53 protein-coding genes and 1 pseudogene (2 of these 54 running past the window's edge) are annotated in these 56,137 nt (G+C 70.8%); 20 read left to right on the top strand and 34 right to left on the bottom strand.

What is annotated here, in order from left to right; all coding sequences use genetic code 11:
* Positions 1-89: the beginning of a PadR family transcriptional regulator gene (locus EER30_RS15250; protein WP_127501076.1), read on the bottom strand. It extends 460 nt beyond the left edge of the window; only the first 89 of its 549 coding nucleotides appear in the window; it begins with the start codon at positions 87-89; its stop codon lies off the left edge, out of view.
* 99 nt (positions 90-188) lie between these two features.
* On the opposite strand from EER30_RS15250, the gene EER30_RS15245 reads away from it, so the two are divergent.
* Complete coding sequence (locus EER30_RS15245; protein ID WP_127501075.1) at positions 189-557, top strand: CU044_2847 family protein; 369 nt, start codon at positions 189-191, stop codon at positions 555-557.
* Positions 558-563: 6 nt separating this feature from the next.
* Here EER30_RS15245 and EER30_RS15240 read toward each other — a convergent pair whose 3' ends face one another.
* The gene (locus tag EER30_RS15240) at positions 564-1,454 is read right to left on the bottom strand and encodes an AbfB domain-containing protein (protein WP_127501074.1); all 891 of its coding nucleotides are present in this window, start codon (positions 1,452-1,454) and stop codon (positions 564-566) included.
* Positions 1,455-1,665: 211 nt separating this feature from the next.
* On the opposite strand from EER30_RS15240, the gene EER30_RS15235 reads away from it, so the two are divergent.
* Both EER30_RS15235 and EER30_RS15230 read left to right on the top strand, forming a co-directional pair.
* A complete protein-coding gene (locus EER30_RS15235; protein WP_127501073.1) occupies positions 1,666-2,655 on the top strand; it encodes a hypothetical protein in 990 nt (329 codons plus the stop codon).
* Between the two features lie 62 nt (positions 2,656-2,717).
* Positions 2,718-3,728, top strand: a complete 1,011-nt coding sequence (locus EER30_RS15230) for an aldo/keto reductase (RefSeq protein ID WP_127501072.1) — start codon at positions 2,718-2,720, stop codon at positions 3,726-3,728.
* 76 nt (positions 3,729-3,804) lie between these two features.
* Here the strand turns inward: EER30_RS15230 and EER30_RS15225 are convergent, their stop codons facing one another.
* The 4 genes from EER30_RS15225 to EER30_RS15210 all read right to left on the bottom strand — a co-directional run bounded on the left by EER30_RS15225 (position 3,805) and on the right by EER30_RS15210 (position 7,454).
* Positions 3,805-4,944, bottom strand: coding sequence for an alpha/beta fold hydrolase (locus tag EER30_RS15225; RefSeq protein ID WP_240670025.1), 1,140 nt, complete (start codon positions 4,942-4,944; stop codon positions 3,805-3,807).
* Between the two features lie 115 nt (positions 4,945-5,059).
* A complete protein-coding gene (gene menC, locus EER30_RS15220) occupies positions 5,060-6,166 on the bottom strand; it encodes an o-succinylbenzoate synthase (protein ID WP_127501071.1) in 1,107 nt (368 codons plus the stop codon).
* A complete protein-coding gene (locus EER30_RS15215; protein ID WP_127501070.1) occupies positions 6,163-6,792 on the bottom strand; it encodes a MurR/RpiR family transcriptional regulator in 630 nt (209 codons plus the stop codon). The genes menC and EER30_RS15215 overlap by 4 nt, the downstream gene beginning before the upstream one ends.
* On the bottom strand, positions 6,789-7,454 hold the full coding sequence (locus tag EER30_RS15210; protein WP_127501069.1) for a GNAT family N-acetyltransferase: 666 nt from the start codon (positions 7,452-7,454) through the stop codon (positions 6,789-6,791). Before EER30_RS15210 ends, EER30_RS15215 begins: the two co-directional genes overlap by 4 nt.
* A gap of 98 nt (positions 7,455-7,552) precedes the next feature.
* On the opposite strand from EER30_RS15210, the gene EER30_RS15205 reads away from it, so the two are divergent.
* Positions 7,553-8,629 carry a M20/M25/M40 family metallo-hydrolase gene (locus EER30_RS15205; RefSeq protein ID WP_127501068.1) on the top strand — a complete coding sequence of 359 codons (1,077 nt, stop codon included), beginning with the start codon at positions 7,553-7,555 and terminating at the stop codon, positions 8,627-8,629.
* A 39-nt stretch (positions 8,630-8,668) separates the two neighbouring features.
* On the opposite strand, the gene EER30_RS15200 is transcribed toward EER30_RS15205, so the two are convergent.
* The gene (locus tag EER30_RS15200) at positions 8,669-9,070 is read right to left on the bottom strand and encodes a hypothetical protein (RefSeq protein WP_127501067.1); all 402 of its coding nucleotides are present in this window, start codon (positions 9,068-9,070) and stop codon (positions 8,669-8,671) included.
* 513 nt (positions 9,071-9,583) lie between these two features.
* Between EER30_RS15200 and EER30_RS15195 the strand changes: the two genes are divergently transcribed.
* Entirely contained in the window at positions 9,584-10,213 is a 630-nt protein-coding gene (locus tag EER30_RS15195; protein ID WP_127501066.1) for a hypothetical protein, read from the top strand.
* 183 nt (positions 10,214-10,396) lie between these two features.
* Positions 10,397-11,335: a DUF5995 family protein gene (locus EER30_RS15190; RefSeq protein ID WP_205650243.1), complete on the top strand. Its 939-nt coding sequence runs from the start codon at positions 10,397-10,399 to the stop codon at positions 11,333-11,335.
* 7 nt (positions 11,336-11,342) lie between these two features.
* Here the strand turns inward: EER30_RS15190 and EER30_RS15185 are convergent, their stop codons facing one another.
* The 3 genes from EER30_RS15185 to EER30_RS15175 form a co-directional block, all read right to left on the bottom strand.
* On the bottom strand, positions 11,343-11,801 hold the full coding sequence (locus tag EER30_RS15185) for a GvpU-like protein (protein ID WP_127501065.1): 459 nt from the start codon (positions 11,799-11,801) through the stop codon (positions 11,343-11,345).
* 204 nt (positions 11,802-12,005) lie between these two features.
* Complete coding sequence (locus EER30_RS15180) at positions 12,006-13,001, bottom strand: hypothetical protein (RefSeq protein ID WP_127501064.1); 996 nt, start codon at positions 12,999-13,001, stop codon at positions 12,006-12,008.
* A gap of 237 nt (positions 13,002-13,238) precedes the next feature.
* Entirely contained in the window at positions 13,239-13,658 is a 420-nt protein-coding gene (locus EER30_RS15175) for an MmcQ/YjbR family DNA-binding protein (RefSeq protein ID WP_240670024.1), read from the bottom strand.
* Positions 13,659-13,741: 83 nt separating this feature from the next.
* On the opposite strand from EER30_RS15175, the gene EER30_RS15170 reads away from it, so the two are divergent.
* The gene (locus tag EER30_RS15170; RefSeq protein WP_127501063.1) at positions 13,742-14,224 is read left to right on the top strand and encodes a DUF6584 family protein; all 483 of its coding nucleotides are present in this window, start codon (positions 13,742-13,744) and stop codon (positions 14,222-14,224) included.
* On the opposite strand, the gene EER30_RS15165 is transcribed toward EER30_RS15170, so the two are convergent.
* Complete coding sequence (locus EER30_RS15165) at positions 14,221-15,165, bottom strand: DUF2332 domain-containing protein (protein WP_127501062.1); 945 nt, start codon at positions 15,163-15,165, stop codon at positions 14,221-14,223. The genes EER30_RS15170 and EER30_RS15165 overlap by 4 nt on opposite strands.
* A 30-nt stretch (positions 15,166-15,195) precedes the next feature.
* Complete coding sequence (locus tag EER30_RS15160; protein WP_127501061.1) at positions 15,196-16,437, bottom strand: DUF2207 domain-containing protein; 1,242 nt, start codon at positions 16,435-16,437, stop codon at positions 15,196-15,198.
* A gap of 231 nt (positions 16,438-16,668) precedes the next feature.
* Between EER30_RS15160 and EER30_RS15155 the strand changes: the two genes are divergently transcribed.
* Positions 16,669-18,036 (top strand): hypothetical protein, encoded by a 1,368-nt coding sequence (locus EER30_RS15155; protein WP_127501060.1) that lies wholly within the window; start codon positions 16,669-16,671, stop codon positions 18,034-18,036.
* A 5-nt stretch (positions 18,037-18,041) separates the two neighbouring features.
* Here EER30_RS15155 and EER30_RS15150 read toward each other — a convergent pair whose 3' ends face one another.
* Positions 18,042-19,025 carry an iron-containing redox enzyme family protein gene (locus tag EER30_RS15150; RefSeq protein WP_127501059.1) on the bottom strand — a complete coding sequence of 328 codons (984 nt, stop codon included), beginning with the start codon at positions 19,023-19,025 and terminating at the stop codon, positions 18,042-18,044.
* Positions 19,026-19,098: 73 nt separating this feature from the next.
* Here EER30_RS15150 and EER30_RS15145 point away from each other — a divergent pair, with 73 nt between their 5' ends.
* Positions 19,099-19,320, top strand: coding sequence for a CDGSH iron-sulfur domain-containing protein (locus EER30_RS15145; protein WP_127501058.1), 222 nt, complete (start codon positions 19,099-19,101; stop codon positions 19,318-19,320).
* Positions 19,321-19,414: 94 nt separating this feature from the next.
* Here the strand turns inward: EER30_RS15145 and EER30_RS15140 are convergent.
* The 4 genes and pseudogenes from EER30_RS15140 to EER30_RS15125 form a co-directional block, all read right to left on the bottom strand.
* Positions 19,415-19,600 (bottom strand): annotated as a pseudogene (locus EER30_RS15140) (AMP-binding enzyme); the annotation flags it as partial.
* A gap of 41 nt (positions 19,601-19,641) precedes the next feature.
* Positions 19,642-20,853: an acyl-CoA dehydrogenase family protein gene (locus EER30_RS15135; protein ID WP_127501056.1), complete on the bottom strand. Its 1,212-nt coding sequence runs from the start codon at positions 20,851-20,853 to the stop codon at positions 19,642-19,644.
* 35 nt (positions 20,854-20,888) lie between these two features.
* The gene (locus EER30_RS15130; RefSeq protein WP_349290869.1) at positions 20,889-21,788 is read right to left on the bottom strand and encodes a MaoC family dehydratase; all 900 of its coding nucleotides are present in this window, start codon (positions 21,786-21,788) and stop codon (positions 20,889-20,891) included.
* A 55-nt stretch (positions 21,789-21,843) separates the two neighbouring features.
* Complete coding sequence (locus tag EER30_RS15125; RefSeq protein ID WP_127501054.1) at positions 21,844-23,166, bottom strand: 3-oxoacyl-ACP reductase; 1,323 nt, start codon at positions 23,164-23,166, stop codon at positions 21,844-21,846.
* Positions 23,167-23,238: 72 nt separating this feature from the next.
* Between EER30_RS15125 and EER30_RS15120 the strand changes: the two genes are divergently transcribed.
* Positions 23,239-24,519, top strand: coding sequence for an acetyl-CoA C-acetyltransferase (locus EER30_RS15120; protein WP_127501053.1), 1,281 nt, complete (start codon positions 23,239-23,241; stop codon positions 24,517-24,519).
* Here the strand turns inward: EER30_RS15120 and EER30_RS15115 are convergent.
* Entirely contained in the window at positions 24,516-25,055 is a 540-nt protein-coding gene (locus tag EER30_RS15115; protein WP_127501052.1) for a dihydrofolate reductase family protein, read from the bottom strand. The genes EER30_RS15120 and EER30_RS15115 overlap by 4 nt on opposite strands.
* An 11-nt stretch (positions 25,056-25,066) precedes the next feature.
* Positions 25,067-27,325 carry a putative bifunctional diguanylate cyclase/phosphodiesterase gene (locus EER30_RS15110; protein WP_127501051.1) on the bottom strand — a complete coding sequence of 753 codons (2,259 nt, stop codon included), beginning with the start codon at positions 27,323-27,325 and terminating at the stop codon, positions 25,067-25,069.
* A 206-nt stretch (positions 27,326-27,531) separates the two neighbouring features.
* On the opposite strand from EER30_RS15110, the gene EER30_RS15105 reads away from it, so the two are divergent.
* Both EER30_RS15105 and EER30_RS15100 read left to right on the top strand, forming a co-directional pair.
* On the top strand, positions 27,532-29,121 hold the full coding sequence (locus EER30_RS15105) for an MFS transporter (protein WP_127501050.1): 1,590 nt from the start codon (positions 27,532-27,534) through the stop codon (positions 29,119-29,121).
* A gap of 22 nt (positions 29,122-29,143) precedes the next feature.
* On the top strand, positions 29,144-29,755 hold the full coding sequence (locus EER30_RS15100; protein WP_349290868.1) for a TetR/AcrR family transcriptional regulator: 612 nt from the start codon (positions 29,144-29,146) through the stop codon (positions 29,753-29,755).
* A 477-nt stretch (positions 29,756-30,232) separates the two neighbouring features.
* Here the strand turns inward: EER30_RS15100 and EER30_RS15095 are convergent, their stop codons facing one another.
* Entirely contained in the window at positions 30,233-30,526 is a 294-nt protein-coding gene (locus tag EER30_RS15095) for a hypothetical protein (protein WP_127501048.1), read from the bottom strand.
* Positions 30,527-30,713: 187 nt separating this feature from the next.
* Between EER30_RS15095 and EER30_RS15090 the strand changes: the two genes are divergently transcribed.
* Entirely contained in the window at positions 30,714-31,313 is a 600-nt protein-coding gene (locus tag EER30_RS15090; RefSeq protein ID WP_127501047.1) for a hypothetical protein, read from the top strand.
* A gap of 42 nt (positions 31,314-31,355) precedes the next feature.
* Here EER30_RS15090 and EER30_RS15085 read toward each other — a convergent pair whose 3' ends face one another.
* From EER30_RS15085 to EER30_RS49385, 3 genes are read right to left on the bottom strand one after another with little or no spacing between them, the layout of a single operon-like run.
* Complete coding sequence (locus EER30_RS15085; protein WP_240670023.1) at positions 31,356-32,534, bottom strand: ROK family transcriptional regulator; 1,179 nt, start codon at positions 32,532-32,534, stop codon at positions 31,356-31,358.
* 30 nt (positions 32,535-32,564) lie between these two features.
* Positions 32,565-34,970: a glycogen/starch/alpha-glucan phosphorylase gene (locus EER30_RS15080; RefSeq protein ID WP_127501046.1), complete on the bottom strand. Its 2,406-nt coding sequence runs from the start codon at positions 34,968-34,970 to the stop codon at positions 32,565-32,567.
* Positions 34,971-35,015: 45 nt separating this feature from the next.
* Complete coding sequence (locus tag EER30_RS49385) at positions 35,016-36,500, bottom strand: GGDEF domain-containing protein (protein ID WP_127501045.1); 1,485 nt, start codon at positions 36,498-36,500, stop codon at positions 35,016-35,018.
* A 197-nt stretch (positions 36,501-36,697) separates the two neighbouring features.
* Between EER30_RS49385 and EER30_RS15070 the strand changes: the two genes are divergently transcribed.
* From EER30_RS15070 to EER30_RS15045, 6 genes are all read left to right on the top strand, one after another.
* On the top strand, positions 36,698-38,914 hold the full coding sequence (locus EER30_RS15070; protein ID WP_127501044.1) for a glycoside hydrolase family 9 protein: 2,217 nt from the start codon (positions 36,698-36,700) through the stop codon (positions 38,912-38,914).
* 286 nt (positions 38,915-39,200) lie between these two features.
* Positions 39,201-39,773, top strand: coding sequence for a DUF2087 domain-containing protein (locus tag EER30_RS15065; protein ID WP_127501043.1), 573 nt, complete (start codon positions 39,201-39,203; stop codon positions 39,771-39,773).
* A 73-nt stretch (positions 39,774-39,846) separates the two neighbouring features.
* Positions 39,847-40,515: a response regulator transcription factor gene (locus EER30_RS15060; protein ID WP_127501042.1), complete on the top strand. Its 669-nt coding sequence runs from the start codon at positions 39,847-39,849 to the stop codon at positions 40,513-40,515.
* 80 nt (positions 40,516-40,595) lie between these two features.
* Positions 40,596-41,339, top strand: coding sequence for a polysaccharide deacetylase family protein (locus EER30_RS15055; RefSeq protein ID WP_205650242.1), 744 nt, complete (start codon positions 40,596-40,598; stop codon positions 41,337-41,339).
* Positions 41,339-42,454, top strand: a complete 1,116-nt coding sequence (locus EER30_RS15050; protein WP_127501041.1) for a GNAT family N-acetyltransferase — start codon at positions 41,339-41,341, stop codon at positions 42,452-42,454. The genes EER30_RS15055 and EER30_RS15050 overlap by 1 nt, the downstream gene beginning before the upstream one ends.
* The gene (locus EER30_RS15045) at positions 42,448-43,470 is read left to right on the top strand and encodes a GNAT family N-acetyltransferase (protein WP_127501040.1); all 1,023 of its coding nucleotides are present in this window, start codon (positions 42,448-42,450) and stop codon (positions 43,468-43,470) included. The genes EER30_RS15050 and EER30_RS15045 overlap by 7 nt, the downstream gene beginning before the upstream one ends.
* Here EER30_RS15045 and EER30_RS15040 read toward each other — a convergent pair.
* The 6 genes from EER30_RS15040 to EER30_RS15020 are packed head-to-tail and all read right to left on the bottom strand — an operon-like array spanning position 43,424 to position 50,078.
* Positions 43,424-44,773: an oligosaccharide flippase family protein gene (locus EER30_RS15040; protein ID WP_127501039.1), complete on the bottom strand. Its 1,350-nt coding sequence runs from the start codon at positions 44,771-44,773 to the stop codon at positions 43,424-43,426. The genes EER30_RS15045 and EER30_RS15040 overlap by 47 nt on opposite strands.
* Positions 44,770-45,894, bottom strand: coding sequence for a glycosyltransferase (locus tag EER30_RS15035; protein WP_127501038.1), 1,125 nt, complete (start codon positions 45,892-45,894; stop codon positions 44,770-44,772). The genes EER30_RS15040 and EER30_RS15035 overlap by 4 nt, the downstream gene beginning before the upstream one ends.
* Positions 45,891-47,156, bottom strand: coding sequence for a hypothetical protein (locus EER30_RS15030; RefSeq protein WP_127501037.1), 1,266 nt, complete (start codon positions 47,154-47,156; stop codon positions 45,891-45,893). The genes EER30_RS15035 and EER30_RS15030 overlap by 4 nt, the downstream gene beginning before the upstream one ends.
* Entirely contained in the window at positions 47,153-47,290 is a 138-nt protein-coding gene (locus tag EER30_RS47070) for a WecB/TagA/CpsF family glycosyltransferase (RefSeq protein WP_164842337.1), read from the bottom strand. Before EER30_RS47070 ends, EER30_RS15030 begins: the two co-directional genes overlap by 4 nt.
* On the bottom strand, positions 47,290-48,570 hold the full coding sequence (locus tag EER30_RS15025) for a nucleotide sugar dehydrogenase (protein ID WP_255436621.1): 1,281 nt from the start codon (positions 48,568-48,570) through the stop codon (positions 47,290-47,292). The genes EER30_RS47070 and EER30_RS15025 overlap by 1 nt, the downstream gene beginning before the upstream one ends.
* Positions 48,567-50,078 carry a tyrosine-protein kinase domain-containing protein gene (locus tag EER30_RS15020; RefSeq protein WP_164842336.1) on the bottom strand — a complete coding sequence of 504 codons (1,512 nt, stop codon included), beginning with the start codon at positions 50,076-50,078 and terminating at the stop codon, positions 48,567-48,569. Before EER30_RS15020 ends, EER30_RS15025 begins: the two co-directional genes overlap by 4 nt.
* Before the next feature lie 134 nt (positions 50,079-50,212).
* Here EER30_RS15020 and EER30_RS15015 point away from each other — a divergent pair, with 134 nt between their 5' ends.
* Positions 50,213-51,256: a glycosyltransferase family 4 protein gene (locus EER30_RS15015; protein WP_127501035.1), complete on the top strand. Its 1,044-nt coding sequence runs from the start codon at positions 50,213-50,215 to the stop codon at positions 51,254-51,256.
* Positions 51,257-51,342: 86 nt separating this feature from the next.
* Here the strand turns inward: EER30_RS15015 and EER30_RS15010 are convergent, their stop codons facing one another.
* The 5 genes from EER30_RS15010 to EER30_RS47930 form a co-directional block, all read right to left on the bottom strand.
* Positions 51,343-52,182: a polysaccharide lyase family 20 protein gene (locus tag EER30_RS15010; RefSeq protein WP_127501034.1), complete on the bottom strand. Its 840-nt coding sequence runs from the start codon at positions 52,180-52,182 to the stop codon at positions 51,343-51,345.
* Positions 52,179-53,111, bottom strand: a complete 933-nt coding sequence (locus tag EER30_RS15005; protein ID WP_127501033.1) for a hypothetical protein — start codon at positions 53,109-53,111, stop codon at positions 52,179-52,181. Before EER30_RS15005 ends, EER30_RS15010 begins: the two co-directional genes overlap by 4 nt.
* Positions 53,108-53,704 (bottom strand): response regulator transcription factor, encoded by a 597-nt coding sequence (locus EER30_RS15000; RefSeq protein WP_127501032.1) that lies wholly within the window; start codon positions 53,702-53,704, stop codon positions 53,108-53,110. Before EER30_RS15000 ends, EER30_RS15005 begins: the two co-directional genes overlap by 4 nt.
* 34 nt (positions 53,705-53,738) lie before the next feature.
* Entirely contained in the window at positions 53,739-55,250 is a 1,512-nt protein-coding gene (locus EER30_RS14995) for a sugar transferase (protein WP_164842335.1), read from the bottom strand.
* Positions 55,251-56,018: 768 nt separating this feature from the next.
* Positions 56,019-56,137: the final stretch of a GNAT family N-acetyltransferase gene (locus tag EER30_RS47930; RefSeq protein WP_205650241.1), read on the bottom strand. 664 nt of this gene lie beyond the right edge of the window; the window shows 119 of its 783 coding nt (coding positions 665-783); its start codon lies off the right edge, out of view — the gene reads right to left on this strand; it ends in the stop codon at positions 56,019-56,021.

Genomic DNA, 56,137 nt, shown 5'->3' with positions numbered 1-56,137 from the left:
CCGAACCGGCGATCGTAGGACTGCTTGAGGTCGTAGCCGTGGCGGTCGGCCTCTTCGAGAAGGCCGAGCAGGGCGTAGGACACCGTCATGCGAACCGTTATACCCGCCGGGTATACCCGGCGTACATACGGTGGTGTGCCAGGAAATGCCGATAGGGTCTAAGTCCGTCTCCAGAGGAGGGTCTTTCAGTGCCGAACGAGCTCCTGCAGGTTCAGGCCGACGACGGCAGCGTCGTCCTCATCGAGATCGAGGCGCCCGACGCGGGGTCGGGTGAGGTGGCGTTCGACGGCAAGGTGTTCAAGGCGCGCGAGTCGCTCGAGACCGCGCTCGTCGACGTGCGGACGGCCGCGCTCAAGACGCTCGAGACGTTCCGCCAGGCGGCCGACGCACCCGAGACGGTCGAGCTCGAATTCGGCGTCAAGTTCAAGGCCGAGTCCGAGTCGGCGGTCTTCGCTCGGACGGCTTCCGAGGGACACATCGTGGTGCGGCTGAGCTGGTCGGGCCACGGGTCCGCGGTCGGACGGCCGTGGCTCGACGACGACGCCGACGACGAATAGGCCGGCTCAGGCCGGGTTGCTGATCACGAACGCGATCGGGTCGCGGCGTCCGAGGCGGACGCCGCCGTCCCGCGCGGTCAGGAAACGGCCCGGATAATTGACCGATTCCAGAAATACGGCATTGCCGCGGGCCGGGCGGGCGCAGAAAGTGGCGTCGGCGGCGAACAGCGCGGAACGGTCACGCCGGTCGAGGCGCAGCACGAAGTTGCGGTGGCGCAGGAAATGGCCGGGAAAGTTCACCGACTCGAACGAGAAGCAATCCTCGGCGGCCAGTCCGCGCCGGACGGTGAATCGCGAGTCCTGACGATCCACGCTCGTGCTGCCGGCACCGATGGCGTCGAAGCGGGCCACGAAGTCGCGGTGCCGCAGCCGGTATCGGGGATAGGCGGCCGACGCGAGCCCGATGGTCTCGCCGGGCGCGAGCCGGGCCTTCGTCGGTGGCCGGCTGGTCGGGCGCCGGCCAGGGGTCGGCGTGGCCGTGACGCGCCGGTGGGTCGGGCCGACCGACGGGCTGGAACTCCTGCTGCTCGCGGACGGGGAGGGCAGCACCGAGACGGGGTCGGTCGGGACGAGCGGTGGCGGCAGGGCGTTCTGGGCTTTCTGGGCTTTCTGGGCCTGAGGCGCGCCGGGGGGCTCGTCGTCCTGAAAGCCGAGGGCGGTCAGGCCCACGACCGCGATCAGCGCACCGGTCGCCCCGGCGAGAACGAGACGGCGCCCACGATCGGAACGGGCGCCGCCGGACGAGGGCGCCGGCCACATCGAGGCCGGGATCGTGCGGCGGACGATGGCGCCGAGCCGGCCCGGCGGAACGGGGGGACGGAGAGGGCCCCGAGTGTCGCGATAGGGCGGAACCCAGCCGCCGATCCGCAGTGGCTCGGGTCTGTCCTCGTCGGGCATGTGAATCCGATCCGGGGTGTCGGCCAAAGACTTTATTAAGCTGCCGGAAAGGCATTCTTACGGCGAATGCCGCCAGGGGCAAGAGGGCGGGCTTTCTTCAACACCTCGATGTTTCCCGGTGCGGAAATCGAACTGCCGCCCGGCGCGTCCCGTACTCCCCGGTGACGGCGCCCGGGTCCGCGGGTGCCGCGGCCGCCCCGAGGAGCGTGCGATGGACGGCTCCGACCTTCCTCCGCCCAGTGAAGACCAAGAACCGCCCGGCGACTACGACACCCGGACCTACGCGGGCCCCGCCGAACGACCGGTCACCCTTCCCCGGATCTCCGACTACTGGCCCGACGCGACCGAGGCACCGCCCGTCGACCCGCCCCGCCCGAAACGGCTGCGGCGCCTCGTCGCGGTGGCCGGTGCGGTGCTCTTCCTCGGGGTCAGTGCTGTCGTCGTCGCGCGGCTGGCCGGCGGCGACGAGCCCGGGCCCCAGCCGGAACCGACGGCCGAGGCCGGCATCGTCGTGGTGCCGACGACCAACCCGCCCGTCTCGATCGCCCCGGCGAAGCCCTCGCCCCCGCCCTCGACCCGGCCCACCTCCGAGGCGCCCGCCGCCCCACCCGGTCCGGCCTTCGCCGCTGGGACGTTCGTGCTGGCCTCGAACGTGACCGAGCTGAACGTCTCGCTCGGCCGGCCCGCCCGCAACGGCGTCGCCCGCGTCAGCACCCCGAAGGACGGCGGCGTGACCCCCGACGCCGACCTCGACGGCAGCACGCTGAAGCTCACCGCCGAGCCGAACGGCCGCGACGGCGACGCCCAGGTGGACGTCGTGCTCGACGAGCGCATCACCTGGACGGTCAAGATGGAGGGCGGCGTCAGACGCGGCACCTTCGCGATGGCCGGCGGCCGGGTCCGCGACTTCTTCTTCGACGGCGGTGCCGAGCGCCTGGCGCTGACCCTGCCCCGCCAGGAGCGCGAGATCGACATCCGCATGGCCGGCGGCGTGCACCGCTGGCGCATCGAGACCGAGGGCGAGTTCCCCGTGAAGGTCCGCCTGCGTCGCGGCGCGGGCGAGGTCGAACTCAACGGCGACCGCGACCGCGACATCGACCGGGGACGGACGCTGCGCTCCCGCGGAGAGGACGAGGTGTCCGGTGGCCTGGAGATCGAGGCGGTGGCGGGGATCGGCTCGCTGTCGGTGACCCCCATCTAGGCGGGGAGGCGCACGGGAAAATGGGTTGACCCGGGGCGCGGGTGAAGAACTAGCGTCGGGCCATGCAGATGATCGAACTGGGACGGACCGGACAGCAGGTCAGCCGGATGGCGCTCGGGGCCATGCAGATGGGCGGCCGCACCGACGAGCGCGACTCGGTGCACATCCTCGACCGCTACCTGGAGGCCGGAGGCTCCTTCATCGACACCGCCAACTGCTACGAGTGGTGGCGGCGCCCGGGCAGCCTGGGCGGCCAGAGCGAGGAGCTGCTCGGGCGCTGGCTGCGCGACGGCAACCGGCGTGAGCAGGTGTTTCTCGCGACCAAGGGGAGCGCGGTGCCGCGCTTCTCGAACGATCTGTGGACGGCGGACGGCACCGCGAACTGGGAGCTGGCTCGCCGGACCTTCGAGGGGGCCGGCGCCGAGACCCTGCGTGACGCGCTCGACGGCAGTCTGCGGCGGCTCGGCGTCGATCACGTCGACCTGTACTACGTGCACGTGGACGACCGGGCCACGCCGCTGGAGGAGACCCTCGAGGCGCTGGACGGTTTCGTGAAGGCGGGGAAGGTACGGTTCCTCGGCTGGTCGAACGTGCGGACCTGGCGGCTGGAGCGGATCCGGCAGCTCTGCGCGCGCAACGGCTGGACGCTGCCGGTCGCCGTGCAGCAGCAGCACTCCTATCTGCGGCCGGCCGCCTCGTCCGACTCGGTCTCCATCGTCGACGGCGAGCAGCTCGACTATCTGGGCGAGCACGACGATCAGACGCTGGTCGCCTACTCGCCGATCCTCAAGGGGATCTACGACAGCGCCGCCAAGCGCGAGGGGCACGCCATGATGGGCGACTACGCCGGGCCGGACGCCGATGCGCGCCTGGCCGTGCTGGCCGAGGTCGCCGCCGAGTCGGGGGTGACGCCCAATCAGCTCGTGCTGGCGTGGCTGATGCACCAGGGCTCGCCGCGCGTGCTGCCGCTGATCGGCCCGCGCACCCCGGAGCAGTTCGAGGACGCCCTGCCCGCGCTGGACGTGAAGCTGAGCGACGAGCAACTGCGGCGTCTGGACGGGGCGGGAGCCTAGAGAAGTCTAACCCTCAACCTGAACCTCACCCTTGGGTCCAGGTTGAGGGTTAGTCGTGTTCTACCAGGTCAGAGCGTTATTCGAAGCGCTGGGCGATCCAGTTGGCGACGCGGTCGGCCGAGGCGATGACGGAGCTGTCGTGGTCCTCGCCGGGCAGTTCGTCGTAGCGGACGGAGGCGCCGTCGTAGGCCCGCAGGCGCTCGACGAGGGCGTCGGTCAGGGTGGACGGGACGGTCACGTCGTCGGCGCCCTGCACGACGAAGACCGGGGCGGTCGGCCGCTTCAGGCCCGGCTCGACGTATTCGACCAGCTTCTTCACCCAGCGGTCGGGCAGCTCGCCGCCGACCAGCAACTGCTGCGGCGTGAGGGTGGCGTAAGCGCCGAGGATGTCGTAGAGGCAGCCGGACTCGAGCACCCCGAGCTTGCGTTCGGCCGGGGCGGCGAGGACCTCGGCCGGTTTGAACGACGGCTCGACCGCGTTCAGGCCGTACAGCGCCATCACCAGATAGCCCTTGCCCTCGGTCTGCGGGATCAGGGCCGCGAGGGTCTCCACGCCGCTGGTCGGCGCGATGCTGACCGTGCCGCGCAGCCGCAGCTCGCCGTCGTAGGCGCCGGCGAGCTGGTTGGCGAACAGCGCCCCCTGCGCGCCCTGCGAGTGGCCGTCGACCACGTACTGCGGGGACAGGCCGTCGTCGAGGTTGCGGGCGGCCCGGACGCTGTCGATGATCGCCCGGCCCTCGCTGTTGCCGACCAGGTAGGGGTGCGGCTCGGGGGTGCCGATGCCGGCGTAGTCGGTCGCCGCGACCGTCCACCCGCGCCGCAGCAGGGAGGCGACCGCGACCCGGGCCTCGGGCCAGAACACGTCGTGGTTGGTCGAGGGCGCGCACTTGTCGGCCAGGCCGGTGGTGCCGTGCGCCCAGGCGACGGTCTTGTTCTTCCGGCGCTCCTTCGGCGTCAGCACCAGGCCGGTCGCGGTCGTGGACCTTCCGCGTACGTCAGTGGTCACGTACTTGATCCGCTGGGCGTCGGCGAGACTCCGCAGCTCGGGCGGGAGCACGGCCGGTGCCTTGCTGAGCACCGTTCCCGGCGACCCGTGGTCGGTCCACTGGAAGACGTGGCTGGGGACCGGCAGCACGGGGCTGGGCGCGGCCAGGGCGGGAGCGGCCGAGCCGCAGGTCAGCGTGGTGGCGAGGAGGCTCACGATCAGTCTGCGCACGCCAAGCAGTGTCAAACAGGCAAACCAGACTTACCGTACGCCGCCCCGCGCTCGATCGGGTGATCATCGCGCCCGCAGGATGCATTTTCCCGCGGGCGCGCGCCACAATGCCCGGTCAGCGCCGCAGATGACCCGTCGTGTTCGCCACGATGAAGTTCTCGTCCGGCTCGCGGCCCAGCCCCGCCGCCGACGGCACCTCGACCAGGCCGTCGTGGGCGACGAACGGCTCGGTGGTGACGTCACGGGCGTAGTACTTGTCCGAACCCGACACGTCCGACGGCAGCGTGAAGCCAGGCAGGGCGCTCAAAGCCACGTTCGCCGCCCGGCCGATCCCGAACTCGTGCATGCCGCCGCACCACACCGGCACGCCGTGCTCGGCCGCGAGGTCGTGGGCCCGTACGGCCGGGGTCAGACCGCCCATCCGCGACACCTTGATGTTGAGGATGCGGCCGGAGCCGAGCCGCAACGCCGTGATCAGGTCGTCGACCTCCTCGACCGACTCGTCGAGACAGATCGGCGTCTGCAGCCCGGCCTGCAGCTCGGCCAGGTCGACCAGGGCGCGAGGAACGTACGGCTGCTCGATCATCAGCAGCCCCAGCGCGTCGAGCTCCTTGAGAATCGGCAGGTGCGCGGGCGTGTAGGCGCCGTTGGCGTCGACGTGCAGCGGCACCGACGGGAAGGCCGAGCGGACCGCCCGTACGGGCTCGGTGTCCCAGCCCGGGGCGATCTTCAGCTTGACCCGGCGGTAGCCCTCGCCGACCCGCGCCGCCACCTGAGCGAGCAGGTCGTCGATGGTGGGCTCGATGCCGAGAGACACGCCCGCCTCGACCTCGCGGCGGGTGCCCCCGAGCGCCTGCGCCAACGGGGTGCTGCGCGCGGCCGACCACAGCGACCAGGCGGCCATGTCGAAGCCGGCCCGCGCGAACTGGTTGCCGCGCACCTTGGCCATCGCCGTGGCCAGGGCGGCCGGGTGGTCCCACTCTTGGTCGAGCACCAGCGGCGCGAGGTGGTCGCGGGCCACGGCCCAGCAGCTCTCGACCGTCTCGGCCGAGTAGAACGGGCCGCTCGGCGAGGCGATCTCACCCCAGCCGGCCGTGCCGTCGTCGGAGGTGAGGGTGACGAGGATGTGCTCGAGGGACTTCTTGGCGTGCGAGCTCGTCTGGAACTCGTGCACGAGCGGCAGGCGTACGCGGCGCAGTTCGACGGCGCTGATGCGAATCATGTGGGGTCCACGTAGAGGTTGAGGTGGGCGGCCAGGACGTCGCGCTCGTGCAGACGCCGTCCGGCGCCCTTCGAGCTGGCGATGGTGAGCGTGGCGAGCAGGTGCAGCGCCAGCACGACCGAGGTGGGCGAGCTGGCGTACGACGCCGAGTCGGTGCCGATGACCACGCGGGTCGCGGCGAGGGAGGTCAGCGGTGCGTCCTCGGCGTCGGTGATGAGCACGAGTTCCCCGCCCTGAGCCGCGTACGCCTCGGCCACCGCGACGGTCTCGCGGCGGTAGCGGGACATCGAGATCGCCACCATCAGGTCGCCCTGCCGCAGGTCACCGAGCACGTCGAGCGGCCGAACGGTGGCCCCGTCGACCAGATGCACGCCGGAGAGCCCGGCGCTGAGGTCGGCGGCCAGCAGCGCGGCGTAGCTGAGCGACTTGCCGTTGCCGAGCAGGTAGCGCCGCCGGGCCGAGACGATGCGGGCGGCGGCCTGCTCGATCGCGTCGTGTTCGGCCGCCCAGGCGAGGGCCTTGCCGAACTCGTCGCGCTGCTGGTCGAGGACGCGCTGCTTGAGCACCTGGGCCGAGCGGCGCTGGACGTTGCGATCGAACCGTTCGGCGGGGGAGGTGGCGGTCATCGCGCCGCCCGCTCGAAGGTGTAGACGGCCCGGCCGTCGTGGTGCTCGACGCGGATCAGGCGGTCACCGGCGTCGAACCGCTTGATCAGGTCGTCGCGGAGGCGGGCGCGCTCGGCCGGGTCGGGTGCGGCAAATCGTGCGTCAGCCTCTATGTGCACGGCCGCGGTCTCGGAGCTTCGGGCCGGTTGCCCGGTCAGATCCCAGGAGACCAGCACACGGTCGGAATCGCCGTCGTCGTAGTAGTCGGGGAGGAACCTGATGCCGGTGGCCCCGAGAACGGTGAAGTTGAAGTGGGCGTTCCGCAGGGCGTACGGGTCGAAGGTCCACCTCATCGTGCGCGCCCCGGTGGACCGGGCGACGTCGGCCTGGGCCTGCTTGAGCCGGCGCCCGAGGCCCGCGCCCTGCAGGCCGGGGGCGACGACCGCGGCCTGCGAGTAGTGGTAAAGCTCGCCGGCCTCGACAGCACTGAACCCGTAACAGAAACCGACCAGCTCGCCCGACTCGCCGAAGGCGCCCAGCACCGAGCCGGCGTTCTCGCCCAGGGCGGCCAGCAGGCGCGGACTGATGCCGAATTCCGGCTGCTCATAGGCGAAGACGCGACGATAGAGGGCCGACGCCGCCGACCACTCGCCCAACCCCTCCAGGCCTCGCACCACGATCATCCGAACACCCCTGAAGCAAAGATACGAAACGTATAATCGTCATGGTGCACCCGTGTGGGCGTTTTGACAACGCCCGGCCGGAAACTTAGCGTTCGCATATGATCGACGCCCTCCGCACGTACACCCTGCTCGAGTCGCCCACCGGGGACGGGCGCGCGCTCGCCGCCCTGGCCGAGGTGCTCGAGGCCGACGCGACCACGGCGGGGTTCGCGGTCTCGCGCGAAGGCGATCACCTGCTCTGGGACCTGCCCGCCCGTGACGTCACCGGCGGCCCGTTGCTGCTGCTCAGCCACTACGACACGGTGTGGCCGGCCGGGACCCTGGCCGAGATGCCGTTCACCGTCGACGGCGACGTCGTGCGCGGCCCGGGCGTCTACGACACCAAAGCCGGTCTCGTGGCGCTGCTGGCCGCGGTCTCGAGGGTCGTCGCTTCAGGTCGACCCCACCCGGGCGTACGGGTTGTGGTGGTGGCCGACGAGGAGATCGGCTCGCCGACCGCCGGGGACCTGGTGCGCGCCGAGGCCGGACGGGCGTCGGCGGTGCTGGGGCTGGAGCCGCCGCACCCGGGCGGGGACCTGAAGACCGGGCGGCGCGGCAGCACCCGGGCCCGCATCTCGGTGACAGGGATCGAGTCGCACGCCGCCCTCGACCCGGAAGCGGGAGTGAACGCCATCGACGAGCTGGTCGATCAGCTCGTCGCGTTCCGGGCGGTGGTGGCGGGACGTCCGGTGCTGCTCAACACGGGGACGATCGCCGGCGGCGGGCGCACCAATGTGGTCGCCGGGCAGGCGCACGCCGATCTGGGGCTGCGATTCACCGATCTCGAGAACGAAGAAGCGGTTCTTGCGGCGTTGGCGGGGCTCACCCCCGTACGGGACAAGGCCGTGGTGAAAACGCAGCTGCTGGCGCGGCGGCCCACATGGCGGGAGAGCGACGCGACGACCGGGCTGCTCGCGCGGATCGCCGAGGTGGCCGCCGGGATCGGTCAGACCATCGGCGGGTCGCCGGCCGACGGTGCGGCGGACACCAACACGACAGGGGCGATGGGCGTGCCCACGGTGGACGGGCTCGCGCCTCCCGGCGGGGGAGCGCACGCCCGGCACGAATGGGTGTCGGCCTCCGGGCTCTCATCGCGGGCCGACCTGCTGGAAGCCCTGATCAACGGTCTTCGGTGACGACAGCCCGCGCCGGTGCCGACCGTCGGCGTCGGCCGGCTATCCGGTGGGCTCCTCGTGGGCGAGCAATGAGGTCGCTGCCAACCCCGTGATCGCCAGACCGATTAGGCTGATGACGGCGCGAAGCCACAGCGGGATCGCGGGCGTCAGCAAGCCCAGAGCGATCAAGACTCCGCCGAGGGTCACACCGGCGGCGAGCAGCAGGGTCAGGCGGTCACCGCCCCGTGCGGCAGCCCAACTGATCGTCAGCACGACCGCAGCTCCGATGGCGACGGTCACCCCGGCGACGCGTATCAATTGCTCGTTGCGGGTGATCAATCGTCCACCGGTCGCGAGCAGGAACAGTCCGGCCGCGGCCACGATGTTCCCCAGGATGTTGACGATCAGATCGCGGACGAATCCCGCGAAGACGGCGCGCTGGTTCGCAGTCCGTTCGCTCACCGGATCGCGACCGCGTCGCCGCCGACCCGGTCGGCCAAGGAATGTGCCGGTGCGTGACCATGTTTCATCAGCGCCTCTATTTCTCATCGCCGTCGGGACGATGTACGTCGTCGCCGGGTCGCGATATTGCCACGACGCGCGATCGAATAGAAATTGATCACTCTGCCGTGGAATCGGCCTCCGCCGCCGAGCGGATCACTGCGTCGTTTCATGGTGACTGTGCAGGTCCTGCGGCAGGTCGTGGTCGGATGTGGACCCGGTGTGCGGCGCCACCCGCCGGCACGTCTGGATCCGCGCGATCGGTGAATCTGCCGATGACCTCTCAAGACCTGGAAAATCCTGCCCAACCAGTGCTGCCGCCCGCGGAGCCTGACCGCGATCGTCTTCCACCTGGTCGAGAATCCGGCTCGCGGAGGACGGAAAGGCTCATTGATCGATTTCTGTTCGGTTGCCGGCCGTGGGAGCATCGCGGCCCGGCGACGACACGCGTCGTCACCCTGACGCTGGTGAGACGTGGACATGACACCTGAAGGCCCGGCGACCGGGCGGTACAGCACGGATTCCGGCGAGCCCGGGGGCCGCGCTCAACGTCACATGGCTCGATTGATCATCGCGCTGAGTGCCGGCGTGGTCGTTGTCGTTCTGCTGCTCGTATATCTCTTGGTCAATGCCGCCGATCCCGAACCGATTGCCGGCCCGCCCCCGGGCACCGGTGACCAGTCGTCGGGTGCCACGACCGATCCGACGCGGGGCGCCGCTCCGTCCGCACCCCGATCGCAGGCCACTCCCATTGTCATCGACCCGGTCGCCGGGCCACCACTTTGTGCTTCCTTTCGCGGCTCCGGCGATGTGCCTCAAGGCCGGACATTGTGGTTGACCGTGGTGAGCGACGAGCATAGATACTATTTCTTCCCGACGGTGCCGGAGCTACATCGTTGGACGGCGGAGAACGTAACCCTCGGCATCCCCGAGGAGAAGCCCGGTGAGCCCTTCACGGTGCTCGCCGTGCTGGCCGACGCCACCGGGGACAAAAACATCGAGAAATTGGAAGGGAAAGGTGCTCGGAGTCTCCCGGAGGGCGTCGAGGAGAAGCACAAGATATATGTAAGACGCGGTGCCGGCGAACAAGAGTGCCAGGAGTAGCGGACGAGCCGGCCGCGCCCGTAGTGGCAGTCCAGCCTGTCCGACGGTGCCGCGGGCAACCGGCTGGCAGCTACTTCCCGTGCATGGCCGGCCCGGGGCCGACGCGCTCTGTGAGGGAACTCGCGGACGACTTGCCGACAATGTGGTGGCGAGAAGGACGGGTGATCGCGAAGAGTGTGTCGCATGACCACTCCATTCGATCGTGAGCTTGTCCGGGGCAGTGCTGAGGTGTTCCGGGCCAAGCGGCTCGAGCTGTCCACGCTGGAGATCCCGGCCGGGCGCGGGTGGACTCCGCTGCACGAGCGGATCGGTGCGGCCCTCGAGGACCATCCGCAGGGCATCGGTGACGTCATCACCATGCTCGTCACCGTGCAGGCCATCCTCGACGAGCTACCGCCCAGCCCGGCCGCCAACCGTGTCTCGGCGTTCAACGAGCTCTACCTGAAGATCACCCGCCGGGTCGACGGCGCGCTGGTCACCGGGGTCAACCAGCCGGAGTTCCTCGAGCTGCTCGACGTCGAGTTCGCCAAGCGCTACTTCGACGCCCTCAACCTGTGGAACGACGACAACGAGGACACCCCCGACGTCTGGGAGGTGCTCTTCAAACGGGCCGCCGACACGAGGATGAGCCGGCTGGCCGCCGCGATGCTGGGCGTCAACGCGCACATCAACCACGACCTGGCCCTCGCGCTGATCGGCACGTGGAACGAGCTCGGCGCCCCCGAACCCGAGGACGAGGTCATCCACCCCGACTACCTGCTGGTCAACGAGATCTTCTACCAGGAGATCCCGCCGTTGCGCCGCGGCTTCTCGACCGCCTGGCAGCGCGACCTCGACGAGTTCGTCGGGCCGCTCGACGACTGGAGCCAGCGCATGCTGGTTACGGTCACCCGCGCTCGGGCGTGGGACCAGGCGCGTCGCCTGTGGCTGCTGCGCCACGACACCGACGACTTCGAGCAGGCCCGCCGCACGATGGACCGGGCCGCGTCCCTGCTGGCCGAGTGGGCCATCGTCGGCGACCGCCTGGTGTCCGACGCGGGCGGCGGCTGGCGTTTCCTGCGCAAGCTGTTCGGCCGCCGCAGGCCACCGACGCGACCGGTGCGGTCCCTCAGTTCCCGATGAGCTCGGCTCAGCCCGGCGTCCAGCCTGAGATGTCGGCCAGGCGGCCGCGCCACAGCATGCCGCCCTTGCCCTCCAGCCAGCCGGGGCTGTTGATGCTGGCGTTGCGCAGGTGGATGTAGCGGGTCGGCGTCATCAGCGCGGTGTGCTGGCGGTGGGTGACCTCGCCGCCGGTGTCGCGGCTCTTGATGGCGTCGTGCGCGAGGTCGGACTGTTCCTTCACGTGCTCGGCCGTGCCGACGTAGAACGCGTCGGAGTGGTCGTTGAGCTCACTGACCTCGGCGAACCACTGCCACTGGGGAATCAGCTCCCCGGTGACCAGCAGCCCGTGCACGCTGAGACTGAGCGAAACCCCCGGGTCGACCGCCTCACTGAGCCGGTCCATCTGGGCCACGTACGTCCCCAGCACGCTGTCCGGCTCCGACCAGTCGACAACCGAGGCCGGGCCGTTGAGCATCGCATCAAGCATCAGCCGACTCTACGATCGCCGACCCGCCCGCCGAGGCGTATTCCGACGACTCGTCCTGCGTAAGGCCGTCCGAGAGCGGTCCGAGGCTTCGTTCGCGGTATTTGGGATTCTGGTCGTGAACTCTCCCTCCCGCGTTTCGAGCGTCAGCTCTGACTCGTGGCCGATCAGCGCGTCCATCGTGTTCTTGAATTCCAGATTTCGAGGTCACTTCCCTGGCTCGGAATGCCTTCCAGAGGGCACGATTTTGGACCCATCCGGATTGGAAAGCCAAGCATATTTGTAACCGGCATGCCTGGGTGGTATTCCGCCTCTCGTCGGGCCGCTGATCGAGTGTTGGGCGAACGGGGCGAGCGCGGTGAAAGCGAACGGTTTACCGTTGTCTGTCAATACCTCGGTACCACTTTGCAAATCGTCGGATTCGCCGAACTCGTATCCTACGTGCACCTCGAATCCGACCGAGTGTTTCTGGGATTTCATGTTGAGCAGGAAGTTGAGGGTCTCATCTCGTACCAGGGTCGCCGTCCGTCGTTCGACGTACGGGATGTCGGTCACTCTTCCGTCGGTCGAGGTGAAGAGTCCGACTGGCACGTCCTCGTCAAGATTGAATGTCAGTACCTCGAAGTCGCCGACTCCCCCTCTTCCTCCTGGGGGTTCGACGAAAGCGGTAGTGATCGGCGCTCGTTTACTGACAAACTTAATCGCAAAGGATGTCAAGCGAACGGGCTGATAGAGGTTGCCTACAATTCGTAGGTTGATTGAGGTGCTGGTCGTTGCAGGCACGCCGCCCCAAAGGCGAGGTTGCCCCAGGTCCGCCCGACCGTCATTGTAGGCATTCACGAAATTCTCTGCCTGCGACTTGGTGCTGAAAGCGGCGGGCCACGTTGCTCCGAATGACGTGACGATATCGAGCGGCTTTTCGTCTCCGAACATTCTGTCAAGCAGTGGTGCCACGCGCGGTGTTGATCCTAATGGTGTCGTAAAGGCTGTGACGGCCGCACCCAGTGCTGCTGTCAGCACGGCTCCGGTGGCTACTGCCAACATGCGCACCAGTCGTTTTCGCAGCGGATTACGGTCATTCCCGGTCCGATTTTCCGCGTTTCGTGAAAAGCCATTTCGGTCGAGCCGTTGCTTCTTGTTATCACGCCTTTTGCGGTTCTTGGAAACGGGACGTTTCTTTGCTTTCGCGTTGTTCTTGACCACGTACACTCTCCAACGCACCGCCAGGCCCATGATGTAAGCCCAAGAATGATGCCACGCGCTGGGACTTTTCGAAATCCCGAGCGCGACACCGTCAGAGGCTCGGCCCGGCGTGCAGTCGATCCTCGACGGAGGAGCGCTGTCGCTCGTTCGGTTGCGAAGTTCTGTCCTGTGCGGACGCGTCGTCAAAGAGGAGGCCCCTCGCGGAGCGAAGCAGAGCCGTGGACTCAGCCGGGTAACTCAACCCAGGGATCCAGCTCGCCAAGCGGCGGCTTTGCGTTTGGGGGCGCGGGCCAGCCACGCGTCCTGGATGATCTCGCGCAGCTCGCCGTGGCTGAGACGGCCGATGTCGCGGCCCAGCAGAAGCACGGCGTTGTAGCCGTTCCAGTGCGGCGTCGTGAAGAACGGCGTGCTCTCGTCGAGGCAGAGGGCCTGTTTGTCGGCCTCGGACTCGACGTGGAAGGCGATCACGTCCTGATAGCGCTCGCCGGTCTCGGGGTCGACCGCGTCCTTGCGGGGGCCGCGGAAGAACACGAACGTCTTGCCGCCGACCGCGAAGCCGGGGCGTTCGTCGTCGCCGCTCACCACGCAGTCGGGCATCGCCGTCGCCAGCGCGTGTACGTCTTCGACCCGCGCGGGTCGCTCGTCGTCACCGGACACGGTTTCAGGGTAACCGCACGCCCGATCAGAGAAGGCCCGAAAGTTGATGGGTTTCACTGCCCCGATTCGGCACCATGATCGGCATGGGGAAGTCCGAGACCCTGCGCCGGGTCGACGCCGATCTGGCGCGGGGCCACACGCACCTGGCGCAGCAGCGGCTGGCCAGCCTGCTCGCCGTCCATCCGGCCGATCTCGCCCTGCGGGCCCGCCGCGCCGACATCTACCGCCGCGTCGGTGACTGGGCGCAGGCCGGGCGCTGGGGCTTCCTGACTGAGGACGCGTCGCCGGCCGAGGTCGCCGCCTTCGAGCGGGCGTGGCGCTCACCGTCGGCCCGGCTGCGCGCGCTGCGGCTGGCCGTCGACCCCTTCCGCGACCTGGGTCCGCTGGCCCGCGAGCGCTACCTCGACCTGGCCGACGCGGCGAAGGCCGAGAAGCCCGCCTCCCGCGACGACGACGGCGGCACCCTGACCTGCCTTTTCGTGACCGTAGGCCTGCTGCTCCTGCTGGCCGTCCTGGTGGTCGGCATCTGGACGTCCTTCGACTTCCTGCTCGACCTGTTCCGCTAGTCAGCGAACCAGTGCAGGGTGCGGCCGTGGCTCTGGGTCCAGGCCAGCGGCTTTCCGTCGAGGGCCAGGACGTTGTGGTGCAGGCCGTCGGGTGGCGGGGCGGGCACGCCGGGCAGGTCGATCGTGCCGGTGTCCTCGATCGAGATCCAGTGGACGGGTAGCTGCTGGACCAGGGCGACGAACTCGCGGCAGCGGGCCTCGGGGACCTGGTAGAGCACCGACGTGTGGAAGACGACCTTGGTGGCGTCGGCGGGGGCTTCGGCCAGCAGGGCGGGGAGGGCGTCGACGAGGTCGCCTCGTACGAGATGGGGTGGATCGGCCGCGGCTACGGCGAGGGCGGCCTGGAGGCGTACGTGACGGTCGTCGTGCTCGGGCCAGACGAGGGCTTCGAGCCAGGCCCGATCGGTCCCTGAGGTAACGTCGAGCGGGTTGAGGTCGAGGCCGGCCCGCCACACCACGTGAGGCAGGCGAGCCGGCGGGGTCAGGCCGGTCGTGGCGCATTCCAGCAGCGGGCCGCCGTCGCCGAGCGGGGCAGAGCCGTTGTAGGAGTACGAATACCGGTCGGGGTAGAGGTTGAGCCCGGCCGAGGCGCCGACCTCGATCAGCGCGAGGGGCTGGGGGAGCGCGGCCAGCACGGGCAGCAGCAGCGCGCAGCGCCCGGTCTCGTTCGTCTGGGTGGCCCGGGTGCGCAGCTCGGCGGCGACGGCCGTCCACTGTGCGGTCACGAAGGCACGGAACTCACCGGGGTCGGTGACCGGGCCGCCGAGCAGGCGCACGGCGGCGAAGAGCAGGTTCGGCTGGCGTTTCGGGGCGGGCACGCTGTCGAGCAGGGCGAGCAGCCCGGCGTCGCCGGCCACGGCGTGGGCCAGTCGCTCGTAGGTGGGGGAGGCGTCGCGGGCCTGCCGCGCGGCGAAGTCGAGATACCAATCGGCGACGGTCACTGCCGCATGATGACATGGCTCGAGGGCTGATCAGCTGTCACGAACCGACACGGTGGTCACCGTACGCACTCGGCGCGTCCACGGGCGTACGGAAATGGTCACCACGTCGCCGTCGGCGCACGGCTCGGCCGGGGGGAGCGGCAGCCCCCACACCTCGGCCGAGCCGGCGCCCTCGTCGAGCACCAGGTGGTCGAGCCACGGACGGTCGGGCGCGTCGTCGGAGCCCTGGTGCACCTTCCACGACTCGCGCCAGATGACCTCGCCGGTGACCGTGCGGGTCGAGGACACGTCGCCCAGCGCGCGGACCAGGATGTAGGCCCCGGCCGTGGCCAGTGCGACCGCGACGACGGCCGCGGGGAACCACCGGCCGAGGGCGTAATGGACGGCGGCGGCCCCGACCAGGAACCCGCCCGCGCCGGCCAGCAGTTCCGGCGTCGTGCGCCCGTGCCAGAACCGCGTCCGCGGATAGTGCACCCGCACGCGGTGCCACGAACCGCCCGTGGACGACCAGACCAGATTGCGGTCGCCCAGGCCCAGCGAGAACGAGGCGGGCGTACGGCCCAGGGCGATCCCGTACGCGGGTGGGCCGGACCGGACGGCGAGCCAGCGCGCGGCGGCTGCCCGGCCCGCGGGAGTGGCGTGATCGCCCAGGTCGTGCCAGCTGATCACGGCCAGCACGACGAAGACGAATATGCCGACGCCGACGCTGTGGGGTACCGCCCGGGCCGCCGCCAGCCCGGCGGCCGCGGCGAGCAGCGTGCCGACGGTCCGCGCCGTCCGGTTGACGCGCGGCTGAGAAAGGCCGGCTGCCCGCGCCTCGGCGAGCACGGCCGCCGCGAACCGCCGCGAGAAGGCCGACGCGTGGGCCGGGTTGCGGAAGGCGAGCGCGCCCAGCGGCACCTGATCACCGGAGACGTCCCGCACCCGGGCGAGGACGAGCCGCTCGTAGTCGCGCAGGTCGTCGTCGATCCCGTCGATCAGCGACACCGCCCCTGCCGGTGAGAGAACGAGGTGGCCGCGATCGACCAGGTCGTGGAGCACCGCCACGGGCGCGTCGGGCGAACGCTTCCACCGGTTGATCAGCAGGCTGACCACGGCGGGCGACTCGGGTCCGGGGGTTGTGCCGTCGGGCGCGGGGGACGGGAGCCTCGGCGTGGTGTGCCGGCGCCACCCGACGTACGCGGAAAGCCAGACGACGAACGCCGCGCCCACCGCGACCCAACCACCCACGCTGCCCCCGATCATCTCGTCCCGGACCGCCATCTTGATCATCTCCGGGTGGATGTTCGTGCCCGTGGCGACCGATTGACGAACGCGTGAACAGGCACTGACCGACGGTGACCGCGGCCATAACGCGGGCTGTCACGTTCCTGCGAAACTGCAGGCCGCGACGACGCTGTCCAGGACCGTCGGAGAGCTGCGTTGACCCAGCTCACACCGGGGTCGCGTTTGCCGCCAGGGAGGCCGGGTAGCGAGGCCGCAACTCTGGGGGGAGTGATAGCGGTGACGATCTTCGAGACCAGGTCGGAGCCACGGGGCGGGTTGCCGATCGACCGGGTCGTGTGTGCCGAGAGTCTGTGCCGGGTTCTGCTGTCGACCGTGTCGGGGACGGTCGGGGGATGGGCGGCCCGCACCCCGCTGCTGGGGCGGCGCGGGCACCTGCCACCGCAGCAGCGGCAGTTCGAGCTGGCCCGCGACGCGTACGCCGAGGCCGTGCCGCACGAGGCAGCCGGTTCGATCGACGCCGAGGCCATCGCCGAGTGGGTCGTCGGGCACTACCGGGAGGCCGTCTATCCGTCGGTGCTGTTCGGATCGCCGCACGGGTCGGCTGCTCACCTCGCCGTCGCGCTCGGGGCGGCCTGGCTGCCGACCACCGTTCCGCTGACCCTCACCTGGCCGGGCGGCTCGCCGGGAGACTGGCCGGGCGCGCTCGAGTGGGGTGCCGCGCTGGCCGCGAAGATCAACCAGCGGAATCCGGGGATAACCATCCGGCAGGTCCACGACCCGATGCGCGGCGGGCCGTTGTGCGGGGCAACCGTGCGGTTCCACCTGCGCTGGCTGACGCTGCCGGCCGCGTACGAGCGCTTCCTCCGTACCCGGCTCGTGCCCGGCGGCAGCACCCTGCTGCTGCGCGACCTGCGCACCTGGCCCGTGATGGCTGTGACCGACAGGCACGGCTTCCAGGTCGGCAGCCCGGTCGCCGGCGGCCGCCCCGAGGACTATTCGATCGGCAACCCCGAGTTCCGGCTGGCCCTCGAGGGCATGAACGTGACGAACTGGCCCGCCCTCGACCCTGAGATCCCACCCCGGTACGCCGAGAGGTCCGGCGAACCGTCGCTCGGTGTCGATCTGGCCAAGCTCGTGCTGCGGTCGCACCGCCTGCTCTACGCGCGCCCCGAGACGCTCAGCGCCTGCGTGGCCGACCTGATGCGGCAGTGGCGGCACGACGCCGGTGTGCGCTGCGTGATCGAGAGCGGCCGGTTGCTCGATCCGTGGATGGCGCGGGCGTGCGGCATGGTGCCCTACTGGAGCGAGTCGGCCGCGCGCTCGTCGGTCGAGGCGGCCGAGATGTGGCTGGCCGGCAGCGGCCGGTTCGACAGCGTGACCGTGCTGCCCGAGCCGCCTGGGCACGTGGGCGAGCGGGTCGCGACACTGTCGCAGTGGCGGTCGCTGGCCTCCTTCGGCCGCGCGCGGGAGCCGGTCGACCGGTTCGCGGCGAGCCGCTACCCGACGCTGCCGGTCGCCACCGGGCACGCCACCCGCATGCTGGCCGGCGCGACCCTGTGCCCGCTCCCGCCCGCCATGACCATGCCGTACGCCCTGGACCGCCTGCAATTGTCCGGAGCCTCGCTGGGCATGCTGTTCAGCTGACCGTTTCAGGCGGTGATCGGTTCGCACCCCACCGGGCGCAGCGACGAACGGCCCCGCGACCACGCGTCCAGGACCGAGGTCGCCCACTGCGCGTCGACCAGCAGCGCGCAGCGGGCGCCGAACAGCACGTCGCCGGCCAGGGCGGGTTCGGCGGCGGCGAACGAGCCGCACAGGTCGTGCAAGGCGATCTGCTCGTGCACCGCGTCGGCCTCGACATGCTCGTCGTAGAACGCGGTCGCGTCCGCGTCGCCGCCGAGCCGCCGCAGACCGTTGGCGTACGACCGATTGGGCAGCGAGGACGTCATCTCGTACGCGGCCAGGTGTCCCAGCAGCATGCCGCGTTTCGCGCGGTGCAGGCCGAACAGCGACATCAGGTTGTTGACGGCCAGCGTCGGCGCGCCGACCTCGTCGACATGGGCCCCGTACGTCACGTCGAGTCCGAACCACCGCATGGTCCGCTTGAAGAGCTCCTGGTGCATGCGCGATTCGACCCCACCGCCGTACTCGTCGGTCTGGATCTCGATCAGGGCGGCCTTGGCCCGGCCGGCGAGGCGCGGGATGGCCCACGTGTGCGGATCGGCCTCGCGCAGGTGATAGACCGAGCGGTGGGTGACGAACTCGCGGAACTGCTCGTGGGTCGCCCGGCCCCGCAGATATCCGGACAGACCGGGGCCGTCGTCCTCCCTGACGATCTCGGCGAGCTGAGCGGGAATCGAGGCCGGGTCCGTTCCGCCCGGCGGCTTCCCGGGCAGCTCGGCGAAGAAGCGCTTCTCGGCCGCCGCGCGCAGGCGCAGCATGCCCGGGTCCCACTCCCAGCGGTCGTCGACCCCGTCCCACCCGCGATAGGACAGCTCGTAGCAGACGAAAAGGGTCAGGTGCAGGTCCTCGGCACCGCCGAAGCGGGCGAAGGCCGGCAGTTTCGAGGCACGGCCCCGGAGCACGTCGATCAGCGCCGCCGAGACCGGCCCGCGCGCCACAGGAAGTTGCATGGCAGCAAGCTTCCCTCTGTGCCAGGACGTAAACGGATCGTTTCAGCCCCAGCTCAGGGGGCATTGCGCCGCCATGAGTTCAACGATCGTTCCCTACGAGGACGGGCCGCTGATCGTCCGCGGTGACTTCGAGATGCGAACGCCCGACGGGGAACTGATCGACCCGGGGCGCGGCACCATCGCGCTGTGCCGGTGCGGCAAGTCGGCCACCAAGCCGTTCTGCGACGGCACCCACAAGGCGATCCGCTTCCGGGCGCCGGCCGACCGCGAGACTCCTGCGCCACGTGCGGGTTAGGGAGTTTGTCGGCCCGTGAGCGGGGTGGCCCTCGGCGGCCGCGGTCGAACGGCGGGGCGCTGGGGCTACCCGTCAGCTGAGGGCAGTTTGCAGATCATTCCTGCGCTGGGGGCAGCTCGCGTTTCACGACTTTGCCGGTCGCGTTGCGCGGGAGGGCGGGCAGGAACACGACGTCGCGAGGGACGCTGAACCGGGCCAGGTGCGCGCGGACGTGATCGCGAACGGCGTCGGCCGGTAGCTCGGCCCCGTCATGGAGAACGAGGTAGGCGGCGAGCCGCTGGCTGCGCGAGTTGCTCGTTTTCATGAGTGGCGTTGTGTTCATCAGCGGATCTGGCGGCCGGTGATGGCTCGGGATATCACCAGGCGCTGGATCTCGGAGGTGCCTTCGAAGATTGTGTAGATCTTGGCGTCTCGGTACATGCGTTCTACAGGGTGGTCTCGCAGGTAGCCGGCTCCGCCCAGGATCTGGACGGCCTTCTCGGTCACGGCGACCGCTACCTCGCCGGCCTTGAGCTTCGACATCGAGCCCTCGCCGGCGTGGAACGGGCGGTCGTTGCGGCCCATCCAGGCGGCCCGCCATACCAGCAGGCGGGCGGCGTCGATCTCGGTGCGCATGTCTGCCAGTGTGAACGCGATCGCCTGGTTGTCCACAATCGGGCGGCCGAACTGCACGCGGTTCCGCGCGTATTCGAGCGAATACTCGTACGCCGCGCGCGCGATGCCGAGCGCTTGCGCGCCGACGGCCGGGCGGGACAGTTCGAATGTGCGCATCGACGCCTGCTTCGCCGAGCGCTGACCTTCGCGGGCCCGGGCGAGGCGCTCGTCGAGGGCCTCCTTGCCGCCGAGCAGACACGCGCCGGGGACGCGCACGTCGTCGAGGAAGACGTCCGCGGTGTGCGAAGCGCGCAGTCCGAGCTTGCGGAGTTTGTTCGTTGCGGCCAGACCGGGTGTTCCCGGGGGCACGACGAAAGCGGCCTGACCGCGTGCGCCCAGCGACGGGTCCACCGACGCCGTCACCACATGCACGTGAGCGATGCCGCCGTTGGTGGCGTACGCCTTCTGGCCGTTGAGCACCCACTCGTCGCGCGCCTCGTCGTAGACCGCGCGCGTGCGCATCGCGGCCACGTCGGAGCCGGCCTCGGGTTCGGTCGAGCAGAACGCGCCCACCTGCGGATCGGTCTCGTCGCCGAAGCATTGCGGTACCCACTCGACCAGCTGCTCGGGCGTGCCGGAGCCGTAGATCGCCGCGACCGCCAGCGAAGTGCCCGAGAGCGCCATCCCGATACCGCCGTCGCCCCAGAACAGTTCCTCGTTGACCAGCGGCAGCGACAGCCCACTCATGTCCGCCCAGGTGTTGACGAGGAACTCGAAGCCGTACAGCCCGATCTTGGCGGCCTCCTGCAGGACCGGCCAGGGCATCTCCTCGCGCTCGTCCCATTCGGCCGCGGCGGGCCGGATCACGCCCTCGGCGAATCCGTGCACCCACTCCCGCAGCTCGTTCTGCTCCTCGTTGACGTCGAGCCAGAACTCCATGAGACGCCCTCCCGTGCGGGTTATTGGGCGGTACGTTACTCAGGCGTAACTTGCCCCGCAAGATGCGTTTTCTTCCCCAACAAGAGGAATGTTCCGCCGAGAGGTTGCGGCGCGGGGTCGGGGGTTGTCGCGGCGGGGTTCGGCACCGTCGCGCTCTGCCAAGAGAAGCTGACTCGGGCGGGAAGCAAGATCGGCTGCCGGAAGCGGACGTCCACGGTGTAGCGCTCGGGCAGACGGCCCTCCAGCGCGGCCAGGCAGCGCGCCAAGCTCCACATGCCGTGCGCGATCGGGCGCGGGAAGCCGAACAATCGCGCACCGATCCGCGAACTGTGGATCGGGTTGCGGTCGCCGGACACTTGGGCATAGTCGGTCCCGACCCGGGCGGGAACACGCCAGACCGCGGCGGCGGCGGCGGGCGTGGGCGTGTGACCAGAGGCGACGTCAGCCGCGTGACCGGGCGAGTCATCGGGCGGCGAATCAGAGACGCGGTCCGCAGCTGGTGACGCCGTATCGCGGCGGGCGGGCTGCTTCTCTTTCGACAGGTAGGTCGAGACGCTTGTCCACACCTCGTCGCCGTCGCAAGAAGCGGTCGCGACGATGTCGACCTGCCGGCCCCGCTCATGAGCGCGCAAGTTCTCCGCACGAACGCTCAAGTCGTAGGCGGATCCCGCGTCGAGCGGCTCGGAAACCGTGATCCGGTTGGCGATGTGCACGAGCCCGATCGCCGGGAACGGGAAATCGGGCGCCGTGAGCAGTCGCATGGCCAGCGGGAACGCCAGCACGTGCGGATAGGTCGCCGGCAGTTGGTCGTTCAACCGGAAACCGCAGACCCGGTCGTACGCCGCCAGGTGCGAGCGATCCACCTTGACACCCCGCCGCACCAGCGTGACGCCGGTCAAACCCGCACCGCGGCGCCGGGGGATCAGCCCCACCACCGCCCGCAGCGTGCTCGACCCGACCGCGGGCCCGACTTCGACGACGGTCATCGGGTCACGCCCCGAGCAGGCTCTGCCCGCAGACCCGGACGACGTTGCCCGTGATCGTGCCCGACCCCGGCGAGGCGAACCACGCGATCGTCTCGGCCACGTCGACCGGCAGCCCGCCCTGCGACAGGCTGTTCATCCGCCGTCCGGCCTCGCGCAGCGTCACCGGCATCTTCGCCGTCATGGCCGTCTCGATGAACCCCGGCGCCACCGCGTTGATCGTGATGCCGCGTTCGATCAGGCCGGGCGCGCTCGACTCGACCAGCCCGATCACCCCGGCCTTGCTGGTCGCATAGTTGGTCTGCCCCCGGTTGCCCGCGATCCCGGCGATCGACGACACACCCACGATGCGACCGCCCGCGCGCAGCAACCCGTGGGCCAGCAGCGCGTCGTTGATGCGCGACGGCGCCACCAGGTTGACCGCCAGCACCGACGACCACCCGTCCGCGTCCATCTTGGCGATCGTGCGGTCGCGCGTGATGCCCGCGTTATGCACCACGATGTCGAGCGGCCCGCTCAGGTACGACGCCAGTCGCTCGCCGGCTTCCGGCCCCGTCAGGTCGAGCTGCAACGCGCGCCCGCGCACGTCGTTGGCCACGCCTGCCAGCGCGTCTCCCGCGGCCGGCACGTCGAGCGCGATCACTTCGGCCCCGTCGCGGGCCAGCACCCGGGCGATGGCCGCCCCGATCCCGCGCGCCGCCCCCGTGACCAGCGCGGTCTTCCCGGCCAGGGGTCGCTGCCAGTCGGCCGGCGCGGGCGGGTTCCCCGCTCCGATCGTCACCACCTGACCAGAGACGTACGCCGACCGCCCGCTGAGCAGAAAACGCAGGGTCGACTCGAGAGCGCCCTCGCCGCCCGGCTCGACGTAGACGAGCTGGCTGGTGATGCCGCGCCCGAATTCCTTGCCGATGCTGCGCGTCAGCCCTTCGAGCGCGCGCTGCGCCGTGGCCTCGTGCGAGCCCCCGACCGACGACGGCGGCGTGCCCAGCACGATGACCCGCCCCGACCGCAGCAGGGACCGGGCGACCGGATGGAAGAAGTCGTAGAGCTCGCCCAGCCGGGCCGGATCGGTGATGCCGGTCGCGTCGAAGATCACCGCGGCGTGCGGACCGTCCGGTTCGTCGAGGGTGTCGACGGCTGCGCCGGCGAGCACCTTGCGCACCTGGTCGCCGAGCCGCCCGCCCGGGGCCGCGCCGATCAGCACCGGCCCGTCGGTCAGCGGGTCGCCCGGCCGGTAGCGCCGCAGCCGCGGCGGGTCGGGCAGCCCGAGCCGCTTGACCAGGCTGCGCCCGGGACCGGAGTTCGCGAAGCTCGCGTACCTGTCGCCCATGCGCCGCAGCCTACTCGGGCCCGCCGGTTGTAAGCTACTGGACGGTAATCGACGCACCCCCTGGAGGCAGCAGTGCCGACGACCGTACGCCGTGTAGCCGTTATCGGCGGCAACCGGATCCCGTTCGCCCGGTCGAACGGCCGCTACGCCCAGGCGTCGAACCAGGACATGCTGACCGCCGCGCTCGACGGCCTGGTCGCCCGCTACGGCCTGGCCGGTCGGCGGCTCGGCGAGGTCGCCGCGGGCGCTGTCCTCAAGCACTCGCGCGACTTCAACCTCACCCGCGAAACCGTGCTCGGTTCCCGTCTCGACCCGCGCACCCCGGCGTACGACGTTCAGCAGGCCTGCGGCACCGGGCTGGAGACCGCGATCCTGGTCGGCAACAAGATCGCGCTCGGCCAGATCGACGTGGGTGTGGCCGGCGGCGTCGACACCACCTCGGACGCTCCTCTGCAGCTCAACGACGACCTGCGCCGCGGGCTGCTCGCGCTCAACCGGGCCCGCAGCCTGCCCGCGCGGGTGAAGGCGGCCGCGAAGCTCAACCCGCTGCTCGCGTTCCGCCCGGACGTGCCGCGCAACGCCGAGCCGCGTACGGGACTGTCGATGGGGGAGCACGCCGCGATCACCGCCCTGCGCTGGCACATCGCCCGCGACGCGCAGGACGAGCTCGCGCTCGCCTCGCACCAGAAGCTGGCCCGGGCGTACGAGACGGGCTTCTTCGACGACCTGATGACGCCCTATCTCGGGCTGAACCGCGACGCCAACCTGCGCGCCGACACCAGCCTCGAGAAGCTGGCCAGGCTGCGGCCGGTCTTCGGCACGACCGACGCGACCATGACCGCCGGCAACTCCTCGCCGCTGACCGACGGCGCGTCGACCGTCCTGCTCTCTTCCGACGAGTGGGCCGAGGCGCACGGTCTGGCCGTGCAGGCCTATCTGACCGACAGCGAGGTGGCCGCGGTCGATTACGTGCACGGCGACGAGGGTCTGCTGATGGCCCCGGCGTACGCGGTGCCGCGCATGCTGGCTCGCAACGGCCTCACGCTGCAGGACTTCGACTTCTACGAGATCCACGAGGCGTTCGCGTCGCAGGTGCTCTCGACGCTGGCGGCCTGGGAGTCGCCCGAGTTCTGTAAGGAGAAGCTCGGCCTCGACGCGCCGTTGGGCAAGATCGATCGGGCCAGGCTGAACGTCAACGGCTCGTCGCTGGCCGCCGGTCACCCGTTCGCGGCGACCGGCGGCCGCATCGTCGCCACCCTGGCCAAGCTGCTCGCGCAGAAGGGCTCGGGCCGCGGCCTGATCTCGATCTGCGCGGCCGGCGGCCAGGGCGTCGTGGCGATTCTGGAGCGCTAGACAGGCACGTAGCGCTGCACGACTGAGCCGGACGGGAGCTCCTTGCGGCTCACGAGCTTCAGGTCGACGAGCTTCGACAGGCCGGCGAACAGCGTGGGGCCGTACCCGGCGATTCGAGGATGGACGACGAACTCGTACTCGTCGATCAGGCCGAGTTCGGCCAGCGCCAGCGGAAGCCGTACGCCCGAGGTGAAAAGGAAGCCGCCCGGCTGCTCCTTGAGTCGTTCGACTGCCGGGCCGAGGTCGCCGCGGATGAGTTCGGCGTTCCAGTCGACGCTCGGCAGCGTGCTCGACACGACGTACTTCCGGGCCGCGCCGATCGTTCGGGCGAAGGGTTGCATCCACTCAGGTCGTGGCACGTCCGGGCGCCACGCCCCCTGCATCATCTCGTAGATCACCCGGCCGAACAGGAGCGCGTCGGCCCGGGCGAGGTTCTCGGCGTGGTGACGGTGCAGGTCCTCGTTGGCCAGCCCGGCCTCATGATGGACACAGCCGTCCAGGGTGACATTGATGGAGTACAGAAGCGATCTGGTCACGGTCAGTCAGCCTAGGCGACCGCCACCGGCTCGTCAGCCCGCGACGGCAGCAGCACCTTGCCGAAGTCGGCGGCGGGCATCGGCTTGCCGAACAGGTAGCCCTGGCACGATGGGCAGTCCGCCGCGCGCAGCGCCTGCCAGTCGGCCGGGTCCTCGACCCCCTCGGCGACCACGGACATGTTCAGCGAGCTGGCCAGCCACAGCACGGCCTGGATGATCGAGGCCTTCTTCGCGTCGGCGGACAGGCCCGCCACGAACGAGCGGTCGAGTTTGACCACGTCGGCGGGGACCGACTGCAGCCACGTGAGCGAGCTGTAGCCGGTGCCGAAGTCGTCCAGCGCGATCCGTACGCCCAAGCTCTTGATCGTCTCGAGGCGCTCCCGGACGTCGAGCGAGGAGCCCAGCAGGGCGGTCTCGGTGATCTCGAGGACCAGGCGGGCCGGGTCGAGCGTCGGGTGCGACGACAGCAGGCCGGCCAGCATCGGCACGAAGTCGGGCTCGGCGAGCTGACGCGGGCTGACGTTGACCGACACGTAGCCGAGCTGCTCGTCCCACTCGAGCAGATGCTGTACGGCCAGGCGCAGCACGTGCTCGCCGAGCGGGATGATCATCCCGGTCTCCTCGGCGGCCGGGATGAACTGGATCGGGCCGAGCAGCTCGCCCCGCGGCGTACGCATGCGCACGAGTGCCTCGGCGCCGACGATGCGCCCGGTGTCGGTCGCGACGATCGGCTGGTACCAGATCGGCAGGGTCTCGTCGAGGTTGCCGGACAGGGCCTCGCGCAGGCGGGCCTCGGCCGCGATCCGTTCGCGGACCTTGACGCGCATGTCGTCGCTGAAGCTCTGCATGCGGCTGCCGCCCGCGCGCTTGGCCGCGTACATCGCGGTGTCGGCCGACAGGACCGTCTCGTCGGCCTGCTCGGGCGTGACGCCGGCGGCCAGGCCGAGGCTGAGCGAGACCTGCAGGTGCCCGTCGCCGAGCTCGAGCGGCTCGGCGAACGCACCCAGGATGGCGTGGCCGACCCGGGCGCCGGCCTCGGGACCGCCGGCCAGCGCGACCACGAACTCGTCGCCGCCGAGACGGGCGACCAGCGCGTCGGCCGGGACAGTGGCCCGCAGCCGGGTGGCCAGCCCGCGCAGCAGCTCGTCGCCGGCCGCGTGCCCGGCGCCGTCGTTGATCGACTTGAAGCGGTCGACGTCGAGGTAGATGACGTTGACCGGACGGGTGCGCGAGCTCAGCAGCTGGGCGAGGTCGTTCTCGAAGGCCGAGCGCGACAGCAGTCCGGTGAGCGCGTCGTGGCGTACCTGGTTCTGCAGCTCCTCCTGGTGGCGGCGGCTCGCGGTGACGTCGATGCAGTGCACGAAGATCGCGCTCGGCCCGCCGTCGCGGTCACGCAGGGTCGTGCCGTGCACCTCGACCCAGAGCAGCTCGCCGTTGTCCTTGCGGCGGTACTGACGCAGATGGACCGAGGAGCCCTCCTGCCGCACGAGGGTGTCGAAGACCGCGGAGCCCGGTTCGGCCGGCTCGATCGGCAGCTCGGTGACCAGGAACCCGGCCCGCAGCGGCTCGTCGGGCAGGCGCATCCACTTCCGGTACGCCGAGTTGGTCCGCAGGACGCGGCCGTCAGGATTGAAGATCGCCATGGGTACGGGGGTCTCGTCGAACGCCACGGTGAGCTGGGCCTGGCTCTCGGCCAGGTTGTCCTGCGCGCGCTTCTCCTCGGCCTCGGTCAGGCGCCACGCGACGACCTGGAACGCGGCCGCGAACAGCACCGCGACGCCGTGCACGAGGGCCCAGAACAACGGGTGCGTCTGCGCGCTGTGGTGGCCGTACGTGAGGTCGGCGTCCACGACCCCGAAGAGGGCGTGGTGGGCCGTGGTGAAGATCAGGAACACGCCGAACGGCGCCCAGTCGCGGTAGAGGGCGAGGGCGGCGATGGCGATGAAGAAGGTGAAGTGCGCCTCGGTCTGACCATGCGTCAGCGCCACGAAGGCCGCACAGGCGACGGTGAAGCCGAACGCGACGAAGATCGAGGGCAGCCGGCGCCCGCGCATCGTCGCCGCGGCCACGACGCAGGGCAGCACCAGCAGCACCATCCAGGTGGTCAGGTTGGTGCCCAGCTCCGCGCGCAGCGCGCCGAAGGCGAGCAGCGCGACCATGCTGGCGGCGAGCAGACGAGTCATCAGGCGATGACGCCCGGCCCAGTCCTCGTCGCGCAGCCCGCCGCCGGTCGGCAGCCAGCGGACCAGCGCGTTCGTCCCAGTCACCATGTGCTCAATGTCGGCAGGGTGGGTTGTCATCTGCGGGATAGCGCGGAAGCGATCCGGTTGCCGACGATCCGGTTGCCGGCCGGTTCGCTCGCCGAGTGTGACCGTCGGCACATTTCGATACGGAGACGTTCCGTTTCGCTTCTCGGCGGCGTTAGTGTGCCTATCGGATACGGAACGGGTCCGTATCGAAAAATGGGGGAACGCTCGTGGACGCACCCGCGACCACCACCGCCGGACATCCCCGGCGCTGGCTCATTCTCGGTGTACTGGTCATCAGCCTGCTGGTGGTCGTGCTCGACAACACCATCCTCAACGTCGCGCTGCGCACGATCGCCGACCCGGAGCACGGGCTCGGCGCCACGCAGAGCCAACTCGAGTGGGCGATCAACTCGTACACTCTGGTCTTCGCCGGTCTGCTGTTCACAGCCGGCATCCTGGCCGACCGCCTCGGCCGCCGCATCACCCTGACCGTCGGCCTCGCGATCTTCGCGATCGCCTCGCTGATCTCCAGCTACGCCAGCTCGCCGGGCCAGCTCATCGGGGCCCGCGCGCTGATGGGCCTGGGCGCCGCCGCCGTCATGCCGGCCACGCTCTCGATCATCGCCAACGTCTTCACCCCGACCGAGCGCCCGCGCGCGATCGGCATCTGGGCCGGCTCGGTCGGCCTGGCCGTCGCCATCGGCCCGCTGCTGGGCGGCGTACTGCTCGAGCACTTCTGGTGGGGCTCGGTCTTCCTGATCAACGTGCCCGTGGCCATCGCCGGCGTGATCCTCGTGAGCATCCTGGTGCCCGAGTCGCGCGACCCCAAGCCCGGCCGCATCGACATCCTCGGCGTCCTGCTCTCGGTCATCGGGCTCAGCCTCCTCACGTACGGTGTGATCGAGGGCGGCGAAGCGGGCTTCGGCGACATCAAGTCGTGGGGCACGCTGACCGTCTCGGTGATCGTGCTGACGGCGTTCGTGGTGTGGCAACTGCGCGCCAAGTTCCCGTCGCTCGACGTGCGGTTGTTCCGTAACCGCACCTTCTCGGCCTCGACCGGCATGATCGGCCTGGTCTTCTTCGCCGCGATGGGCTCGATGTTCTTCGGCGCGTTCTACCTGCAGCTCGTGCGCGGTCTCGGCCCGCTGGCGTCCGGCGCGCTGTTCGTCCCGTTCGCCGTCGGTCAGCTGATCTTCGCCCCGCGCAGCGCCGCGATGGTCAAGCGGTTCGGCCCCAAGGCGGTCAGCACCGTCGGCCTGCTGCTGGTCGCGCTCGGCCTCGGCGTCTGGCTGTTCATCGGCCAGGACACCCCGATCTGGCTCGTCGGCGCGGCGTTCTTCCTCATGGGCGTCGGCATGGCCAACGTGATGCCGCCGGCCACCGAATCGATCATGGCGGCGCTGCCCCGCGAGAAGGCGGGCGTCGGCTCGGCCGTCAGCAACACGATCCGCCAGCTCGGCGGCGCGCTCGGCGTGGCCGTCCTCGGCGCGATCCTGTCGTCGGTCTACCGCAGCAACCTCGGCACGGCGGCCGACGGCTTCCCGGCCCAGGCGGCCGACGCGGCCCGCGAGTCGATCTCCGGAGCGTACGGGGTGGCCGAGCAGGCCGGCGCGGCCGGTTCGGCGCTGATCCAGTCGGCGAACGCGGCCTTCATCCACGCCATGCACTACGCGTCGATCGGCTCCATGGTGTTCGCGGTGCTCGGCGCCGTGGTCGCGCTGATCTGGCTCCCCGGCAAGCGCCCGGCCGACGCTCCCGCCCCGACCTCGGCGGAGGGTCTCGCCGAGGAACAGGGTGTGGAGCTGGTCGAGGCATGACGCGTCAGTAACAATGAACGCCATGACCACGGCCTCCGTGGCCGGCCAGGAACGCAAGTCGCCTGGCCGGCCGCGCAACGCGCTCGCCGACGAGGCGATCCTCACAGCGGTGCTCGACCTACTCAGCGAAGGTCAAGCCGTCGCCGCCATCTCGATCGAGGCCGTCGCCGCCCGGGCCGGCGTCGGCAAGGCGACCATCTATCGCCGCTGGCCCAACAAGGAAGCCCTGATCATCGACGCGGTCGCGGCGATGAAGGGCCCGCTGCCCGAACTCGAGGGAGTCTCGGTCCGCGACGACCTGGTCACCCTGATCAAGGCGAACCGGGGCGGCGGCAAGACCAGCCACAGCGTCGGCAAGGTGACCGCCTGCCTGCTGCCCGAGCTGCTCCGCGACGACACGATCCTGCCCATGTACCAGGGCGTCGTCGAGCCGCGCCGCGAGGTGATGCGCGGCGTCCTGCGCCGAGGCATCGAAAGCGGCGAGCTGCGCGACGACCTGAACATCGAGCTCACCCTGCTCATGCTGACCGGCCCGTCGATGGTCCAGGGCCTGTTCCGCTGGGACCCCAAGGTGCCCGACGACGGCTTCGTCGAGGCCCTGGTCGACGCCGTCCTGCGGGGCGCCGCAGCATAGGACCCGGGCGTGGCCTCCCCGCCACGCCCGGCCCGCTCTCCCCGGCCCGGCGCCTTGTCGTCCCTCGCCCCGGGCTGCCCCGCACACCCGGCTCTCCTTTCCTTCCCGCGGCGCGGCTTCCCGCGGTTCGGTATCCCTTGCCTGGCCCGTACGCTCACCGCCCTGCTAAGTACGAGCGTCCTGCCGGGAGCTACGGTTTCGACGCACCACGGCTGCTCGTCGTACCAGCCGTGCTGATTGTCGCGAGCGTTGCGCAGGCGGTGCTGAGCGGCAGTGCCTGGCCGCTGATCGGGGCTGGGCTGATCGGCCTGTGTTGTGCGATCGGGCTGTACACGTCAAAGTTCGCCGTCTGGGGCCGGCTGCTCGACGGGTTGCCGCAAGCCCGGCACCTGAGGGCCGCCGGTCGCCGCCGGTCGGGAGAACTCGGCGGTCCACGCCGACCGGGATCGCCCACTCTCCGGGGTTCTCGCCTTCGGGCTACTTCTTTTTCTTGCGCTTCTCTTCTTCTGTGTTCGACGCGCTGGCGGCCATCCTGTATGCGGCGTCCGGATGCCGCGGGCAATACGGGTCGTGCGTTGTCGAGGTATGGCAGTCGGGGCAGGAATAGCCTCGCATGGCAATGAATGAACTGTTCGGATCATAAGAACGCCTGGGCTCATCGGACATGTGTTTCTCCTGACGTCGCGAGTCCGGTGCGACGCGGTGATCTTCGATTCGGTACTTCCGGCAGGATGCCATGATGGTGGCATTGCCGAATTCGCGTTCGAGCACCGCTCAGATGAGGTTAACCATGCATGACCGGAGCGCAAGTCGCCCGACCGGACTACAGCCCGTTTCCGATCCGGGACCGAGCAGCGCCTTTCGTCGTCCGGAGTGGCGAAAGCCGGCGCCTCTCGCGTACGGTCATGCGATCGAGGCCGCGACTACGGTCGCGTCGCCACTGCTCGCCGGATTCTCGGTGACATTCGTGGGAGTCCTGGGCGCCGACGCGGATAAATTCAGGTGGCCCGGGCTGGCCATGTTGTCCTCGCTGTGCGCGGCGATCCTCCTGGTCGGGGCGGTCCAGTGTGGATTTCGCGCCCGCCAATACCTGTATTCACCGGCGGACGTCGACGAGTGGTGGACTCCGGCGGATCTCACGGTGGCCGGCCGGGCCGAGCGCCTCCGAGCGGAGCAGCATACGGCGTTCGAATCCTGGCAATTGTGGGCGGACCGCAGCCGGGTCTGCTACAACCTCGGCATCGTGCTGTTCGCTGTCGCCGCGGCAATCACGATAGCGCCGCCGCGCGCGGCCGGCCCCTCCGACACCTGGTTTCGCTGGTTCGGCGCGGCGATTGCCATGAGCGCGGCGATTGCGGAACTGATCCTCGGAACGTTTCTGCCGATGATCCGTCGCCGACTGGGCCGCATGCGCCAAGCGCAATCGGTGACAGCGGATCTCTCCCCGCCGCTCGCCGGCGATTCCGAGGCGGTTCACGGTGATCAACGTCGGCGCGCCTCACCCGTTTGGATGAAATGGCCGTTCACTCGTTCGGGCGGCGTCGACAATCCTCCTTGAGGGGAGGCCGATGCTTGCGTCCAGGAACGGTGAGAGAACGGTTTACGCGGCGGTCAGCGGATCGGCCAGGAGGTCGGCGAAGCCGAGGTCGGCGGCGCCCATCAAGGTCGCGTCCTCGGCCAGGGCCGAGACGCACAGGCGGGCCCGTTCGCGGGAGACGGGCATCGCGTGGCGGGCTATGCGGGCGGCTACCTGAGGGGCGGCGGCCACGTAGACGTCTCGGAGCATGCCGCCGAAGATGACGACGCCGGGGTTGAACAGGTTGATCAGGTTGGCCACGCCTATGCCGAGCCAGTCGCCGATCTCGGCTATCGCGGAGGCGGCGGCCGGGTCGCCGGCCCGGGCGTCGCGGGCGACGGCTCGTACGGCTGAGGCTCCGCTCTGGCCGGGGGTGCGGCCCGCCGCCGCGAGCAGCGCGTATTCGCCGGTCTCGGCCTCGAGGCAGCCGCGCGAGCCGCACAGGCAGGGGCGGCCGTCGACCGGGTTGACCAGCATGTGGCCGACCTCGCAGCCGTAGCCGCCGTCGCCGCCCAGCAGCTTCCCGCCGACCAGGATGCCACCGCCCACGCCGACGTCGCCGTGCAGGTAGATCAGGTCGGGGACGCCCACCCCGGCGCCCCGCTCGTACTCGGCCATCGCGCCCAGGTGGGCCTCGTTGCCGACGGCGACCGCGCAGCCCAGGTCGAGAGCCTTCGCCAGTTCGGTGCCGAAGGCCTGGTCGACCCAGCCCATCTCGGGGCCGTAGCGCACCATCCCGTCGCCGGGGCGGATCATGCCGCAGTACGAGGCGCCGATCCCCACGCAGGTCGTCCCGGGCGGCGCCGAGGACACGAGCTCATGGCCGAGCGAGACCAGTTTCCGTACGACGGTGTCCAGGTCGACTCCGGTTCGGCTGCGGGGCGCGGACCGGCGGCCCAGGATGTCGCCGCCGAGCCCGACCCGTGCCGCGGTCAAGCGGTCGACGGCCACGTCGAACGCGAGCACGTAGACGCGGGGCGACGGGCGCACCACCAGCGACGGCCTGCCTGCCCGGGTCGTACCGGCGGGGTGTTCCTCGCTGACGAGACCGGCCGCCACCAGCTCGGCCGTGAGCGCGAGAATCGTGCTGCGGTTGACGCCCATCCGCTCGGCCAGCACGGCACGCGAGAGCGGCCCGCTCACATGCACGTGGTGGAGCAGGGTTCCGAGGCTCGGCCGGTGTCGATGCATCTCACCGGTCATCAAACGCGCCCCGGAACCCGTTGCCAAGAGCTAATTGCGCACGCGTACGGGTGATGCGTGCCAGACGCGGTCGAGATAGTCGGCGACGGTGCGGTCGGAGGAGAAGAACCCGCTGCCGGCCGCGTTGAGGATCGACATGCGTGTCCACCGCTCCTCGTCCTGCCAGGCGGCCGCGACCCGGTCCTGCTCGTCGACGTAGGCGCGGTAGTCGGCCAGCGTGAGGTATTCGTCGCGGTCGAGCAGCGACCCGGCCACCCCCTGCCCGACCGCGCCGAAGTCGCCGCCCAGGATCGCGTCGATCGCCGCCCGCAGTTCGCCGTCGGACGTGTAGTAGGCGCGCGGGTCGTAGGCCGAGGCGCGCAGGTCGGCGGCGGCCGAGGCGTCCAGGCCGAACAGGAAGAAGTTGTCGGCGCCGACCCGGTCGCGGATCTCGACGTTGGCGCCGTCGAGCGTGCCGATCGTGACCGCCCCGTTGAGCGCGAGCTTCATGTTGCCCGTACCGGAAGCCTCCTTGCCGGCCATCGAGATCTGCTCGCTCAGGTCGGCCGCCGGGATGATCTTCTCGGCCAGCGTCACGTTGTAGTTGGGCGGGAAGACCACGCGCAGCAGGCCCGCGGCGGCCGGGTCGGCGTCGATCGTCGCCGCGACCGCGTTGATCAGGTGGATGATCGCCTTGGCCGCGTGGTAGGCCGGGGCGGCCTTGCCGGCGAACAGGATCGTGCGCGGCACCCCGAAGCGGGACGGGTCCGACTTCAGCCGCTGATAGAGCGTGATCACGTGCAGCAGCTTCAGTTGCTGACGCTTGTACTCGTGGAACCGCTTGATCATCACGTCGAGCATCGCGTCCGGGTCGCCGAGCCCGAGCGCCTGCTTGGCCAGCCGTTTCTCGACCCGCCACTGGGCGCGGAACGCGGCGTCGTCGGCCAGCGGAGCCAGGCCCTCCAGCAGTGACAGATCGGTGAGCCAGCGGTCGCCGTCGAGCGCCGAGGTGATCAGTTTCGACAGTCCGGGGTTGGCCAGCCGTATGAATCGGCGCGGCGAGACGCCGTTGGTCACGTTGCGGAACCGGTCGGGCCACAGCGTCGCGAAGTCGCTGAACGTGGTCGAGGCGAGCAGTTTCGAGTGCAGTTCGGCGACGCCGTTGACCGCGAACGTGCCGGTGACCGCGAGGTTGGCCATGCGCACGCGGCGCTCGGGGTCCTCCTGGATCAGCGACATCCGGCGTACGCGGTCGAGATCGTCGGGGAACGCCGCGCGGACCTCGTCGAGCAGGCCCTCGTTGATCCGATAGATGATCTCCAGGTGGCGGGGGAGAAGCCGGCCCAGCATCGCGACCGGCCACGTCTCCAGCGCTTCGGGCAGCAGGGTGTGGCACGTGTACGCGAAGGTCCGCCGGACGATGTCCCAGGCGCGCTCCCAGCCGAGGCCCTCCTCGTCGACGAGCAGCCGCATGAGCTCGGGGATCGCGAGCGTCGGGTGCGTGTCGTTGAGCTGGATCACCGTCTTGTCGGCGAACACGGCCCAGTCGTCGTTGCGGAACCGGAAACGGCGGATGATGTCGCGCAGCGAGCACGACACCAGGAAGTACTGCTGCTTGAGCCGCAGTTCGCGGCCCGATTCGGTGCTGTCGTCGGGGTAGAGGACCTTGCTGATGTTCTCGGCGTGCACGGCCTGCTCGACCGCCTCGACGTACATGCCCCGGGAGAAGCGGCCCAGGTCGAAGGACTCCTGGCAGGCGCGAGCGCGCCAGAGCCGTACGATATTGACGGTCTCGGTGCCGTAACCGGGGACCAGCAGGTGGCTCGGCTCGCCCTCGACGACCTCGCCGGGCTGCCAGCCGTCGGGCCCGACCGTGCCGTAGAAGCCGACCCGGTGGCGGTCGTCGGGCGCCGGGAACTCCCACGGATTGCCCTGGAACGCCCAGTTGTCGGGCTGCTCGACCTGCTCGCCGTCGCGGAACGCCTGCCGGAAGATGCCCAGGTCGTAGTAGATGCCGTAGCCGACCGCGGGGATGTCCATCGTGGCCGCCGAGTCGAGCAGGCAGGCGGCCAGCCGGCCCAGACCGCCGTTGCCCAGGCCCGGCTCGACGTCGAGCGCGGCGACCTCGGCAGGATCGAAACCGAGGGCCTTCAGAGCCGCGGGGGCCAGCTCGGTCGTGCCGCTGTAGAGCAGATTCTGTTCGAGCTGGGGACCGAGCAGATACTCCGCGGACAGGTAGTAGACCCAGCGCGGGTTGCTCTCGTAGTGCGCGGCGGCGGTGCGCGCCCGGCGAGCGGCGAGCCGATCACGAACGGTCAGAGCGAGAGTCTCGTAGGCGTCCTGAGCGCTCGCCGATTCGACGGTGGTGCCGCGGCGGTAGTAGAGGTTGCTCAGCAGATCCCGCTCGAACTCCGCCGGGGTGCTCCCGAGAGGCCGCAGGCCGTTGCGTAGGTCCATAGCCGCACCCTGCCGCACTTTGTTCGGGGGAGGCTATCGCTGCGGTTACCTTCCGACGAACCTCACACTCTCGGTGACGCGGTTGCGGCCGGCGTTCTTCGACGCGTAGAGGGCCCGGTCGGCCGCGAGCACCAGCTCCTCGGCGTCGGTGCAGATCGACGGCAGGCCGGCGACGCCGATCGAGACGGTGACGCTGTGCACCCTGTGCTCGCCGACGGCGATCGGGGCCATCGCGATCGCGCGGCGGATGCGTTCGGCGATCTCGGCGGCCGTCTCGGGACCGGCGCCGGGCAGCAGCACCGCGAACTCCTCACCGCCGTAACGAGCGGCCAGGTCACCGGGGCGGATCACCGCGGTCAGCCGGTGCGCGAGCTCCACCAGCACCCGGTCGCCGCCGTTGTGACCGTACGTGTCATTGACGTTCTTGAAGTGGTCGAGGTCGAGCAGCAGCAGGCCGACCTCGCTGCCGGAACGGGCGGCCCGCGCGACCTCGGCGTGCAGGGACTGCTCGAAGAAGCGGCGGCTGCGCAGACCGGTGAGGCCGTCGGTGATGGCGGCGTGGCGCTGGGCCCGCACCAGGCCGGCCATGCGGGCGAGCACGAGCAGGAAGAGCACGTTGCAGACCAGGCCGGCGACCAGGACGTGCGGGGTGGCGCCCCGGAGGAACTGCACGGACATGGTGGTGGGGGCAATGACGGCGGCGACGGCGAGAATGGCGAGCCGGCCGGGGCTGGCGTCGGGGGTGGCGGCGGAGGCGCGGGCCACGAGCTGGGGCGCCGACGGGTGCAGCATCGCGGCCGAGAGCAGGAACGCGGACACCATCCAGACCATGTCGAGATAGTTGCCCGCCTGGTAGGTGCCTTCGAGGCTCTGGACGCTGTAGATGGTGTCGGCGTAGAGCATGAGGCCGAGGTAGATGCCGACCATCCGCAGCGCGGTGCCGCGCGTGCCGGCCCCGAGCACGAGCCGCGCCCCGACCGTGATGATCATCAGGTCGCCGAGCGGGTAGAGCACCGAGACCAGGGTTGCCACGTCCCGGGTGCTGCCGGTCAGCGTGGGCACGACGACGAACTCGAAGATGAGGTAGCCGACGCTGACGGCCACGATGCCGGCGTCGATGGCGCTGCTGAAGTCCCAGCCGGGTGAGCGTTTGCGCACGGCGACCAGGAAAGCGGCGGCCATGAACAGATACGAGGAGAGGTACGCGACATCGGCTGCGCTCGGGTAGGCGACCTCGCCCTCGACGAGCGCGAGGAAGTAGAAGATCAGATCGCCGGTGACGGAGGCGGCCGACGCCGCGGCGAGCAGCAGGGCCATGCCGGCCATCGCGCGGTGCCGGCGAGCGGTGACCAACGACGCGATCATGAGGGTGGCGTTGGCGCTGACGTAGGCGGCCACCTGCGGGCCGGCCCAGCTCGGGCCGAGCTCGAGGAACAGGAAGTAGAGGCCGATGACGACCGAGCCACCGGCGAGCAGGACGTGCCAGCCGGCAACATGCCTGTTCAGGACGGCGGTATGCGCATTAGCCACGACACCAGGTTTCACCGCCCGGGGTGCGGCCCAGGCCCCGCCGGGTTGCCGCCCGGTTGTTTCCCGCTTCCGGCAGTCCGCTTCCGGCGGCCTGCTTCCGGCAGGCTGCTCCCGGCAGTCCGCTTTCCGCGCCCTGATCTTGAACAAGCTGTTTCCGGTGCGTTGACACGGAGTCACCGGGCTATCAATATGTTTCCATGTCTCTTTGGGAGCGCTCCCGAATTGTGGCCGTTTGCGGGGCGGCTGTGGTGCTGGCGGCTTTCGTCGCGGCGCCCGCGGCTTCGGCGGCTGAGGTCGAGCAGGTGGTCAACGGGGGGTTCGACAACGGCACCGATCCGTTCTGGGCCAACGCGGGCATGACGCTCGCCGCGAGCGACGGCCGTGCCTGCGTCGACGTGCCCGGTGGGACCGCGAACAAGTGGGACGCGATCGTCGGCCAGAACGACATCGACCTGGTCGCGGGGGAGAGCTACCGCTTCTCGTTCGACGCGAGCGGCGACCCGGGGCGCGGCGTGCGGGCGGTGGTCGGGCTCGCCGTCGACCCCTACGACACGTACTTCGAGCAGTCGCCGGTCGTCGGCGGGCTCCAGCACTACTCGTGGACGTTCACGGCGAGCACCACGACCGCGCAGGGACAGGTCGCCTTCCAGCTCGGGGGCAGCGCCGAGCCGTGGCGGTTCTGCGTCGACAACGTGTCGCTGGTCGGGGGCGTGCCACCGGAGGTCTACGAGCCCGACACCGGCCCGCGCGTGCGGGTCAACCAGGTGGCGTACGTCCCGAATGGGCCGAAGGCGGCAACCGTGGTCACCACGGCGACCAGTGCACTGCCCTGGCAACTGCGCGACTCCGGTGGACGCGTCGTCGCGCACGGACGCACAACCCCGCGCGGTGTGGACGTTTCATCCGCGCAGAACGTGCACTCGATCGACTTCGGGTACTTCGGTCGCAAGGGCACGGGCTACACGCTGACGGCGGACGGCGAGACGAGCCGCCCGTTCGACATCGACGCCTCGGCGTACGCGAAATTGCGCTCTGACGCTTTGAAGTTCTATTACACGCAGCGCAGTGGCATCGCGATCGACGACGCGCTGCGCCCCGGCTACGGCCGACCGGCCGGGCATGTGGATGTCGCGCCCAACCTCGGCGACGGCAACGTGCCCTGTCAGCCGGGTGTGTGCGACTACCGGCTCGACGCGCGCGGCGGCTGGTACGACGCGGGCGACCACGGCAAGTACGTCGTGAACGGCGGCATCTCGGTGTGGGAGCTGCTCAACGCCTATGAGCGCCACCCGGGCGTACGCAAGGTCGGTCTGACCGTGCCGGAGAGCGGGAACCGGACGCCGGACGTGCTCGACGAGGTGCGCTGGGAGCTCGAGTTCCTGCTGCGCATGCAGGTGCCGGCCGGGAAGCCGTACGCGGGCATGGCCCACCACAAGATGCACGACGCCGCGTGGACCGGGCTGCCCCTGTTGCCCCACCTGGATCCACAGCCCCGCGAGCTGCACCCGGTATCCACAGCCGCGACGCTCAATTTGGCCGCTACTTCTGCACAGGCTGCGCGTTTGTACAAGCCGTTCGACCCCGCCTTCGCCAAACGCGCATTGGCGGCGGCGCGAACCGCCTATGCGGCGGCCAAGGCCAACCCCGCGCTGTACGCCCCCGAGTCCGACGGGGTGGGCGGCGGCGCCTACAACGACGCGAAGGTAAGTGACGACTTCTACTGGGCGGCGGCCGAGCTGTTCCTCACCACGGGGGAGAGGCAGTACTCGGCCGACGTGCTCTCGTCGCCCGAGCACACCGCCGACGTGTTCGGCGCCGGCGCCTTCGACTGGGGGAACACGGCGGCCGCGGGTCGCCTGGCGTTGGCGCTGGTGCCGAACCGTTTGCCCGGCCTGGCCGCGGTGAAGGCGTCCGTGGTCGCGGGCGCCGAGAAATACCTGACGACCCAGAGGCAGCACGCCTACGGGGTGCCCTACGCGCCCGCGAACAACATGTGGGACTGGGGTTCGAACAGCATCATCCTGAACAACATGGTCGTGATCGCCGCCGCGCACGAGCTGACCGGCCGCGACCGCTACCGCGACGGCGTGCTGACCGGCCTCGACTACATGTTCGGCCGCAACGCGCTGAACATGTCCTATGTGACCGGCTACGGCGAGGTCAGCTCACACAACCAGCACAGCCGCTGGTACGCCAGGCAACTCGACCCCGCCCTGCCCAACCCGCCCGTCGGCACCCTGTCCGGCGGCCCCAACTCGTCGATCCAGGACCCGTACGCCCAGAGCAGGCTGACCGGCTGCGTGGCCCAGTTCTGCTACATCGACGACATCCAGTCCTGGTCGACCAACGAGCTGACCATCAACTGGAACGCACCCCTGGCCTGGATCGCCGCCTACGTGGCCGACCTGCGCTGAACGTCAGTGATCCGCCCGGCCCTTTCCGGCTTGATCGTTCTCTGGATACCTGATGTGGGCGCCTCGACGACGTTCCAGGGGCCTGGATCAATGACCTCGGATCGATCATGCGCGGGCAAAGACCTGAAGTCGGGAACCGCCGTCCCGCTTGGGCGGACCGTTTGCCGGCGCGACGGGCGGCACCGCGCCGGAAAGCGGCTCGTGGTTGAACACGGAAAGATTTAGACCGGACGTGCGGGCGGAAATGGGGGTGCGCGGGCCGGGCCGGTGAGCCTACGGTGACGGGATGTCGACCGAAGCCGCGCAGGCCGCCGAGATCCTCAGTCAGCTGGCCACGCCGTTGCGGCTGCGGGCGTTCGCCGAGCTGGTCCACCGCGGGGCTGAGGGGGCTTCGATCGCCGAGCTGGCCTACACGATCGACGTGCCCGTGCAGACCGCCGGTGAGACCCTGGCCCGGCTGGTCGGCGCGGGGCTGGCCACGGGCACCGGCAACGGCATCTATCGCGCCTCGCCCGGCGTTCTGCGCGAGACGGCCATGGCGCTCGACCGGGTGCAGCCGATCACCGTCCACCTGCACGACTATCCCCAGTTGCGCGGCAACTTCACGCACGGCCGCCTGACGAGCATGCCGCCGACGCTCAGCGAACGCTACGAACTGCTGGGCGAGTTGCTGGCCCGCTTCCTGCGACTCGAGGGCCTGCACGACGAGGACGAGATCAACCGCCGCCTGTCCGAGGTCACCGACGACACGGCCGCGGTGCGCCGCATGCTCGTCGAGACCGGCTGGCTGGAACGCGACCGCGCCGGCACCACGTACGGGCCCGGCCGGCGCATCCCCGAGCAGGCCCGCACGTCCTGAGCCGGAAGCGGGCGGTACGACCGTTCTGAGCAGGCAACCTGCGGAACGGCCGGTTCCTGCACATCATGGTCACATGGGTGATGGTGCGACCGCGCGGAGCGAGACGACCGGCGGGCTTCGGGTTCTGATCGTGGACGGCGAGCAGGCTCTCGCCCAGGGCCTGGCCGAGGCGCTGGGCCGCCTGCCCGGGGTTGCCTCGGCTCTGGCCGCCCCCAGCCCGGCGGCCGCCGCCGGCCTGCTGGGCGACGAAGCCCTCGACGTCGTGGTCGCCGCCACTGACGGTGGCGATCCGGCCGGACTGCTCGGCGAGTTGGACCGGCACTGCCCGGCGGCGGCGGTCGTGGCGATCTCCGGGGACGCCGACGTGGAACGGGTGACCGCGGCGATCCGGGCGGGCGCGGTCAGCTGGGTGCCAAAGCAGGCCGGCCTCGACCGGCTGGCCGAGGTGGTGGCGGGAGCCGCCCGTGGCGAGGCCTGGTTGCCCGCTGACATGCTCGCCCTCGTGTTGCGGCGGCTGGCCGGCCGCGGACCGAACCCGATCGACCGGCTGACCGCGCGGGAGCAGCAGGTGCTGCGCTACGCGGCGCGCGGGCTGAACCGGCGGGAGATCGCCGAGCGGCTCGACGTCTCGGTCAATACCGTGCGCAGCCACTCACAGCACATGCTGAGCAAGCTCGGCGTGCACACCACCCTCGAAGCCGTAGCGCTCGTGCTGAAGGACGGCGACGTCAATTTGCAGTAGTCCCCGTGCACGTTGCCCGACACCCTCGGTCACCGCAGAGTGGCGGCAAACGTCGGTCGGAGGCGAGGGAGCGCGGCACGGTGACGAGCACGAGAAGCGCCACCCCGCAGCGCCGGGGCCGCCTGCTGACCGCCGGCGCCGGGCGACCCCCGGTGCTCATGTACCACGCGGTCGGGCAGGCCGAGGACGACCCTTTCAACCTCTACGTGACCCCCGAACGGTTCGCCGCCCAGCTGAACACCCTGGCCCGGCTCGGGTTGCGCGGCGTGTCGATGGCCGACCTGGGTGACGCGGCCGAGCGCGGCAAGGCCGACGGTCTGGTCGGTCTGACCTTCGACGACGGTTATCGCGACGTGCTCACGTACGCCCTGCCGGAGCTGCGCAGGCACGGGTTCGGTGCGACGTTCTACGCCGTCTCGGGCCTGCTCGGCGGGATCAACGCGTGGGACCCGCCGCCGCGCCGCCCGCTGATGACGGCCGACGATCTGCGCGCGCTGGCCGCGCAGGGCTACGAGATCGGGTCGCACAGCGTCAACCATCCGCGCCTGGCCGGGATCGACGCCGACACGTTGCGCTACGAGGTGACGGCCAGCCGGGCCGCGCTGGGCGAGCTGCTGCCCGAGCCGCCTCGCACGTTCTGCTATCCGTACGGGTCGGTGGACGCGGCGGCGGTCCGCGCGGTCGTCGACGCCGGTTATTCGTACGCGTGTGCCGTTGTTCGTGTGCCCGGCCTGCCCACCACCTTCGCCCGGCCCCGGGTTGGCGTGACCGAGCTCGACCACGGTCCCCGGCTGGCCGCCAAACTGCTGCTGAGAGGCCGTTGATGCGCACTGAGGTCCTGACCGACGTGGCCGAGCTGGCGGGGTTGCGGGCCGAGTGGGACGCCCTGGCCGTCGCGGCCGGACGCCCGTACAGTGCCCCGGGCTGGGCTCTGCCGTGGTGGTCGGCGGCGCGTCCGCCCGGCGCCGAGCTGCGGGCGATCGCCGTGTGGGACGAGAACGAGCTGGTCGGGATGGCAGCGTGCTACGTGACCCGGGACCGGTTCGGCATCGCCACCTGGCGGCTCCTCGCCGACGTGACCAGCTCGTTCGTCGAGCCGGTGGCCGCCGCGGGACGAAAGGTCGAGGTGGCCGCGGCGATCGCCCGGGCGATGCGCGGCGCCGATCCGGCCGTGGACGTGTTGTCGATGTCGGCGGTGCCGCGGGCGGGCGGCTGGGCGTCGCTGGCGCGTCAGCGATGGGCGGGCCCGCGTCCGGTGCTGGCCGCGGTCAGCGAGACCCGGGCGCCGTTCGTCGACCTGCCGGGCGGTGACTTCGACGCCTGGCTGTCCGGCCGCACCAGCAAGTTCCGCAAGGCACTCCGCGCCCGGCAGCGCGAGATCGCCCGTGACGGCGGCACGTTCCGGCGGGCCACGACCACGGCCGAGATGGCCGCGGCGGTCGACGACCTGACCCGGCTGCACCTGGGCCGATGGCAGCTGCGCGGCGGGTCGGCGGCGATCACCCCGGAGGTCGTGACCATGCTGCACGGGGCCACGCGTTCGCTCGACCCGTCCCGGTTGCACCTGTGGACCCTTGACGTCGGCGGCACCGCGGTGGGGGCCGCGCTGTTCGTGGCGGCGGGCGACGAGGTGCATTACTGGCTGGGCGGCTTCGACGAGGACTGGGCCAAGCGTTCGCCGTCGACCGTGTTGCTGGTCGAGGCCGTACGGCATGCCGCGCGCGAAGGGTATCGGCGGTTCTCGCTGGGGCCGGGCACGGGATCGTACAAATATCGGCTCGCGACCGGCGAGGAGACCCTCGAGGCCGTCGACCTTGTGCCGCGCGGACTGCGGTTCCCGTACGTGCGGTTGTGCCAGTCGCCGTACCGGTTCTATCGGCTGGCCGCCAATCACACGCCGCCCACGGTGAAGCAGCGGCTGCGGGCGCTGTCGTGGTGAGCGTGGACGGCTGGGACGAGCTGACCGGCGACGCCGGCCCGATGACGACCCCCGCGTGGCACCGGGCCTGGGCCGAGACGCTCGGGAAGCCGTACCGGCTCAGGGTCTTGACCGCGACCGACGACGGGAAACTGCGCGGGGTGCTGCCGCTCGTGCAGCGGCGCGGACGCCCGTGGCGGCTCGAGGCGATGGGCGCGCGCGAGCTGGGCGAACCGGTCGATGCGAGCTGGAACGACGCGGACGGGGTGCGCCTGCTGGCCGAGCGGCTGATCGCGTTGCGCCGGCCGGTCGCGCTGCATCGCGTGCTGGCCGAGTCGCCGCTCGTGGAAGCCCTGACCGCCGCCGGACGTGGGCGGGCCGTGGTCAACGTGCGCACGGCGGTCGGCGCGCCGCGGCTCGCCCTGGACGAGAGCTGGCTGGAACCGGAGCGGCACTTCAACTCGGGACGGCGCTCCGACCTGCGCCGGGCCCGGCGTCGGGCCGAGGCGTACGGGGAGGTCGAATTCACGGAGTTCAGCCCGGTGCCCGGTGAGGTCGGCGGGCTGCTGGACGACTTCGTGGCCGTCGAGGGCGCCGGCTGGAAGGGGCGCGGCGGCACGGCGCTGGCCACCGACGAGGGGGCGGAGCGGTTCTATCGTCGCTTCGGCGAGCTGGCGGCCGAGGCGGGGGAGCTGCGCCTGACGTTCCTGCGGCTGGGCGGAAGACTCGCCGCCGCCGAACTGGCGGTCGAGCGGGCCGGACGCTCGTGGCTGTTGAAGATCGGCTACGACGAGACTTTCGCGCGGTGCTCGCCCGGCACGCTGCTGATGCTGCACACCGTACGGGCCGCCGCGCACCGGGGTCTGCGGTCGGTGGAGTTCCTCGGTTCCGAGGCGCCGTGGACGCGCACCTGGACGACCGAGGTGCGCCCGTGCGTGAACGTGCGCTGCTTCGCCGGCGGGTGGGCCCCGGCCGCCGCCGCCGAGGACCTCAGCCGCTACGGGGTGCACCGGTTGCGGGCGGCCGCGCGACCCTGAGGGCGTACCAGGCCGACGGCACGAGCACGCAGCCACCGATGCCGAGGCACAGCGCCCAGGCCGGCCCGGCGATCCCGGTCGCGTTGGCCAGCAGGATCGACAGCGGCAACGTCACCACGGCCAGGGCCAGCGCGCTGATCAGCAGGAACCGTTTCGCGCCGGCTCCGCTGAGCACCAGCGTGAACGGCTGCGCGACGAACTGGATCAGCGAGCACGTGCCCAGCGCGACGAGCAGGGCGAGCGGAGGCACGTACGCCTCGCCGAGCCAGACCCGGATCACGCCGGGCGCGGCGAGCACGAACCCCACCGACACGATCACACCGATGACCGCGCTGGCCAGGGTCGCGGTGCGCAGCCGGGCGCGGGCGGTGGCGAAGTCGCCGGCGGCCAGACCGGCGCCGAACATCGGCCAGAGCGGCAGCAACAGGCTCTCGAACACCATGAACCCGACGATGGAGAGCCGTTCGCTGATGTTGTAGACGCCCGCCGCGTCGGCCCCGTGCACGTGCGACACGACGATGCTGGTCGTCGAGAAGCTGACCGCCCACGCGGCGCTGTTGACCGCGAACGCCGCGCCCAGGGCCAGCATCGGCCGCAACCGGCTCCTGTCGGCCAGCGCGAACCGGGGCCGCAGCTCGGGGCGGGCCCGGCGGAACAGCCAGAGCGAGGCCAGCAGCGCCATCAGGTTCGGGGTGCCGACGGTGGCCAGCACGAACCACCACAGCCCCGCCCCAAGCATCTGCCCGGCGATCACCGCGCCGATGACCACCGGCACCGAGGCCGCCTGCCAGAACGCGAACGCGCGGCTCATCTGCAGGCCGAGCATGACCTTCAGGCCCAGGTTGGCCGGGATGCCGACGACGAAGGCCAGGAAGATGACCAGGACGGCCAGGGGCACGTCGGCGGTCACCGAGGGGTCGGAGAGGCCCAGGACCGTACGCCAGTCGACCACCGCCCACAGCAGGAGCCCGACGGCGAGCAGCACCGCGCTCACGGCGGTCAGCATGACCAGGCCGGTGGAGACGACGACCCGTACGGCGGCCCGGTCCCCTCGGCCCTCGGCCTGCGACACCGTGGTGATCATGCTCAGCGACACGCCGAAGTCGGCCCAGGGCAGGAACGCCGCGATCGCCGTGATGACCGCGTACGCCCCGTAGTTGACCGGCCCGAGGCTGCCCGTGATCAGCGGCAGCGTGACCGCGGGCGTGGCGACCAGCAGAGCCCGGGAGCCGCCGTTGGCCAGCAGCCCGAGCAGCATCCGGCGGCGGGGGGCGTTCGCCCGCTCGGTCGTCACCGCCGTCATCGATCCCTCCACCCGAGAGCCTCGTACGCCGAAGTGACGGTCTTGAGGTCGAAGCGGTCGAGCCGTTCGGCCGGTACCGGGCGTGGTCCGGCCGAGGCCAGGCGCTCGATCTCGGCGGCGAGGCCCTTGGCGTCACCGGGCGCGACGGTCGGCTGGCCCAGCCACGCGCACAGCTCGGCCAGCCCGCCGACCTCGGTCCCCACGAACGGCACGCCCAGCACCGCCGCCTCCAGCGCGACCAGCCCGAACCCCTCCTCACGCGAGGCCAGCACGACCACGCCGGCCCGGCACATCAGCGGGTACGGGTTGTCGACTGCGTCCTGGAAGTCGACGCGCCCGGCCACCCCGAGCCGTCCGGCGAGTTCTTCGAGCTCGGCGCGCAGCGGTCCGTCCCCGGCCACCAGCAGCCGGAACCGTGCGGGCAGCAGTTCGAGTGCCCGCAGAAGGGTGCGGTGGTCCTTCTGCGGGTGCAGCCGGGCGAAACAGGCGACCAGCACCTCGCCCTCCGGGAATTGCCGGGCCGGCGGTGCGGCGGCCAGTTCGCGGACGGCGGCCAGGTCGATCGGGTTCGGGATGGTGACCGCCCGCTCCGGCCGGGGCAGCACGCCGGCGTCGCGCAGGCTGCGCCGGGCCGCGTCGCTGACCACGACCAGGTGGTCGGGCAGCCGGTAGACGGCGGGCAGGGTCGCCGCCAGCATCTGCGGGCCGCGGCCGTTGGCATGCAGGTTGTCGGCCAGCGCGTGCTCGCTCGCCACGTGCACGTAACGGCTGCGGCCGAGCGCGCGGCTCACCGCGACGACGATGTTCGGGTAGGTCAGGAACGAGTACACGGCGTCGAAGCGGGCCGCGTGGGCCAGGCGGGCGAACCGGGCGGCGAGGACCCCGAGCCGCCGTACGCCCGAGCCGGTCGCCGGCAGGTGCACGTGCTCGCAGCCAGGCGGGACGCGGTCGGCCCACGGCAGCACGGCGAGGCGGTCGAGCTCACGCCGGCTCATCCGCGGGTCGAAGGTGACCACGGTGACCCGGGCCCCGCGGGCCATCTGTTCGGCCAGGGTGCGCGCGACCCGTTCGGCGCCGGCCGAGGCGAGGGTCGGTACGACGACGGCGACGTGCCGGCTCATCGGGTCACCTCCTGTTTCGGGAGCGGGAGCAGGACGACCGCGAGATATCCGCCCAGCAGGACGTGGCTGGTGAAGGTGAGTGGTTCGAACAGGGCCCCCCAGACGATCGTGACGGTCCAGAACACCAGCAGCGGCCCGGCCCGGGTGCGGATCGTGTCCATCGTGCGCCGCAGCCCGAGGAAGAGCAGGAAGGCCCAGAACGGCACGGCGAGCAGGCCGGCCTGCACCACGGTGTCCAGCGCGGTCGAGTGCGCGGCCAGCCCGCGGCTCTCCTTGGCCAGCCAGTCCTTGGGGAGATTGTCGAAGATCACGACGTGGTGGTCGCGGATGAAGGTCAGCGACGAGGCGAAGGTGGCGCTGTCGAGGTTCGGCCTCGACCCCCACCCGTACGGCTTCTGCGAGATCAGATAGATCGCCTGCAACGCTTCGGGGCGCCCGTTGGCCATGACCGTCCACACGTCGGCCTTCTCGTCGCGGAACTGCAGCATCGACCGCTCGCCGAGCCAGCCGGCCTTCGCGGCGGTGAAGAAGCCGCCGATCAGCAGCAGGCACGGGACGCCGACCATGATCAGTACGGTGGCCGGGTGCAGCCGCCCCCGCCCGGTGGCGGCGATCGTGGCGATCAGCAGGGTGCACAGGGTGGCCACGGCGAACGAGCGGAAGTCGCAGATCACGTTCAGGGCGGTGAGCACCACCAGGGTCACGAACGTCGGCATCCGCCGGCCCGCCCGCCACCGCAGGTCGCACAGCGCCAGGGCGGCGATGGTGATCGGTTCGGACAGCTGGTATTTCCACAGATAGAACGGGGTCACCGGCTGACCGTCGGGGAAGGCGGCCGAGGTGGGACCGGTCGCGCCCACCGTCAGCCCGGCCAGGGCCAGCCCGATGCCGACGGCGGCGATGAACAACCTCAGCCGTACGGGGTCGTGGTTCGACAGCCGTATCAGCACGGTGGTGATGGCCAGGGTGCCGACCAGGGCGATGACGTGCTGGCTCACGCGGGGCGTGTCGCCGTTCATGAGGTCGGCGAAGAGCAGCCCGAGCCCCCAGCCGCCGATCACCAGCACCAGGATGCCCAGGCGGCGGCTGGTCAGCAGGGTCGGCGCGAGGAACGGCAGGGACGCCATGCAGAGGAGGCTCAACAGCGGCAGCCGGCCGGGCACCACCGGGATGGCCGCCGTGAGAGTGACCGCGGCGAGCAGCAGCAGCGGGGTCTTGCGAGCAGTCCGGGCACCGGGCCGGGGAGGGGCGAGGACGCTCACGGACGCCGCACGAGGTCGTGCAGGACCAGCCCGACGAAGGCGACGTTGGTCCTCAGGTATCGGCCGCCGAGCCGTCGCGGCTCCTGCAGCGCCCGGAACAGCCATTCGAGGCCCGCCACGCAGACGACCCGCATCACAGCAGCTCGACCTGGGCCGCGCCGTCGCGCGGGACCCGGCGGCGGCAGTCGAGCACGTACGATGCGTGGGCCGCCACCAGGTCGTAGTCGAAGTCGTCGTGGTCGGTCAGCACCACCACCGCGTCGGCCGCGCTCACCTCCTCGGGCGTCACCTCGACCCGCACCACCCGCTCGACCAGCCCCTCCCGCAGGTGCGGGTCGGCGCCGCGCACCTGCGCGCCCAGGTCGAGCAGCTGCTGGGCCACCGTCACGGCCGGCGACTCGCGGGCGTCGCCGGTGTTCGGCTTGTAGGACAGCCCGAGCAGCAGGATCCGGGCGCCGTTGACGGCTCGCTGCGACCGGTTCAACGCCACCATCAGACGGCTCACCACGTGGTCGGGCATGTGCTCGTTGACGTCGTTGGCCAGCTCGACGAAGCGGAAACTGCGGCCCAGCGACCGCTTGACCCGCCACGACAGATAGGACGGGTCGATCGGCAGGCAGTGCCCGCCCACGCCCGGCCCAGGGGTGAACCGCATGTAGCCGAACGGCTTGGTCGAGGCGGCGTCGATCACGTTCCAGATGTCGATGCCCAGCTCGTGGGCGAACATCGCGATCTCGTTGACCAGCGCGATGTTCACGTGCCGGAACGTGTTCTCGAGCAGCTTGGCCAGCTCGGCCTCGCGGGTCGAGGCCACCGGCACGGTCCGCTCGACCAGGCCCGAGTAGAACTGGTTGATCACCTTCAGCGAGCGCTCGTCGATGCCGGAGACGACCTTCGGCGTAGTCGTGAACGTCCAGCGCCGGTTGCCGGGGTCGATCCGCTCGGCGCTGTAGCCGAGGTGGAAGTCAGCCCCGGCGAGCAGCCCGGACGCCTCCTCGAGGATCGGCGCGACGAACTCCTCGGTCGTGCCCGGATAGGTGGTCGACTCGAGCACGACGGTCGCGCCGGGGCGCAGGAACCGGCCCAGCGTGTGGGCGGCCGCCTCGACGTACGAGAGATCGGGGTTGCCGTCACGCAAAGGCGTAGGCACGGTGATGACCGCGACGTCGAACCCGGAACAGCCGCGGCTCTCCGAGGTGACCGTGTAACGGCCGGAGTCGTACGCCGCCCGGAGCTGGCCGGTCGGCACGTCCTCGACGTACGACTCGCCCGCGGTGAGCAGCTTGACGCGGTTGGTGTCGACGTCGTAGCCGGTGACGTGATGCCCGGCCTCGACCGCCCGCATGGCCAGCGGCAGCCCGACGTACCCCTGGCCGACCACCACCACACGGGTGCTCCGCTCGGTCGTGTTCACGGCCACCTCCGATTGTCGTGGGGGTCCTCGGCGGGGAAGTTCGCCGTGGTCTCGCCGGACTGGTTGACGGCGGCCACCCCGCGGGCCGGGGCGAGCTGCCGGTCGATCGCGGTCGGCGGACGCGGCGGCACGGGGACTGGGATGGGCCTGCGAGGCGGCGGCGGGGCTTCCACCGCGGCCTCCACGGGAGCGGCCAGGGCCTCGGTCGACGCGCGACCCGCACCCCGGCTGCGGCCCAGCACCGCCGCACCCAGCACCCGCGCCCGGGCGTCGTACAGGGCCTGGACCGACTGCCGCAGAGCGGTCCACCTCGTGCCGCCGCTGCGCGCGGTCAGCAGCACGCCGTCGACCTCGGCGGCCAGGACCGCCGTGTCGGCCACCTCCAGCAGGGGCGGCGCGCTGATGATGACCAGATCGAACCGGTGCTCGAGCCGGCCCAGCAGCTCGCGCATCGCGTCGGAGGCGAGCAGCTCACCGGACGCGGCTGAGCCCGGCCCGGCCGGAAGAACGTGCAGCTTGCTGTCGGGCCACGGCTGGATGGCCGCGACAGCGTCGAGGTCACCGCTGAGCACGGCGGCCAGCCCTCGGTCCTGCCGCGTCACGGGGTGCCGCAGGTCGGCCTCGATCAGCAGCACGCCCTTCTGCACCCGGCTCAACGCGAGGGCCAGATTGCGCGCGACGACGGCCGCGCCGTCGTCCGCGCGCGGCCCGGTGACCAGCACCGACCGCAGCCCGTCGGTGGCGACCAGCACCCGCAGGTTGGCGCGCAGCTGGCGGTAACCCTCCCCGGCCCGCGAGGCCCAGTAGGCGTCGTCCGGCGGCCGCCTGCGATCGGTCTTCCGAAGGCCGGCGAGGACGCCGAGCGGGGCCAGGTCGAGCTTGGCCCGCAGCTGCTCAGGATCGGCGAGCCGGCCGTAGAGCAGCTCGCGCCCGACCGCGATCGCCGCGCCGATCAACAGGCCGAGCAGGACCCCGACGGCCAGCCGGTAGCCCGCCGGACCCAGCTCGGCGCGGGCGGGCAGCTCCGGCTGGCTCACCAGCGCGATCTTGATCGGGACGAAGCCGGTGGCCGCGGTCTCGAGCCGGGGCAGCTCCGCCATCACGACGGCGGAGACGGCGGCCGCGAGATCGTAGGCACCCTGAGCTGTGGTGTCCTGCACAGTGATGTCGATCAGCGCGGTCTGCAGCGGGTTGGTCGCCGAGACCCGGGCGGCCAGCGACGGCACCGACTCGGTGCGGCTCAGCCGGTCGGCCACCTGACTCAGGATCAAAGGCGAGTTCACCAGAGACGCGTACGAGGGCACCCGCGCCATCACCAGGTTGCTGTTCTGCAGGAGCGTGTCGGTGGAGTCGCTGCCGTTGCTGGAGACGAACAGCTGGGCGTGACTGGTGTACGACGCGGGCCGGCTCAGGGCCGCGAACGATCCGAGCGTCGCCCCCGCGATGAGGCACACCACCACGACCATCAGGTTCCGCCGCAGGAGTCGAACAAGATCGCGGACCGACATGAACATCGACTCCTTGCTACGCCACAGCGACCGACGGAGAGGACGGTACGGACCTCACCGGGGGTAGTGACCCAGCAACAGGACTACGTCGCGTGCAGGGTCCGGGCCGCCGGCGCCGCGCGCAGGATGCACGGGTGCCGAACTACGCCTGGCCCACGATCGTGCAGGTCGGACCCGATCCCACCGCCGTCGGCGGCATCGCGACGGTCATCCGTACGTATGTGTCGATGCTCTCGGAGCAGACAACAGTGCGTCAGGTGACGAGCTGGCGGCCCGGAGCCCGCGGCCGCAGCGCGATCGTCGCGCTGGACGCCGCCCGCCAGCTGGCCGCGCTCCGGACCCACCGCCACCGCGAAGGCGTGCTCGTGCACGTCCACGTGAGTCAGCGCGGCTCGTTCGGCCGGGAAGGCGCGCTCATCCAGGCCGTATCAGCCCTGGACTACCCGGTTGTCGTCACCGTGCACGGCTCACAGTTCGTCGCCACGAGCGAACAGCCCTCCTGGCGGATGCTCTACAGCCGCGTGCTGCGCCGGGCCGACGCGGTGGCGGTGCTCAACGACGAGGCCCTGGCCGTCGTACGGGACCTCGCGCCGAGAACCCCCGTCACCCTGCTGCCGAACCCGGGGCCGGTCCGCCCGGAGTGGGCGCCCGCGGACGATGCGGCGGACCCCATCGTGCTCTTCGCGGGTGAGGTCTCCCGGCGCAAGGGCGTCGACGTGCTGCTGCGCGCCTGGCCGGCCGTGACCGCGGCGGTGCCCGGCGCGCGACTGATGGTGGCCGGCCCGCCCGGCGGCATCGACGTCGACGGCGTGCCCGGGGTGCGGTGGCTGGGCGCGGTCTCGGCCGAGGAGATCCGCAAGCGGCTGGGCGAGGCACGGGTGGCCGTGCTGCCGTCGCGGGCCGAGGGCATGCCGATGTTCGTGCTCGAGGCGATGGCCGCCGCGCGACCGGTGGTGGGAAGCACGGTCGGCGCGATGCCCCACCTGCTCGCGGGCGTGGGGACGGTCGTCGACCCGGGTGACGCCGAGCGGCTGGCCGACGCCCTCATCGCCTATCTGTGCGACCCGGAACGGGCCCGCCGCGACGGCGCCGCCGGCCGGGCCGAATACCTGCGCTCGCACTCACCCGAGGTCACGATGCAGCGGCTCGCGGCGTTCTACCGCACCGGCGCCCGTTAGACCCAGAGAGGGGCCTCGGGGGAACGGCTGTGCGAACCAGATGCCTGCACCGGGCCTCCAGGGCAGACCTCGAGCCCGGAGGCTCTCTAGCGGGGGATCGCCACCCCGGCGCGGGTGTCGGCGATCCGCAGCTCGTCCAGGTACATCACGCGGCGGTTCGTGCCGGACGACCACGCCCATTTGTAGAGACCGACCTTCAGGTAGATGCCGTACTTGCTGCGGTAGGTGTTGGGGCCGCGCCGGTTGCCGAAGCCAGGGACCGGCTTGCCGTCGCGCCAGATCTGCAGGATGCCGGTGCGGTCGGGCGTCCAGCGCGCGTGCACCAGCCAGTCGGTCCAGGCGCCGGTCCGGTACGCGCCGACGCGGGTGACGTCGCTGTGGCCGTCCCGGGCGGTCTGCAGCTCCCACTCGCCGTCGCTGATCGCGATCGCCAGCGGTGGTTCGCCGTCGAGCTGGTAGTGCTGGTGGAACTGCGCGAGGATCTCCGGCGTACGGTCGCGGGCCCAGTCGGACGGCAGGTAGAAGCTGAAGGCGTACCAGCGTTCGGCGCCGCGCGGCTCGAACTGGGTGGACAGGTCGGCCTGGGTGCTGTGGTTGACGGCCGGGTCGCCCCGGCGCAGCTCGAAGCGGGCCGACGCGCCGCCCGCGCGCACCGGTTCCGGCACCCGGGCGACGCGTACCTGCGGCTCGCCGGTGTCCTTGTAGACCTGCTCGGGCGTGTACTCGCCGGACCAGCCGGGCGGGGCGTGGCCGGGAACGGTCTGCTGGCGGGCCGTCTCCCAGTCCAGCGTCGTACGGGCCTTGGCCACCACCGGAGACGGTGACGGCAGGCTCGGTTTCGGCTGGGCGACCGGCTGGACGGCCTCGGCGCAGGCGGCCGTCAGGAGCACGGCCGTCGCGGCCGCGGCCCACCGTGTCGCCCTCATGGCAGCGGCAGCACCGCGGCCGGGCCCACGTGCACCAGGCTGCCGGAGCGGGGATCTTCCGGGTTGGAGTAGTTGCCGACGCCGAAGATCCAGCCCTCGGGCCGGGTCACCGTCGGACCCCCGGCGCCGGCGGGCCGGCCGGGAAAGCGCATGCGGCCCACCGGGTACTCGGCCTGGCGGCCCACGTCGAACAGGCGGTCGTCGAGATAGACCTCGACCCGGTCGCCCTGGTAGACCCGCAGTTCGATCTTCAGCCACCGGTTCAGGTACTGCTGGAAGTCGAGCCGCGGCCCGGCGATGCGCCCCTCCTCGTAATGGGCGAGGTCGAGGAACAGCTGCCCGTCGCGCTGATAGACCACGAGCCACCAGGACGGATCGCTGACGTGCTTGCCGTCGGCGGTGGCGTAGCCCTCCTTGAACTGGGCGAGGTTGATCCAGCCGCGCTCGGTCAGGCTCAGCCGCGCGCCGTCGACGTATTCGTAGACGATGTAGCGAGCGGATACGTCTTCCGGCGAGCCGTCGAGCTGACTGAACGGCTCGGCGCCGGTGGGCCAGTTCGCGGCGCTGAACGACTTGTAGAGCTTGCGGTGCGAGGCGGGGTCGCCCGGCTCGTGGTCCAGCCGGACGGCGTGGTCCTCACCCCCGGGCAGCGGCGGCAGACCGCCGCTCTGGGTCGACGCGATCACGGGACGGCCGTAGGCGGCGATCTCGCCCTGGCCGAAGTGCGACCACTGGCGGGCCAGGGCCGAGGCGACCGCGTTGTCGCCCTCGGCGGTGCCGAGCGGGACGTCGTCGAGCTCGGTGTGCCACCAACCGGCGACCGTCGCCACCGCCACCGACGGTGCCCGCCTGGGCGGGGGCTCGGACGCGCACGAAGCCGCGACGGCCGCGAGAAGCACCGCCGCGCCGAGCGCGCCCCAGCGTTTCAAGACACCACCGAGTGCCGGACCGCGTACGAGACCGCCTCGATCCGGGAGTGCACGCCGAGCTTGGACAGGATCGACTGCACGTAGCCGCGGGTCGTGGTGACGCTGATGCCGAGCTCGTCGGCGATCTGCAACGTCGGCTGCGCGCCGACCAGCAACTTCAGCACGTCGCGTTCGCGGTCGGTGAGGAAGCGGGCGGCGAGGATGGCCGCGTCGACCCGGGCCGTACGGATCGGCGGGCGGGGACGGATCACCCGGGGCGGCGTCGTCCCGCCGCGGACGACCGCCTCCACGAGCTCGGCGAGCGGCCGCGTCTTGCACAGCGCGGCGGACACGCCGACGGCCGGTTCCGCGCCGCCGAGGCTCGACACATGCGTCAGCGGCCAGCGGAGCCGGATCTGACGGATCGCCGCCGGGCCGGCCTGGTCGGGGAAGTGCAGGCTCATCACCACCCGGTCGGCCGGATCGGACGACAGGCTCTCGAGGGCCTGCCCCGGGTCGGCGGCGACTCGGACGTCGGCACCCGCAGCGCGCAGGGCGCCCGCGAACGTCTCGGCGAACAGACGATGGTGGTCACAGATGAGGGCGGTGATCATCTCGCGATAACTCCTGGGGGTCGCGACGGGCGGGTCAGTAGGCGCCGGTGTGGTTCAGCACGGCGGGGAGGGTGCGCCAGAGGACGGCGGCGTCCAGACCGAGCGACCAGTTGTCGACGTACTTCAGGTCGAGCCGGACCGCCTCGTCCCACGACAGGTCGGAGCGGCCGCTCACCTGCCAGAGGCCGGTCAGGCCGGGCTTGACGGCCAGCCGCCGCGACACGTAGGCGCCGTAGCGGACGACCTCCTCGGGCAGCGGTGGCCGAGGGCCGACCAGCGACATCGAGCCGGCCAGCACGTTCAGGAGCTGGGGCAGCTCGTCGAGCGACCAGCGGCGCAGCACCGCGCCCAGCGGGGTGATCCGCGGATCGTCGCGCGCCTTGAACAGCAGCCCGTCCTCGTTGATGTTGGTGACGTTCAGCGCGGCCCGCTGGTGCTCGGCTCCCACGTGCATGGTGCGGAACTTCAGCAGGGTGAACTCGCGGCCGTGCATGCCGATGCGGGTCTGGCGGAACAGCGCGGGCCCGGGCGACCGCAGCCGCACGAGCACCGCGACGGTGATCAGCACCGGGGCCAGCAGCATCAGAGCCAGCAGTGCGGCCAAGCGGTCGAGCACGCCCTTGATCAGCCAGCCGAAGCCGGACAACTTGGGGTGCCGCACGTGCAGCACCGGCAGGTCGCCCACCGGCCCGACGGCCAGGCGCGGGCCGGCCACGTCGACCAGCCCGGGGATCATCACGAACCGGGCGGACTGGTTCTCGATGCCCCAGGCGAGCCGGCGCAGGTCGATCGGGTTGAGCTCGGGGCACGGAAGCACGGCCACGGTGTCGGCGCCGACCCGGCGTACGGCGGTCACCACGTCGGTGAAGCCTCTGATCACCGGGATGCCGTCGAGCGCCGGTGAGACGTCGTCGCCCGCCGTCGCAGTTCCGTCGCCCGCGGCCGCAGTTCCGTCGCCCGCCGCCGGGACGCAGCAGCCGACCAGGCGGGCGCTGTGGTGCTTGTCGCGCCGCAGCTGCATCATCAGTGCCTCGACGGCCGGGGCGCGGCCGACGGCGAGCACGAGATGCTGACGCTGCCCGCGCCGCCGGCTGCGCCGCAGGTCGAGCCGCAGCACCGTGCGTCCGGCGAGAGCAGCGCCGACGGCCACGCCGAGCATGAGCAGGATGAAGTCACGCGGCACCTGCACGGTGGTGGCCCACGTCAGCCACGCGATGCCGGCGAGCACCACGACGGCGGCCACAAGCAGATCCCGTACGTCGGTGCGGCCGTCGCCCAGCGGTCGCGGTGCTCGCGACTGCACGACGGCGAGGACGACCGTCCACACGAGCGGGGCGAGAAGAGCCACGGCGGCGTACGAATCGGCGTCCCAGACGGCACGGTCGGCGCCCGGACGTACGAGGTAGGCGATCGCGGCGCCGAGCGCGCCGGCCGAACCGTCGATCAGGGCGAGCCTCGCCCGGTACCGCGTTTCCCAATGGGTAGTCGACGTCTTGACCGGGCTCAGCCGTGCATCGACCCGATCAGTGTTCCAGTAAGTCAACATGGTGTTCGCATTTCGCAGTTCCCATTCACCGGAAGCGGCAATAAGGCGGCTCGAAAACGTCACTCGAACCGGCATGACTTGCGGACGACAAATGGCGAGCCGGGCCCGTACGGGACCGTCGTCAGTTCTCGGAATGGGTACAGCGGCCACCGTTGACCGCTTGTTCATGAGGGCACGAACGTTACCGGCCGGCCACGTGGGGTCACATCATCCGAGTGACGGGTGGGGTCGGACGTACGAATCGTTCTTCACAAATTGAGACATTCACATAACACGTCACTGAGCTGCGCAAATGCATGATCGAGCGAGGTTTCGGCCGCCCGTTTCGATGGGGTTGCGTCCAAATGCCTTTCCCGCAATTCGGGTCGTACCTCCGGACCGGGTCGTGCCGTCGCTAAAAGGCTTCTGATCACGCTAAAACGATCATCGTGCCGACGAATTTACATGCTTCGCTGATGCGTCAAATGCACAACCGCTCAGGCGGCGAGGAAGGGCGTGATCGGGCACGCCGGGCGGCGAAAGGGAGGTAAGCCTCGACCTTTCGGCTTCGTTGCCCGGCGATTACGGGCAGAACGCGAAATGGTCTCGCGATCCCACAGTGTGGGCGGGGCCGCGCAACCCTTCCCGATTGTTCGGCGGCGTCGTGCTCAGCTGTACCGTCTTCTGCTGGTGTCGGTTCAGCGCCGTCGTCACGTCATCCCCACCCTTTCGCGGCGCCGGGGCGCGGGCGAGTTTGAGCGCTGGTGCCGAGGTGCTCGGCCCGGCCGGTCAGAACGCGAACACCCGGTAGTCCGCGATCTCGCGGAAACCCAGGCGGCGGTAGACCGGCTCGCCCATCGCGCTCGACGTCAAAGCCGCAGTCTCCACTCCGCGGGCGGCGGCCTGCC

The organism is Actinoplanes solisilvae, assembly GCF_003999975.1.
Taxonomy (GTDB): domain Bacteria; phylum Actinomycetota; class Actinomycetes; order Mycobacteriales; family Micromonosporaceae; genus Actinoplanes; species Actinoplanes solisilvae.
The sequence above is the reverse complement of the archived record's forward strand: the minus strand, read 5'-3'. Positions and strand labels throughout refer to the sequence as shown.

Bases quoted from the DNA above. Each gene is read 5' to 3' on its own strand.
- EER30_RS15240 (WP_127501074.1), bottom strand. From the start codon at position 1,454: ATGCCCGACGAGGACAGACCCGAGCCACTGCGGATCGGCGGCTGGGTT.
- EER30_RS15235 (WP_127501073.1), top strand. From the start codon at position 1,666: ATGGACGGCTCCGACCTTCCTCCGCCCAGTGAAGACCAAGAACCGCCC.
- EER30_RS15230 (WP_127501072.1), top strand. From the start codon at position 2,718: ATGCAGATGATCGAACTGGGACGGACCGGACAGCAGGTCAGCCGGATG.
- menC (WP_127501071.1), bottom strand. From the start codon at position 6,166: ATGATTCGCATCAGCGCCGTCGAACTGCGCCGCGTACGCCTGCCGCTC.
- EER30_RS15215 (WP_127501070.1), bottom strand. From the start codon at position 6,792: ATGACCGCCACCTCCCCCGCCGAACGGTTCGATCGCAACGTCCAGCGC.
- EER30_RS15210 (WP_127501069.1), bottom strand. From the start codon at position 7,454: ATGATCGTGGTGCGAGGCCTGGAGGGGTTGGGCGAGTGGTCGGCGGCG.
- EER30_RS15205 (WP_127501068.1), top strand. From the start codon at position 7,553: ATGATCGACGCCCTCCGCACGTACACCCTGCTCGAGTCGCCCACCGGG.
- EER30_RS15190 (WP_205650243.1), top strand. From the start codon at position 10,397: ATGACCACTCCATTCGATCGTGAGCTTGTCCGGGGCAGTGCTGAGGTG.
- EER30_RS15185 (WP_127501065.1), bottom strand. From the start codon at position 11,801: ATGCTTGATGCGATGCTCAACGGCCCGGCCTCGGTTGTCGACTGGTCG.
- EER30_RS15170 (WP_127501063.1), top strand. From the start codon at position 13,742: ATGGGGAAGTCCGAGACCCTGCGCCGGGTCGACGCCGATCTGGCGCGG.
- EER30_RS15160 (WP_127501061.1), bottom strand. From the start codon at position 16,437: ATGATCAAGATGGCGGTCCGGGACGAGATGATCGGGGGCAGCGTGGGT.
- EER30_RS15150 (WP_127501059.1), bottom strand. From the start codon at position 19,025: ATGCAACTTCCTGTGGCGCGCGGGCCGGTCTCGGCGGCGCTGATCGAC.
- EER30_RS15145 (WP_127501058.1), top strand. From the start codon at position 19,099: ATGAGTTCAACGATCGTTCCCTACGAGGACGGGCCGCTGATCGTCCGC.
- EER30_RS15135 (WP_127501056.1), bottom strand. From the start codon at position 20,853: ATGGAGTTCTGGCTCGACGTCAACGAGGAGCAGAACGAGCTGCGGGAG.
- EER30_RS15125 (WP_127501054.1), bottom strand. From the start codon at position 23,166: ATGGGCGACAGGTACGCGAGCTTCGCGAACTCCGGTCCCGGGCGCAGC.
- EER30_RS15110 (WP_127501051.1), bottom strand. From the start codon at position 27,325: ATGGTGACTGGGACGAACGCGCTGGTCCGCTGGCTGCCGACCGGCGGC.
- EER30_RS15100 (WP_349290868.1), top strand. From the start codon at position 29,144: ATGACCACGGCCTCCGTGGCCGGCCAGGAACGCAAGTCGCCTGGCCGG.
- EER30_RS15085 (WP_240670023.1), bottom strand. From the start codon at position 32,534: ATGACCGGTGAGATGCATCGACACCGGCCGAGCCTCGGAACCCTGCTC.
- EER30_RS15080 (WP_127501046.1), bottom strand. From the start codon at position 34,970: ATGGACCTACGCAACGGCCTGCGGCCTCTCGGGAGCACCCCGGCGGAG.
- EER30_RS15070 (WP_127501044.1), top strand. From the start codon at position 36,698: ATGTCTCTTTGGGAGCGCTCCCGAATTGTGGCCGTTTGCGGGGCGGCT.
- EER30_RS15065 (WP_127501043.1), top strand. From the start codon at position 39,201: ATGTCGACCGAAGCCGCGCAGGCCGCCGAGATCCTCAGTCAGCTGGCC.
- EER30_RS15060 (WP_127501042.1), top strand. From the start codon at position 39,847: ATGGGTGATGGTGCGACCGCGCGGAGCGAGACGACCGGCGGGCTTCGG.
- EER30_RS15050 (WP_127501041.1), top strand. From the start codon at position 41,339: ATGCGCACTGAGGTCCTGACCGACGTGGCCGAGCTGGCGGGGTTGCGG.
- EER30_RS15040 (WP_127501039.1), bottom strand. From the start codon at position 44,773: ATGACGGCGGTGACGACCGAGCGGGCGAACGCCCCCCGCCGCCGGATG.
- EER30_RS15035 (WP_127501038.1), bottom strand. From the start codon at position 45,894: ATGAGCCGGCACGTCGCCGTCGTCGTACCGACCCTCGCCTCGGCCGGC.
- EER30_RS47070 (WP_164842337.1), bottom strand. From the start codon at position 47,290: ATGCGGGTCGTCTGCGTGGCGGGCCTCGAATGGCTGTTCCGGGCGCTG.
- EER30_RS15020 (WP_164842336.1), bottom strand. From the start codon at position 50,078: ATGTCGGTCCGCGATCTTGTTCGACTCCTGCGGCGGAACCTGATGGTC.
- EER30_RS15010 (WP_127501034.1), bottom strand. From the start codon at position 52,182: ATGAGGGCGACACGGTGGGCCGCGGCCGCGACGGCCGTGCTCCTGACG.
- EER30_RS15000 (WP_127501032.1), bottom strand. From the start codon at position 53,704: ATGATCACCGCCCTCATCTGTGACCACCATCGTCTGTTCGCCGAGACG.
- EER30_RS14995 (WP_164842335.1), bottom strand. From the start codon at position 55,250: ATGTTGACTTACTGGAACACTGATCGGGTCGATGCACGGCTGAGCCCG.